The following is a 55,868-nucleotide window of genomic DNA, read 5'->3' on the forward strand; positions in this document are numbered from 1 at the left end:
GCTGGTGGTGGCGGAGCTGGTGGCCGCGACCTCGGGCCTCGGCTACCGCATCGTGGTGGCGCAGCGGTTTTTCCAGACCAACACCATCTTCGGCTACATCCTGCTGCTCGGCCTGCTCGGCCTCGTCACCGACCAGCTCATGAAGGCGGCCGCCACCCACCTCTTCCGCTACACCACGAGGGGACGATGACCGCGCCCGCGCCCGCCATTTCCGACAACGCCCCGAAGCTGGAGATCCGCCATCTCAACAAGAGCTTCGGGACCGGCGCGCAGCAGAAGGAGATCCTGCGCGACATCAATCTCGACCTCGCCACCAACGAGTTCGTGTCGCTGGTGGGCACCTCGGGCTGCGGCAAGAGCACCCTGCTCTCCATCGTCGCCGGGCTGGAGACCTTCGACGACCCCACCGCCGGCGCGGGGGACTATTCGCCCGTGCGCATCGACGGCGCGCCGGTGTTCGAGGCCGGGCTCGACCGGGGCGTGGTGTTCCAGTCCTATACGCTCCTTCCCTGGCTCACCGCCCGGCAGAACGTGGAGTTCGCGCTCCAGGCCGCCGGCATGGAAGCGGCCGAACGCCGCCGCGTGGCGCAGGAGCATATCGCCCTGGTGAAGCTGGAGCATTTCGCCGATGCCTATCCCAGCGAGCTGTCCGGCGGCATGAAGCAGCGCGTGGCCATCGCCCGCGCCCTGTCCTACCGGCCGAAGATGCTGCTCATGGACGAGCCCTTCGGCGCCCTCGACGCCCTTACCCGCCAGCAGATGCAGGCGCTGCTGATCGAGGTGTGGGAGCAGCACAAACTGACCGTGCTGTTCGTGACCCATGACGTGGAGGAGGCGGTCTACCTTTCCGATCGCATCGTGGTGATGGGCATCGGCCCCGGCCGCGTGCGCGAGACCTTCCATGTGGGCCTGCCGCGCCCGCGCACGCCGGACATCGTGGAGAGCGAGGACTTCATCGCCCTCCAGCACAAGGTGCTCAAAGCCATCCGCGAGGCGGCCCAGCGCCTGCCGTCCTGAGCGGGTGCCGCGTTCGGCCCGCGCAGCCCCTGAACGACCCGCCGGCGCCTTGGGCGCCGGCCTTTTTTTTACGCCGACAGAACAGGCATGAAAAAGGGCGGGACCGGATCGTGCCGGCCCCGCCCGTGATCTCGCGGCCGGCGCTCAGCCGCCGAGATAGGCCGCGCGCACATGGGGATCGTCGATCAGCCGCGCCCCCTCCCCCGCCTTCACGATGCGTCCGGCCTCCAGCAGATAGGCGTAGTCACACAGCTCCAGCGCCGCGAAGGCATTCTGCTCCACCAGCAGCACGGTGGTGCCGGCATCGCGGATGGAACTGATGATGGTGAACATCTGCTCCACGATGTTGGGCGCAAGGCCGAGCGAGGGCTCGTCGAACAGGACGAGGCGCGGGCGCGACATGAGCGCCCGGCCGATGGCCAGCATCTGCTGTTCGCCGCCGGAGAGGGTGCCGGCCATCTGGTGGCGGCGCTCGGCGAGGCGCGGGAAGGTGTCGTAGATGCGCGCATAGTCCTCCCGCAGGCTGGCGTCGCTGGCGCGCAGATAGGCGCCCATGGCGAGGTTGTCGGCGACGCTCATGTGCGGGAACACCCGCCGGCCCTCCGGGCAGTGGGCGACGCCGAGGCGCAGCATCTTCTGCGGGCCGGCGTGGGTCACGTCCTCCCCGTCGAGGCGGATCGCGCCCGAGCGCACCGGCACGAGGCCGGAAATGGCGCGCAGGGTCGTGGACTTGCCGGCGCCGTTGGCGCCCACCAGCGCCACCAGCTGGCCGCGCTCCACCGTGAGCGAGATGCCACGCAGGGCCGTCACCGGGCCATAGCCACAGGTCAGGTCGCAAATCTCAAGCATGGGCCACCTCCTTGGGCTCCAACCGGGCCGCGCTCTTGCCGAGATAGGCCTCGATGACGGCCGGGTCGGCGCGGATCTCCGCCGGCGCGCCTTCCGCGATCAGCCGCCCGTAGCTGAGGCAGACGATGCGGTCGGAGACCTCCATCACCATGGGCATGTCGTGCTCCACCAGCAGCAGGGTGACGCCCGAGGCCCGCACCTTGCGCACCAGGCGCACGAACGCCTGGGTCTCCGAGGCGTTCATGCCCGACACCGGTTCATCCAGCAGCAGCATGCGCGGCGCGGTGGCGAGCGCCAGGGCGAAGCCAACGAGGCGCTGCTCGCCATAGGACAGGGCGCCCGCCATTTCCCCGGCGCGATGGGACAGGCCCACCAGATCGATGATCTCCTCCGCCCGTGCCCGCGCCGCCCGCTCGGCCGCGCGGGCGGCGGGCGTGGGCCAGACGCCATCCAGGAGGCCCCGGCCGCCGTGGCGGCTGAGGCCGATCATCACATTGTCCGTCACCGTGTCGTCCGCGAACACGCTGGTGCGCTGGAAGGTGCGGGCGAGGCCCAGGCGGGTGATCTCGTTGGGCCGGGTCTGGGCGAGGTCGCGGCCGGCGAACACCACCCGGCCCTGGGTCGGCTTCAGGAAGCCGGTCATGATGTTGAAGGCCGTGGTCTTGCCGGCGCCGTTGGGGCCGATGAGACTGACGATCTCGCCCTCCCGCACGTCGAAATGCAGATCGGCGATGGCCGTGAGCCCGCCGAAGCGCATGCCCACATGCTCGATGCTGAGGATGACGTCGCCGCGCGCGCTCATGGCTGGGCTCCCGCTTCAGCCGGCTTTGCCGGCGCCGCCGCGGCGCGCCCGCGCCGCCGGGTCAGGGCCTCGAGGGCCGGGACGATGCCCTTCGGCATCACGAACAGGATGGCGATGAGCACGCCGCCATAGACCATCCACTGGGCTTCCGGCGCCATCACCGGGCGCAGCGCCACCGGCAGCAGGCCGAACAGGAGGCCGCCCACCAGCGGCCCCGCCAGCGTGCCCTTGCCGCCCGCCACCACCATGATGACCATGGTGACGGTGTAGGAGAACAGGAACACGTCCGGGTCGATGATGCGGATATAGTGGGCATAGAGGCTGCCCGCCGCGCCCGCCATGGCCGCCGAGACGGTGGCGGCGATGGTGAGGGTGCGGGTGGCGTTGATGCCCAGCGACTGCGCCAGGGACTCGTTCTCCTTCAACCCCCGCATGGCCCGCCCGAAGCGCGAGGCCACCAGCCGGGCGACGACGACATAGCTCACCGCCGCCACCGCCAGCACCAGATAATAATTCTGCATTTTCGTGCGCAGGACGGTGTCGCCGAGCCCCGGCAGCGGCAGCGCCATGTTCGGGATGGAGGTCAGCGCCAGCGGGCCCTGGGTGAGCTCCACCCAGTTCAGCGCCACCAGCCGCACCACCTCGGCGAACGAGATGGTGACGATGACGAAATAGGCCCCGCGCACGCGGAACGACAGGCGGCCGATGAGAAAGCCAGCGAGCCCGGTGACGGCGATGGCGAGCACGAAGCCCAGCAGCGGCGCGCCGCCCTCATGGGTCACGCGCAGGCCGAACGGCAGGCCGACGTCGAACCCCAGGGCGGTGAGCGCGCTGACATAGGCGCCGATGCCGAAGAAGGCGACGTGGCCGAGGCTCAATTGCCCGGTGAAGCCCAGCAGCAGGTTGAGGCTCATGGCGCAGATGGTGAAGATGCCGGTGATGATGAGGGCATTCACCAGGTAGGGGTCCTTCAGCACCAGCGGCAGCGCCGCCAGGACCACGAGCAGGGTGGGGGCGAGGAGGCGCGTCATCCGATCCGCTCCGCGCGGGCAAACAGGCCGGTGGGCTTCACCAGCAGCACCGCGATGATGATGAGAAAGCCCATGGCGTCGCGATAGCCAGAGGAGATGTAGCCGGCGCCGATCTCCTCGGCGAACGCCAGGATGAAGCCGCCGATGGTGGCGCCGGGAATGGAGCCGAGTCCGCCCAGGATGACGATGGCGAACGCCTTCACCGCCGCCAGGTCGCCCATCTGCGGAAACACCACGTAGACCGGGCCCAGCAGCGCCCCGGCGGCGGCAGCCAGGGCCGAGCCGATGGCAAAGGTGGCGGTGTAGATGAGCGAGACGTTGACGCCCATCAGCGCCGCCGTGTCGTGGTCCTGGAAGGTGGCGCGCATGGCCCGCCCCAGCCGTGTGCCATTGATGGTGAAGGCGGTGAGCCCGATCAGCGCCAGCGCCGCCCCGAGCACGAACAGGCGGGCATAGGACACGGACACCGGCCCGATCGCCAGCGGCTCGGCGGGAAACGGCGTCGGCACCGACTTGGCGACGCCGCCGAAGATCCACAGCGTGCCCGACTGCAGGATGATGCCGGCGCCGATCATCACCAGCATGGTGGTGTCGATGTCGGTGCGGCGCAGCGGCCGCAGCAGGACGAACTCGATGAGCGCGCCGAGCAGCAGGCCCGCCAGCAGCGCCACCGGCAGCGCCACGAAGAAATTGAGCCCCAGCGCCACCGCTGCCAGGTACATGGCATAGGCGCCGAAGGTATAGATGGCCCCGTGGGTGAAATTCACCACGTTCATGATGCCGAAGATCAAGGTGAGGCCGATGCCGAGGAGCGCATAGGTGCCACCCAGCACCGATGCATTGACGAGGTGTTGCAGAAGCTGGTCCATCCGGCCTGTCCGTGCTGCGTTCGGGGCGGGCGGCGGCAGCGCCGCCGCCGGCGAGGGCGGGTATCCCGCGAGCGGGAAAGATGAGGAGGAGGCGAGACGCCGGTCAGGGCAGAGACCGTCCCGCCCCCTCCCCCGCCCCCCTCCCCGCGCGGGGGAGAGGGGGCGTCCGGATCAGAGCTTGACGGGGGCGATCTTGCCGTCGGTGATCTGGATCAGGTAGACCTCGGGCTTGCTCTGCCCGCTTTCCTTGCCCTCAGGCCCGGCCTTCTGGAACTTGATGGGACCGTTGAGGCCGCTCAACTCCACCCTCCAGAAGCCCTTCTGGATGGAGGCCGGGTCGGTGCCGCCGCCGGCCTGGATGGCGGCGGCGATGGTGCGGATGCCGTCATAGCCGCGGAAGCTCTCGGTGGTGCCGGCGAAGTCGTATCCGCGCTTCTTCCACTCGCCGATGAAGTATTCGGCCGCCTGCGGGTTGGGGCTCTTCTCCGGCCACCAGGGTGCGAAGGTGACGAGGTGCAGGGTGCCGCCCGCCGCCGCGCCGGCCTGGGCCACGATCTGGTCAGGGTTCTGCGACCCGCCGGTGGTGATGACGCGCTTTTTCAGGCCCAGCGCCGCCATCTGCTTGAACAGCAAGGTGAGCTGGTCCACCGCGGCGGTGACCATGATGGTGTCGGCGTCGGAGGCCTTCAGCTTGGCGAGCTGGGCGCTCATGTCCTGGGAGGAGGCATCCATGGTCTCCACCAGGCCCACCTCGACCCCCTTGGACTTGAGCATCTTGGAGAAGTCGGCGGCGGCGCCCCGGCCCCAGTCGTTGTTGATGACCAGGAAGTCCACCTTCTTCACGCCGAGCTTGCCGGCGATCGGCCCGAACGCCTCCGCCTCCACCGCCGAGGGCGGCGAGATGCGGAAGACATAGGGGTTGCCGGAGGTGGTGATCTTACCGGACGAGGAGGTTTCCACCAGCATCGGCACGGAATATTCCTCCAGCTTCGGCATGGTGGCGAGCGTCAGGCTGGAGCCCCAGGCGCCCATCATCACCGGCACCTTGTCGGAGGTGATGAGCTTTTCCGCCACGGCGGCGGCCTCGGTGGGGTTGCTCTTGTTGTCCTCGACGACGAGCTCGATCTTCTTGCCCAGCACGCCGCCCTTGGCGTTGATCTCGTCGGCGGCGATCCTGGCGCCGTTGGTCACATAGGTGCCGGAGGCGGCGAAGGCGCCGGTGAGCGGCTGGTTGACGCCGATCTTGATGGTGTCGTCGGCGGCGAAGGCGGCGGAGCCCATCAGGGTGAAAGCCAGGGCCGCAAGCGTGGTCCTACGGGTCATCGACATGGGAAAACTCCAGTTTCTCGGGGCAATCGGGGCTGTGGTTGAAGCGATGGACGGGGCCGGCGCCCTCAGCCGCCCAGCAGCGCCTTGAGGCGCCGGGCCAGCAGGGCGAAGAGCAGGCGCAGCGGGTTGAGGCCGGGCGCGGCGGCAGGCGCCGGCGCGCCGCCGAGCCGGGCCTCGAGAGTTGCGGCGAAGTCCGCCATGAGCCGGCCCGCCACCTCGCGCACCAGGCCGGGGCGGCCGAACTGGGCGAGCGGCCCCTTCAGCGTATAGCCCACGCTCAGTTCCACCCGCGCCGTGCCGGGGGCCGCGCCCGGCGCCACGCGATAGCGGATCTCGCCCTGGGTGGAGGAGCGCCCATCGGCGCCGGCGCCGAGGATGACGCCGCTCAGGGTGGCATCGTCGCGGGTGACGCGGGCGGTGCCGCGGAACGTGGTGCCGATGGGGCCGAGCTGCACTTTCATCCCGCCCTCCACATGCTCGGGGTCCGGCATCGCCTCCACCACCGCGCCGGGCAGGCACTGCGCCACGGCGCGGATATCGGCGAAGAAGGCGAACACCCGGTCCGGCGGGAAGCCCACCTCGAAACCTTGGGCGAAGCTGTGGGCGGGCGTGAAATCGGCCGCGACCGGCCGCGCGGGGGCCGGCGCCGGAGTAGGGGCCGCAGGCGGCGCCGGGATGGCGTCCGGCGCCCCGCCCGTGGTTGGCGCGGCCCCGCCAGCGGCCCGCGCACCCACCGGGCCCAGCGGACGCGGCGCCGCGCCGGCGACGATGCCGCGGGCCCGCCGCTCGGCGATGACCGATGCCACCGCCTTCACGATGCCCGCATAGCCGGTGCAGCGGCACAGGTTGCCGGCAAGGCCCAGGCGGATGCGCCCCTCGTCCGGCTCCGGCAGGCGCAGCACCAGGTCGCGCGCCGACACCAGCATGCCGGGGGTGCAGAAGCCGCATTGCAAAGCGTGCTCGCGGTTGAAGGCGGCGCGCAGTTCCGCCGCCACCGCGTCGTCGTCCAGTCCCTCGATGGTGGTCACCTGCGACCCGGCGCAGGCGGCGGCGAAGGCGAGGCAGGCGCGGGCCGGCTCGCCGTCCACCAGGACAGTGCAGGCGCCGCATACGCCGTGCTCGCAGCCGATGTGGGTGCCCGTGGCATGGAGGCTGTCGCGCACGAAATCAGCGAGGTTGGTGCGCGGCTCCACCTCGGCCGCCACCGGACGGCCATTCAGGGTGAGGGCGACGGTCTGGGTTGCGCCGGAAACGCGGATGGGGGCGTTCATGCGGCGCTCCTGGTGTCGGGGGTGAAGAGGTCCGCCGCCTGCCGCGCCGCGCGGCGCAGCACCTCGACGTGCACATGGCGGTCGACGGCATCCGCGACACCGGCCTTGGCAAGGACGGCATCGGCGGCCGGGGCATCGAAGCGCGCGGCGAGATCGGCACCGATGGCTCCGCCGAACAGGCCGCGCGCATCCGCAATCACCAGCGGCGGGGCGTCGATGGCGCCCATCAGCGCGCGAGCGGTTCCGGCGGCCGGATCGACCAGAACGGCGGCCACCGCATGGGCGAACTCGCCCACCTTGCGACAGTGCTTCACGTAGCCGAAGCGCGCGCCCGCCGGCACCCTGGGCACCCGCACCGCCACCAGCAGTTCGCCGGCGCCGAGCGCAGTCGATAGCGCGCCGACGAGGAAATCCCCCAGCGCCAGCCAGCGCCGGCCGGCCGGCCCCGCGATCTCCACCTGCGCGCCCAGGACCGAGAGGGCGTTCACCCAGTCGGCCGCCGGATCGGCATGGGAAAGGCTGCCGCCCATGGTGCCGCGATTGCGTACCGCCCGATAGGCGATGCCCGAGGCCACGCGGCGCAGGACATGCGCGCCGACGTCCGGCACGCGGCCATCCTCCACGTCAGCATGGGTGACAAGGGCGCCGTAGACGACCGCGCCCGCCTCCTCCCGCGCGCTCTTCAGCTCGGCGATGCCGGAGATGTCCACCACCAGCGACGGGGTGGCGAGGCGCAGGTTCAGCATGGGGCCGAGGGACTGGCCGCCGGCCATCACCTTGGCGCCGTCGCCGCCCGCGGCGAGCAGGGCGAGCGCGGCCTCGATCTCGCGCGGGCGGGCGATCTGGAACGGGGTGGGCTTCATGCGGCGCTCCTGTTGGCGGCGGCGCGGGCGGCCAGCACCTTCTCCACGATGCGCCGGGGGGTGACGGGCGCCTGCAGCATCTCCACCCCCAGCGGGCGCAGCGCGTCGTTGACCGCATTGGCGATGGCGGCGGGGGGGGCAATGGCGCCCCCCTCGCCGATGCCCTTCACCCCGAAGCGGGTGTAGGGCGAGGGGGTCTCCATGTGGCCGATGAAGGGCGTGGGCACTTCCGGCGCGCCGGGCAGCAGGTAGTCCGCCAGCGTCGAAGCCAAAGGCTGGCCGGAGGTGTCGAACCGCATCTCCTCATAAAGCGCGGTGCCGATGCCCTGGGCGAGGCCGCCGTAGATCTGGCCGTCCACCACCATGGGGTTCACCAGCACGCCACCGTCTTCGACGATGACGTAGTCGAGGATTTCCACCGCGCCGATCTCGGGGTCCACCGCCAGCACCACCGCATGGGCGGCGTAGCTGAAGGTGCCGCTGTCGCGCAGCGGCTTGTAGCCGGCGGTCACCTCCAGGCCGCCGCCGTCCACATCGGCGGGCAGGTCCTGGGGCCGGCGATACCAGGTGTGGGCAATGGCGTTCACGCCCACGTCGCCGTTCGGCCCGATGACGCGGCCGGCCTCGAAGCGCACGTCCGCGAGGTCCGCCTGCAGCATGTGGGCGCCGATGCGGCGGATGCGCTCGGACAGCGCGGTGCAGGCGGTGGCCACCGCCCCGCCCGCCATCACCATCACCCGCGAGCCCCAGCTTCCGGTGGAATAGGGGGTCATGGCGGTGTCGCCGTAGAACACGCGGGTGCGGGCGATGGGGATGCCGAGGATTTCATGGGCCACCTGGGCCAGCGTCGTTTCCAGGCTCTGGCCGTGGGAGTGCACGCCCACCCGCAGCTCCAGCCCGCCGTCGGGGGTGAGGCGCGCGCCCGCCTGCTCGTGGCCGGGCACCATGGGAATGCCCCAGCCCGAATAGACCGAGGTGCCGTGCGCCCCCTGCTCGCAATAGATGGAAAGGCCGAGGCCGATGCGCCGGCCATCCGCCTCGCCCTGGCGTTGCCGGGCGCGCACCTTGGCGGGATCGATGGCCTTCAGCGCGCGGGTGAGGGCTTCCGGATAATCGCCGCTGTCGAAGTGCTTCTTCGTGATGTTGTCGAAGGGCATCTGCTCCGGGCGCACGAGGTTCCTGAAGCGCACCTCTTCCGGCGGCAGGCCCAGCTCGGCGGCCAGGGCATCGAGCGCCACTTCCAGCGCGAAGCACACACCGGTGCGCGCCACCCCGCGATAGGGCAGGATCGGGCATTTGTTGGTGGCGACCGACCAGGTGCGGCAGCGATAGGCGGGAAAGTCGTAGGGCCCCGGCAGGATGGAGGCCACCTGCGCGGCTTCGAGACACGCGGAGAAGGGATAGGCTGAATAGGCGCCGCTATCGACAGTGGCTTCGCAATCGATGCCGCGCAGGGTGCCGTCGCGCTCGGCATAGAGGGTGATCTCGTAATGGTGCTCGCGGCAATTGGCGTTGGCGGTGAGGTGCTCGCGCCGGTCCTCCAGCCAGCGCACCGGCGTGCCGAGCCGGCGCGCCAGCCAGCCCAGGCAGACATCCTCCGCCAGCAGGATCGCCTTGTAGCCGAAGCCGCCGCCCACATCCGGGGAGATGATGCGGACCTGCCCCTCCTCCAGCCCCAGGCATTCGGACAGGCCGGAGCGGACGATGTGCGGCATCTGACTCGCGGTGTAGACGACCAGCTGGTCCATGCGGTGGTCGAGATGCACCACCGTGCCGCGCCCCTCGATGGGCGCCATGCACTGGCGGGCGGTGGAGATGGTGCGCGAAACCTTCACCGGGGCGTCGAAGGCGGCCTCGATGTTCACGTTCACCAGGCTTTCGAGGAAGACGTTGTCGCCCCAGTGCTCGTGCACCAGCGCCGCGCCGGGCTGCTTTGCCGCCAGCATGTCGTGGAGGGCGGGCAGTTCCTCCAACTCCAGCTCCACCCGGGCCGCCATGTCCTCGGCCTCGGCACGGGTGGGGGCGAGGCACATGGCGATGAGCTCGCCCACCTGCCGCACCTTGCCGGTGGCGAGCACCGGCTGCTCCGACACCTTGAAGCCCGGCAGGCCCGAGACGGCGCGGATGGGCTTCACCCCGTCGAGATCGGCAGCGGTGAAGACGCGGCCCTTCAGGTCGTCCGGCACGTGGATGGCGCGGATGCGGGCATGGGCCAGGGGGCTGCGGACGAAGGCGACATCCTGCATCCCCGGCAGGCGGATGTCGGCGATGAACTGGCCGCGCCCGCGCATCAGCCGGTCGTCTTCCTTGCGCGGCAGGCGCGCGCCGACGCCCTCGCCCGGCTGGGTCACGTCGTCGATCATCGCAATACTCCGCTGACGAGATCGAGGGCGGCGCGCGCCAGCCGGCCGGCCGGATCGCGCAGCGCGTCGAGGATCGAGAAATGGTTGGCGCCGGCGATGGGCCGCAGCGAGACCGGAACCCCGGCGGCGACACGGCGCGCGGCCAGCGCCTCTGAATCGTGCACGAGGGCGGGAACCTCCCCCGTGCCGTAGGCGATGACGAGCGGCTTGCCCGACGACGGCAGGCGCAGCGGCGAGAACCGCTCGATCTCGTCGTCGGACAGGTCCAGCGCCGCGTTCAGGAAGGTGTCGCGCAGCGGCGCCAGCTCGTACACGCCGGAGATGGCGAGACCCGCCGCCACCGCCGGATGATCGAGATGCATGAGCGCCAGTTGCGCCCCGGCGGACCAGCCGGAGAGCACGAGGGGGCCGCCCGCGCCCAGCCCCCGACCGCCGTGCGCCAGGAGATCGAGCGCGCCGCCGATCTCGGCCACGATGTCGGCGAGCCGGGCCTCGGGCGCCAGCGAATAGCCCGGCAGCGCCACCGACCAGCCATGCGCCGCGAGCCCCGCGGCATAATGCGCGAACACCTCGCGCGAATTGCGCTGCCAGTAGCCGCCGTGGATGAACACCAGGGTGGGCGCGCCCGCCGCGCCGGGAAACAGGTCCAGCTTCTGCCGCGCGCCGGCGCCATAGGGAATGTCGAGCCGCGCGGGGTGCGCGGCGCGATAGGCGGCGGCGGCCGCGTCGCGCGCGGCCACCCAGGCCGCGCTGTCGGCCACGGCGGCGTTGTTGTTGTAGGCGGCGTCCCGCTCGGCCTGGGACAGGGTGTCCCAGGCCTCCTGCGGCGCCTTGGCGCGGGCGGGCGCGCTCACGCCGCCACCGCTTCCGGCAGGATGGGCGCGTCGGCGTCGAAGCGCACGCCGGCGCGCAGGCAGAAGGCCGGCGTCAGCAGGCGGTCGGTGACCACCTTGGTGTCCTCGTTGTCGCGCAGCAGGAAGCGGCCGCGATTGTCATCGAGCACGGAGATGTCGGCGATGCGCCCCACCTCCAGCGCGCCGAGGCTGTCGGACATGCCGACCATGCGCGCGGGATTGGCGGTGACCATGGGCACCACCTGCTCCAGCGGAAGGCCCAGCGCCATCAGCGAGCTCATGGCCTGGGTGAGGCTGAAGCGCGCCTGGCCCCGGAACGGATGGTTCTCGTCGTCCGGGTGCTCGGCCGGGGTCCCGGCGGGGGCGGGCACATGGGTGTTGTAGCCGTGCATGTCGGCGCCCAGGGTGTGCGGCACCACGCCGGCGGCGATGGCCTTGGCGGCGATGCGGTAGGAGAAGTGGCTGCCGTGGCCGACATCGATCTTCAGGCCCCGGTCGAGGGCGGCCTTGATGACGTCGTGCACCTTGCCGTCGCGGTTCACGAAGCCGCCGGGATTGCGCGTGAACGGGTGGGCGAGGATGTCGCCCTCCTTCAGCAGCGGGATGACGCGGTCGAGAATGGTGTCGGCATCCTCGCCATTGGTGCCGCTCTCGGGCAGGCCCCACAGGGCGCCGAAATGCACATAGAGCGGAATCTCGGCGCGCCGCGCGATCTCGGCCGCCATCACCATCACGGTGATGCCCCAGCGGGCGAAGCCGCCGATCTCCGCATGGCCCTTGATGCCGCGCACCAGGTCGCGGTTGGCGACCGCCGCGCGCACGGTGGCGTCCACGTCCACGCAGTCGGGGCTGTAGAGGTTGGGGTAGTAATGGCCCTCCAGGCCGCCCACCAGATAGGCGGACAGGAAGGAGAGCACCCGCGTCTTCTTGGGCTCCACCATGAATTTGCGGAAGCCCGGCAGGGTCATGCAGGAGGCGCCGCCCTGGTCCACCACCGTGGTGACGGCGGACTGCACGCCCACCATGTCCGGATCGAGCCCGAACCGGCCGCTCACATACTGGTAGCAGTGGCCGTGGGTGTCGATCATGCCCGGCAGCACCAGCTTGCCCGAGACATCCACCACGGTGGCGGCGCTCGCCGGAAGGATGGTTTCCGCGATGGCGGCGATGCGCCCGTCGCGCACCGCCACGTCGAACACGCCGTCGCGCCCGGACGCCGGGCAGATCACGCGCCCGCCCTTCAGAACCGTGTCGTAACCCACTGCCTCACCCATCAATGTCTCCGTCCGGAAGCGCGGTCGCCGACCGCATAATGCGAAGCATACTTCGTAATCAGTCTTGCATGGGCCGTGCCAGAATTGATCTGGATCAAGCCCTTATCCGGCGACCGCCGAAGCTGGAGCGCGCCCCCGCCGGCGTCCTCTGATGGATAAATATCCTCTTAATATCAATGGATTGCGATCTAGAGTCCGACCTTGGGAGCCCCGCTCGCGCCGGCGCGGCCCGCTGCCGCTCCCGACTGCAATGCCTTGGTGGCAAAGGAAACTTTCACCCGGTCCAGGATCACGGCGCCGGCCTGCGGGCGGCACGCTGTTCCGCCCCGCGCGCACGCGCGCCGCCGTTCGGCAGCGCCCCCGTTGGCGCGCGGGCATGCCAGCACCTTGGATTTGATCTCATTTTATGCAGTATGCTGCGCATAAAGGCAGCATCCGGTGGCGCGGGCATCCCGGCACCGGGCCCGCCCGCCTTCGAGAACCGCGCCCGCATCGAAGACGGCACGTCATGCCATTGGCTCCGGTCTTCGACCGGTGCCAGGTGGGTCCGCTCAAGCGCCGCGCGGGCAACGAGAGGATCGGGGCACGCGGCGGCGCCCCTCAGCCGGGCGGCGACCGCCGCGCCCGAACAGCCGCGCCCGAACAGCCGCGCCCGCTTGGCGGCGATGTCACCGCAGGTGCAGGCGCAGCCAGCGCCACATCACCCGTGCCCGCGCCCTCAGTTCCGGCAGCCGGAGCCAGATCGAGAGCTTCTCGCGCACCGCGGCCGACAGCCGGATCACCCAGGCCGCCGCCGGAAGCGTCATCAACTGCGGCCGGCCGGCGGTGTAGACGCGCTCGATCAGCACGAAGCTCACCAGATAGGCCAGCAGCAGCACCAGGCTGCCCATCTTCACATGGCCGTCGGCGATGCGCAGCAGGGCCACGAACTTCACCGGCTCCACCACCGCATAGGGCACGCCGATGAGCGCCAGGATGGCCAGCGGCGGCAGGCTCGCCACCCAGCGCTCGAACCTCTGCACCAGGGCCAGCGCCGCGATCCAGCGTTGCAGCGGCGTGTAGAGCGGGCGCACCAGTTCGTCGACGATGATGAGGATCGCCAGCACCACGCGGAACACCGCCCGCAGCGCCGTCACCAGGGGATTACGCCGCTTGGCGCGCGGCGCGGACGGTCGTTCCGGCATCTCGGCGGAGGGGGCAGGCGGCGCAGCGGGCATCAGCGGGCATCCGGCTTGGTCGGCGAGGGCTGAAGCGGCCATGCCGGCCGCCGAGGCGGGAGAGGAACGGGCGGCACCCTCATGGCCCCGTCAGCACCGCCGGCGCCTCGCGCGAGGTCATGGCGCCGAGCACGAAGGCAAGGTTGGCGGCGGCCACCAGCGAGGCGGCATGGGCGTCGGCCTGCGCCTGCCGCGCAGTCAGCAGGCCGCTGTCGGCGGCGGTGGCGACGGTGATGGTGCCGACCCCGCTGCGATAGGCCTCAAGCGCGGCATCATAGGTGACGGCCGCGGCCTCAGCCAGCGCGCTCGCCGCGCGGTGGGAGGCCAGCGCCGAGCGCAGGGTGTGCGCGCTCACCACGATCTCCCGCGCCGCCTCGTCTTTGGTCTTCTGGAAGGTCGCCTCGGTGGCGGCGGCCAGCGATTGCACCGTCTTCAGCTGCGCCGCGCGCAGGCCGCCGTCATAGATCGGCATGGTGGCACCCAGCATCACCCCGGAGGCGGAGGATTGCTGGCCGATGGTGGGCAGGCCGGTGGCGCTGAGGCTGGTGGTGCCGGTGGCCGCCACCGCGCCCAGGAACACCTTGGGCATGAAGCCGGCTTCGGCCGCCGTAATGCCGGACTGCGTGGCCTTCATGGCCGAGAAGGCCGCCAGCACGTCCGGCCGCTGCGCCAGGGCAGCGGTGATCATCTTCTCGGTCGGCGCGCCGACGCTCTCCGGCAGGCGGCGGCCGCTCGCCACCTTCACCTTCAGCTCGGTCACGGGAGACACGCCCATGGCGGCAAGCAGGGCCTGATAGGTGTCGCGCTCGGCGCCCTGCGCCTGCACCAGGCCAAACCGCGCCTGAGCCACCTGCTGGCGCGCCTGCGCCACCTCCACCGTGGTGCCGAGGCCCCGGCCCATGCGCTCCTGGGCGGCATCCTCGATCCTGCGGCTGTTGGCGAGGTTCTGCTCGGCCAGCGCCACCCGGCTGCGCGCGGCCCCGTGCACGAAATAGGTGCGGGTGACGTCGAAGATGATCTTCTGGTGGGCGCCGTTGAACAGAACGTTGGCGGCTGTGGCATTGTGGCGGGCGGCATCCGCCAGGGCATTGCGCTGGCCGAAGTCGAACACCAGCCATTGCAGCGCGATCTGGGGCGAGATGCCATCGATGGAAGTGGTGGCCTGATTGACGCTGCCCACCGCCACTGGCAACGATGCCGCCACCTTCTGGTAGCCGCCGATGACGTTGGCCGAGATGTAGGGCAGGAAGGTGGCTTCCACCATGCCGGTGGCGAGCGCCGCCTGGCGCGCCTGCTGCCACGCCACCCGCGTCAGCGGATTGTGGCTCTGGGCGATGTCGATCAGCTCCGGCAGGCCGTACGCCTTGTCGCGGGAGAGGCCAGGCGTGGGCGCCAGCGCCGCGACCTCGGGGGCCGGCGGCACGCTGAAGTCGCGCACCGGCTCGGGGGCGGCTGGGATCCCTGACGCGGCGGCCTGCGACGCCTCCGCCCCGCGCGGCGCATCCTCCGGCCGGGGCTCGGATGCCGGCGTTGCAGCCGCCTCGGTCCGGGGGGTCCAGGGCTGGGACGGGTCCGCCGGCGCGGTGTCGAGGGCGCTCACGGCGCACCCCGCCAGCGCCAGGCCGGCCAGGGCGGCACAGGCCAGCGCGCCGGCCGCGCGCCGGGCTTCCACCCGGAATGCCTGCAGGCCGATCCATCCGATCGTGGCCCGGCTCCACCACCAGCGGCCGGGACTCGACCTGCGCCCGGGCTCCATCGGCTGCCGCTGCCATCGCGCCATGGCCATCACCCCGCCGCCAGCCGTTCGATGCGCCACAGGCGCGGAGCAAGGTTCCCGTCCCCCGGGCCCCCGCCCTCCCCTGTCTCGTCCGGGCCGGGGAAGAGCCGCCCCCCGGCGGGCGATGGAGCGATGCGCCTGGCCACCTCCGCGAGCCGGCGTGCCACGTCCGCCTCGGGCTCCGGCGCGAACAGCACCGCCGGCAGCAGCCCCCGGGTCTCCTCCACCAGCCCTTGCAGCCGGGCCAGCCCCGCCGGGGATGGGCGCTGCGAGGCCGGCTCGAACACCAGCAGCATCAGCTGCTCCCGCGCCGCCGCCAGCTCCGTTTCCACCTGTGCCGCCTCGGCGGTGGCGGCGCGCCGCGCCGCGGGGGGCAGCGCCGCCAGCCGCGACAGGCCCGCCAGCGCCCGCGACAGGCGCTCGCGCACCTCCACCGCCGCGCTTTTCGGCCAGATTCCGGTGAAGAACAGGTAGACCACCACGTTGCCGAGCAGGATGCCGACCACGCGGTCGCGGCCGGAATCCATGTCCAGGCTGGGCGAGAAGCCGTTGAGGGTGGTGAGCAGGAACGCCAGCCCCACCTGCACCCCCGCGTAGGAGATGCGCGCGCTGCCGGTGGACACCCATGCTGCCACCAGCAGCGCGCAGAACACCAGCGCCATCAGCCCGCCCACCGACGTCAGGGCGGGAATGACGAACAGAATGGCGGCGAACCCCATGGCTGCCCCCACGAGACAGCCGGAAATCCGCAGCACCAGCTTGCGCACCGTCTCCCCCGTGGTGCTCAGGGCCGCGACATAGCAAGTGATCATGGCGGTGTGGATGCCCTGCCAGTCGATCAGCGAGTAGATGATGTAGCAGGTGAGCGCAGCGCCGGTGGTCTTCAGCGCATAGCGCTGGTAATCGGGATTGGTGAAGGCATCGGCGGCGAGGAACGGGGGCTTGGCCGCCGCCGTGCCGGTGCCGCCATCGGCCTGCGACAGGCCCTCAAGGGCGGCCCACGCCGCGCCCTCGGCGGCGCCGGCGGCCGGCGGCATGTCGGCCGCGCCGGACGGACGCCGGCCCGCCGCCACCCCGGCGGCGGCGGCGCGGCACCGCGCGACGAGCGCCGCGCGCGTTTCGGCGGCAAGGTCGGCGGGCAACGCCGCCACCGCCAGCAGCAGGCGGTAGCTCGTGGTCGCCGCGCCCGACAGCCAGCGGACGGCGGGCGACGGGGCGGTATGGAACAGGCGGGCCAGCATCGCCTGCTGGTCGCCGTCGGCGAGGCCGCCACCCAGCTCCGCGTCCAGACGCTCCCGCCCGGCACCCTCCAGCGCCTCGGCGGCGCGCGTGAGGCGCCTGGCGACGCACGCCCGCAGCAGGCGATGGGGCGAGGCGCCGAGCACGAGGTTGAACACGATCATGGCCACCATCGGCATGACCGCCATCTGCCACGCATAAAGCAGGCCGCGGGTCGCCACCTCGCCCACCGGCAACTGATCCACCAGGGTCAGGATGAAACCGATGACCAAAGCGATAATGGAGCCGATCTCGCCGAGCTGCGAGGCCGAGCCCAGAAACACGAACGCGAACGAGGTGCCGGCGATGATGACGATGCGCAGCAGCGGAAAGGTGGCGGTCGCCTCGATCACCGGCGCCAGCGACAGCACCACCACGCTGGCGAGGATGATGAGGCCGATGGCCTGGCCCACGCACTCCGCCCCGCTGGGCCGGGCGAGGAAGATCACCAGATAGCAGCCGATGGCCGATTCCGGCACCTTGTAGACCATGGCGATGCCGGCCACGATGGCGCACAGCAGCGCCACCCGCCAGGTCTGGCCGAAGCGGCCGGGAAAGGGCTGGAGATCCTGCCAGACGCTGCGCAGGGTCTGGCGGGCCATGCCCCGCCACACGGCCTCAGCAGCGGGTGCCATGGTGCACGGTCGTGGTGGCGGAGGCGCCCACCCGCATCAGCGCGTCGGGCGGGTCCAGCAGGCGGATGCGGACCGGGAAGCGCTGCGCCACCCGCACCCAGTCGAGGGACTTGGGCACGATGGGCATGTTGCGCGGCAGCTTGATGAGCTCCTCGGAGGCGACACCCCAGCCGATGCCATCCACCCGCCCGCGCATGGGCATGGTGCGGTCGGCGAGCGCATAGACGGTGGCGCAATTGCCCACCTCGATGCCCGGCAGCTCGGTTTCCAGATAGGCGGCGGAGGCATACCACGCACCGGTATCGATGAGCGTGAACACCGATTGGCCGGGCAGCACGAACTCGCCAGCGGCGACGGCAAGGCCCACCACCTTGCCATCGAACGGGGCGCGGACCTGCGTCTGCTCCAGCGCCCGCTCGGCCAGCCCCAGGGCGGCGCGGCGCGCCTCCACCAGGGCGGTGGCGGCGGCCACGTCGCTCACCAGCACGTCGGCGGCGGCCTGCTGCTGCAGCGCCTGTTTCAGGCTGATCTCGGCGTCGCGGTGGGCGGTGGCGGCGTCGTCCACCTGCTGGGCGCTCACATAGCCCTTGGGCCGCAACGCCTCCAGCCGGGCCAGGGTCTGCGTGGCGAGTTCAAGGTTGGCCCGCGCCCGCGCCACCTGCTCGCGGGCGATGGCCGCGTTGGAGCGCTCGGCCGACACCGCCCGCTGGCGATCGGCCAGCGCCGCCTCGGCGATCCGAAGATCGGCGGCCGCCTGCTCCACCTGCAAGCGATAGGTGGCGGGATCGAGCGCCAGCAGCACATCGCCCTGGCGCGCCGATCCGTTCTCCCGGACACCGAAGCTGGCGATGCGGCCGGGCACTGCGACGGCGACGTTGACCGTGTCGGCGGTGAGAATCGCGTCCTGCGACAGCGGATTCAGCTCCGCCGCGCGAAAATAGCGCCAGCCAAAGGCGACCGCCACCGCCACCGCCACCACGGCGACGACCATCCCCACTCGGCCACGCGGCGCGGGCTTGTCCTCGCCCTCCATGGCCTAGCGCCCGAAGCTCAGAAGCGACACGAGGAAGCCGATGCCGGCCGCGATCGCCACATAGACCGGCAGGCGCGCCGGCAGGACATCGTCCACCCCGAGCCGCACGAACACCAGCCGCACCGCCACCGCGCCCAGGATGCCCACCAGGGCGCACGCCAGCCAGGACGGGAAATAGGCGCCGAAAAAGGCAATGGACGGCGCCCCCGCCGGCGCGCAACCGGCCAGCACGCCCGCCGGCGCCAGCACCGCAGGCCCCACCGCCGCCACGACCCGGCGCGCGGGACGCGCGCGCGCGTCATGCCCCCGGTTCCCGCCACTCAATCCGGAACGACGCAGCAAGGACCCCAACCTTCCCTCGCGGAGGAGACGGAACGACGACCCGGCCCCCGGCGCACGCGGCGAGCGACCGCGAACGGATGAAAATCGTTAACGGATTGGTAGCCGAAGGGGGCCGCGCGGACAAGCGGGCCCTGGCCCGTCCTCACCGTCCGCCGGGGACGCCCCCGGCGCCGGAGGCTTCACCAGCGCTCGCCGTCCGTGAGCCACAGCACGTGGCTGCTCCAGGGCGCGGGGGTGGCGAAGCGGGCATAAGCGCGCTGTGCCGCCTCCTGGTCCGGCGGCGCCAGCCAGCGCACGTGCACCCAGCCCCGCGCCCGGCCGCGTGCCGCGATGGCCTCGATCAACCCTTGCGCCAGCCGCCGGCCGCGCGCCTCGGGAGCGACGTAAAGATCGTCGATCTGGCCGGCGCGGCGGCCGGAAATGGCCTCCGGCAGGTCGAAGAACACCGCGAAGGCGACCAGCCGCCCGCCAAGGAACGCGCCCAGCACCTCGGCCATCGGATCTTCAAGCAGCCGCGACGCCGCTCCGGCCTCCACCGGAGCCCCCCCGGCCGGATCGGCGGCGGGGCGCGGCCGCGCCGGGTCAGGAAAGGAGCGCGACGGCCCCGCATGGCGCAAGGCCTCGCCATACGAGGCGAGGAGCACCGCCAGGGTGTCCGCGTCGCCAAGCTCCAATCCCCGGAAGGCGATCGCGAAGGGCTCCGGCTCGACGTCCACTGTCCATCCCATGCCAGCTTTCCCTTCGCGCCCCAGGTCCGGCCCGCCACGGCCCGACGGCGACCGCGGCCAGTCCATTCGAGCACATCGCGGGTCGGCTTGAAACCGGCGGGGTGCCCCGGGGGGATGGGCGAGGTGGCCGCAGCCCCCCGCACGGCACACCATCCGCCATCGGCCCGCGCGCGCGCCCGCAGGTTGCGTCCACCACGAGCCGGGCGTCCGGCGCGTGGCGATGTCAGGCCGGCTGCGCCATATTCGCAGGAATCGCCCCGCCGCCGCGACGAGAGGCCCCCAGATGACGCTTCCGCCCTCACCGCCCGGCGCTGCCGGCACCCCCTTCCGGATCCGCGCCGCCGACGGCGTGCCGCTGGGCGGCTTTCTGTGGCGCCAGGAGGGGGGCAGCCCGGCGGGGGCGGTGGTGGTGATCTCCGGCGCCACCTCGGTGCGCTGTCGCTACTATGAGCGGTTCGCCCGCTATCTGGCCGCGCACGGTTTCGGCGTCGTCACCTACGATTACCGTGGCATCGGCGAATCGCGTCCCCCGTCGCTGCGGGGCTTTTCCGCCGATTGGGCGGATTGGGGCGAGCACGACCTGGACGCGGTGCTGGGCCACGCCCGCGCCTGCTTTCCCGGCGAGGCGATCCACGTGGTGGGCCATTCCATCGGCGGATTCGCCATCGGCCTTGCCGCCTCGAACCGCGACATCTCCCGCATCCTCACCGTCGGCGCCCAGTTTGCCTATTGGCGGGACTACGCCGCCGCCGCCCGCCGGCGCATGGTGCTGAAATGGCATGTGGCGATGCCGCTGCTGTCGCGCGCCTTCGGCTACCTCCCGGCCAAGCGTCTCGGCTGGATGGAAGACACGCCCGCCGGCGTGGCGCGCGACTGGAGCCGCATGGGCCCGCGTTTCGAGGACACCCTGCGCCGGCCCGCCGCCCGCGCCGGCGCGCCGGTGGCGGAGCTGCTGCGGCACCGGTTCGCGGCTGTCACCGCGCCCATCCTGGCCATCGGCCTCGACGACGACCCCCACGGCACCGAGGCGGCGATCGACCGCCTGCTGGCGTATTTCACGGCCAGTTCGCGCATCCACTGGCGCATCGCCCCCGCCGACGCCGGCCACGCCGCCATCGGGCATTTCGCCTTCTTCCACGACCGCTTCAAGGACAGCCTGTGGCCGCTCGCCTTGGGCTACCTGCGCACGGGCGACGTTCCCTCGGATGCGCCGGGGCGCGCGGTGTCCCACGCCCCCCCTCGCGCCACCGGCGGCCCACCGGCCTTGGGGGTGGAATCCGGGGCGCCGCGCGATGGCGACCCATCCTCCGCCGGGTGACGTCTCCCTGGCGGTCGCGGCCGGGACGCCGCCCAAGCACCAGGAAGGGAAGACAAGATGAGCACTCAGATCGGTGATCCGACGAGCCCGGAGATCGAGCGGCGGGTCCAGGACAGCTTCGCCCGCCAGGGGCTGATGGCGCTTCTCGGCGCCCGCCTCACCGAGGTCCGGCACGGCCTCGTGACCATCCGCATGCCGTTCCGGCCCGAACTGTCGCAGCAGCACGGCTATTTCCATGCCGGCGGCACCGCCGCCATCGCCGATTCGGCCGGCGGCTACGCCGGCTTCACCCTATTCCCGAACGGAAGCTCGGTGCTCACGGTGGAGTTCAAGATCAATCTCATCAACCCCGCCGAGGGCGACGCGCTGGAGGCGATCGGCCGGGTGGCGAAGCGCGGGCGCACCCTGACCATCTGCCAGTTCGAGGTGTTCGCCCTGGCGAACGACCGGCGCACCCCGGTGGCCCTGGGCCAACAGACGCTGATGTGCATGACCGGACGGCCCGACGGCCCGACCGCCGGCTGAGCGCCCCGCGCCGCGCCCGCCCCCAACCGCTTCCAGATCCCGGCGGAGTCCTGAAGGGAAGCGCGCCCGCGGCCCTCCCGGTGGGTCCGTCCTCGACGCGCGTGCCCGGCGACCCGGCCGGGCGCCGCCGGAAACGAAGCCGACCGGCCCGCCGATGACGCTGGACGCACGGTCCCTTGGCCCCTTTCCGCCCCAGGCGCCCCCTCCCGGCGTCTGCCCTATCGCTGCATGCATGCGGCGCTCCGGCCGGCGCGCCGCTGCGCTACGCCAATGGTCCAACCGCACGCGACATGACCCATATGTTCGACATGCGGTGCCGGGAAAACGGCATCGAACACCGCCTGAGCAATGTGAAGCATCCCTGGATCAACGGCCAAGTCGAACGGATGAACCGCACCATCAAGGAAGCTACCGTCACGCGCTTCCACTACGATGACCACCGGAGTTTCAGACCGATCTCGACGACTTCATCACCGCATACAATTTTTGCACGCCGGCTGAAGACCCTCGGGGGCCTCACGCCTTACGAATTCATCTGTGAATGCAGGACAAACGAGCCTGAACGATTCAGCCTCAATCCACTCCATCAAATGCCGGGACGAAACACCTAGCCCCCTTGGCTGAACGCGACGTCCGCCCGCGCCCCCTGGCCGCACCGCCCAAGGTCGCGCGGCCAGGGGAGCCGGTCGCGTGCGGCCGAGCACCGGCCCCGGTCATCATCCCAAGGGCATTTGAGTTTGGGTCAGGGATCCTTGGGCCAGCCCGAGCGACGCCCAAATCCCATTCACATGGCCTCACACAGGCCGGGGCCGACTGCCCCGGCCTCGCGGCCGGCAGCCTTGCTCCGCGCCAAGACCTGCCGGGCGGTGATCGGGCCAAGCCCTTCGGGACCGGCCCGGGTCGGCACCCGCGACAGGGCATTGGGGACCAGGGGCGTCGGGCTCTCGGGCTCAGGAGCCCCCATGGGCCCTCGACCCGGCAGAACGTGGCGCATGCCGCCTGCGGCAACGCCCACACGCGCCCCGGCACCAGTCGCCGGGCCACGAAACCGGCCACGAAAAAGGCCGGTGGGACGATTCCCACCGGCCTTCGCGAGATGTCTTCGGGCCTTTGGCCAAACCTCCCGGAGGAGCGTCAGGCCTGGGGCTGGGGCTCGATGGAGCCGCCGGCGCCGCCGGGGCGCGGCCGGTTCTTCGGAGTCGGAATGGCCGAGCCGCGCGGATTTGCCGGCTCGATCACGCTCTCGCGGTTGGGCGTCTTGCCGTTGATGAGGTCGACGATCTCGTCGCCGGACAGGGTCTCATACTCCAGCAGGCCCCGGGCCAGGGTTTCCAGGTCCGCCGCCTTCTCGGTGAGAATGCGCCGGGCCTCGGCATAGCCCTCGTCCACCAGCCGCCGCACCTCACGGTCGATGGTCTGGGCGGTGGCTTCCGACACGTTCTGCTGGCGCGACACCGACATGCCCAGGAACACCTCGTCCTGGTTGTCGCCATAGGCCACCGTGCCGAGATCGGCGGAGAAGCCCCAGCGGGTCACCATCATGCGGGCAAGGCGGGTGGCCTGCTCGATGTCCGAGGCGGCGCCGGAGGTGACCTTGTCATGGCCGAAGATCAACTCTTCCGCCACGCGCCCGCCCATCATGATGGCGAGGCGCGAGGTCATCTGCTCGTAGCTCATGGAGAGCTTGTCGCGTTCGGGCAACTGCATCACCATGCCCAGCGCCCGGCCACGGGGAATGATGGTGGCCTTGTGCACGGGATCGGTGGCCGGCACGTTGAGGGCGACAATGGCGTGCCCCCCCTCGTGATAGGCCGTCAGCATCTTCTCTTCCTCGGTCATGACGAGCGAACGGCGTTCCGCGCCCATCATCACCTTGTCCTTGGCATCCTCGAACTCGGCCATGGTGACCATGCGCTTGTTGCGCCGGGCCGCCATCAGCGCCGCCTCGTTGCACAAATTGGCGAGGTCGGCGCCGGAAAAGCCGGGCGTGCCGCGGGCGATGGTCTTCAGGTTCACGTCGGGCGCGACCGGGATCTTGCGGGCATGCACCTTCAGGATCTGCTCGCGGCCCACCACGTCCGGGTTCGGCACGATCACCTGGCGGTCGAAACGACCGGGACGCAGCAGCGCGGGGTCGAGCACATCCGGACGGTTGGTGGCGGCGATGAGGATGATGCCCTCGTTCGCCTCGAAGCCGTCCATCTCCACCAGCAGCTGGTTCAGGGTCTGCTCGCGTTCGTCATTGCCACCGCCGAGGCCGGCGCCACGGTGGCGGCCCACCGCGTCGATCTCGTCGATGAAGATGATGCACGGGGCATTCTTCTTCGCCTGTTCGAACATGTCGCGCACGCGGCTGGCGCCCACGCCCACGAACATCTCCACGAAGTCCGAGCCGGAAATGGTGAAGAACGGCACATTGGCTTCGCCGGCGATGGCGCGGGCCAGCAGGGTCTTACCCGTGCCGGGCGGGCCCACCAGCAGCACGCCGCGCGGAATGCGGCCGCCGAGGCGCTGGAACTTCTGCGGGTCGCGCAGGAAGTCCACGATCTCGGTCAGGTCGCTCTTGGCCTCGTCGATGCCGGCCACGTCCTCGAAGGTCACGCGGCCGTGCGCCTCGGTCAGCAGCTTGGCGCGGCTCTTGCCAAAGCCCATCGCCTTGCCGCCGGCGCCCTGCATCTGGCGCGACAGGAAGATCCACACGCCGATCAGCGCCAGGAACGGCAGCCACGACACCAGCAGGCTCACGAACCACGGCACGTTGTCGGACAGCGGACGCGCGGTGATCTGCACGCCCTTGCCATAGAGGCGCTGCACCAGCGAAGGGTCGTTGGGCGCGTAGGTCTGGAACTGGCGACCGTCGGTGAAGGTGCCGGAAATGTTCGGGCCCTCGATCACCACGTCGCGCACGCGGCCCAGATCCACGTCGGAGAGCAGCTGCGAGAAGGAAATGTCGTTCGCGCTCGTGCGCTGGCCCGGGCTCTGGAACAGAGAGAACAAGGCGAGAAGCAGCAGAACGATGATCACCCAAAGGGCGAAATTTCGTAAGTTGGCGTTCATTGAACCCTCGTGGGGACAGCCGAAAGCACTGCTTCGCCCAAGCTGCCCTTACGGAATACAAATCCCGCAGGGCGCCCCTCGGCGGCGACACCTCCCGCACCGTCTGCGCCTTAATCTAGGTGCGCATCCTGGCGTTGCCAAGGCAAACGGGCGGCATGGGGCGTGAAATTGCCATCACGTCTCATGTGGCGCGCCGGGGCGGTGCCCGGGTAACCACGACTTGCCCCCCGCAAACCGCCACCAAAGCCCCCGCCAGGGTGCGGCGAAAAGCGCCGCGCGGCGCGGCGGCTTCCCCCAGATGGGCGCGGAGCGCGACGGTCAGGGCCTCCAGCTTGCCCAGTTCCACCGGCCCCTCACGTCCCAGGGCCGCCAGCGCCCGGCCGAGCAGGCGCAGGGCGATCTCCTCCGGCAGGGCGAGGAAGCCGGCGGCGTCGAAGCGCGTTTCCGCCTTATCCGGCGCCGCGCCCCGGGCCAGCCCCACCGTACGCGCGGCGGCGTCCACCGCCGCCTCCACCGCCGCGTCGAGCCGCGCCGCCCGCCGGGCGAACTGCGCCAGGCGGCGCGCGTCCAGCCCCTCCGCCGCCAGGTGCGGCGCCAGCTGGCGCAGGCGCGCCCGGGTGAAGCGCGGGTCCGCATTGGCCGGGTCCCGCGCGAACGGGACCCCGGCCGCCTCCAGTGTCGCCACCAGCCGCGCCTTCGGCACCCCGAGCAGCGGCCGCAGCAGGGCGACCCCGTCCCGCGCCGTCGCCGGGCGCATGGCCGCCAGCCCGCGCAGGCCCGAGCCCCGGGCCAGGCGGAACAGCACGGTCTCGGCCTGGTCGTCCTCGGTGTGGGCCAGCGCCACCGCCTGCGCGCCCGCCGCCCGCGCCTCGGCCAGCAGCAGGCCGAAGCGCGCGTCCCGCGCCGCCGCCTGGAGGCCGTGGCGCGGCTTGTCCCCCGTCCAGACCAGGGTGCGATGGGGAAGGCCGAGCCGCGCGCTCAGCCGCGCCACCGCCGCCGCCTCCGCCGCCGCCTCCGGCCGCAGGGCATGATCGACGGTGGCGACGAGAAGCTCCGGCCCGCCACCGCGCGTGGCGCGCCAATGGGCCGCCAGCCACAGCAGCGCCGTGGAATCGGGCCCGCCGGACACCGCGACCAGGATGCGGGAGAAGGCCAGGAAACCAGTGAGCAGGCGATCCCGCTCCCGGTCGTCGAGCGGACCGGCGGTGTCAGCAGCCGACACGCTTCTGCTCGCGCTCCACCGCCTGGCGGATGGCGGACGGCGCCCGGGGATACTTGCGGTCCACCTCCAGGAAGGTGGCGCAGGCGGTTTCCTTCTCGCCCAGCCCGGCCAGCGACTGGCCCAGCCGCAGCAGCGCTTCCGGCGCCCGGGTGGAGTTGGGATACTTGGTGGAGACCTCCAGGAAGGACGCCGCCGCGTCCCCGTAGTCCTGGCGCAGGAACAGGCTTTCCCCGAGCATGAAGGTGGCGTCGGGGATGATGCGATCACCGGCATTGGCCTGGATGATCTGGCGATAGGTCTGCTCCGCCCCGGCATAGTCCTGGCGCTGGAGCTGGCCCTGGCCCTGGTCGTAGAGCTCGCGCGGGGTGGCCCCGGCGGGCAGCGCCGCCACCTGCGCGCCCGCCGCCGCGCCGCCAGCCGGGCGGGCAGGCGCCACCGAGGCGCTGGCCGGCGAGCCCAGGGGCTGCGGTGCGCCGGGGGCGACCGGATCGGCGAGGGGATCGAAGGCGTCCGAGCGCTTGCCTGGCAAGGACGCCGGCGCGGCGGGGCGCACCGCCGCCGTGCCCACGTTCACCGGCGGCACCGCGGCGGCCGGAGCCACCCGGCCGCCGGCGCGGGCATCGGCCTCCTCCTGAAGGCGCTTCACCTGGGCCTCGAGCTGCTGGTTACGATACTGCAACTGCTCGATCTGCCCGGTGAGCGTGCGCAGCGCGCCTTCCATGCGATCGAGGCGCAACGCCGCCTCCGAGGCATCGGCGCCGTGGCCGGTGTCCTGCACCGGGGCCGGCGGCTTGAACAGGTTGCCAAAAATGTTGGTATCGGACTGCGCCGCGGCCGGGCCCGCGGCGGCGAGGCCGAGAGCCAGCGCCGGCAGCAGAATGCGGATCGTCCGGAAAGAAGGCTGAATCGAAGGCATGGGGCTCGCAAGGGCTTAAGGCACGCGCCGATCACATCCCGCTCCCGGACGCCGCCGCATCCCGCCGGCCGGGACGGACCCGGGCTTTCCCACCGGAAAACCCGCCAACAGCTTGGCCCGAAACACAAAGACGCGCTCCCGCGTGCCCTGCAGCATAAAGCGGCGATCGCGTCCAAAGTGTGGCCCCGCACCCCGCCCGGCGCGCAACTCCGGCGGCACCACCGGGCCGTTGAGTCCGCGCGCTGAAGGCGGGCCGCTCACGGCCGGGCGCCCAACGCCCGGGCTTGGCGCCGGGGCCACCGGCGCCAAGGGCAAGGCCGGCGCGCGGCGCCGGCTTCACGCCCTTTCGGGCGTCGCCCGCGGATCAGGAACCGCTGGCGTTCAGGACCGTGACCGCGCGGCGGTTCTGCGACCAGCACGAGATGTCGTTGCAGATCGCCACCGGGCGCTCCTTGCCATAGGAAATGGTGCGCATGCGGGCCGGGTCGACGCCCCGGGCGATCAGATAATCGCGCACCGACTGGGCGCGACGGGCGCCGAGGGCGATGTTGTATTCCCGGGTGCCGCGCTCGTCCGCGTGACCTTCGATGGTGAAGGTGTAGCGGTTCCACTGCTGCAGCCACTGGGCCTGGCGATCGAGGATGGAGCGGGCCTGGGGGGTCAGGTCGGTCTGGTCGCTCTCGAAGAACACGCGGTCACCCACGCCGACGACGAATTCCTGCGGCGAGCCCGGAGGGCCGCCATTGCCGCCCATGCCAGCATTCTGGTTCTGGGTGTTGGCGCACGCGGCCAGCGCCAGCGCGAAACCGAACAGGGCCGCGAACCGGAATCCGCGAACAACCTCAAGAAAACGCATTCCGGTGTCTCCTTATCTCAACGCAGACCGGACGCCCTGATCTAGCGGGCACTCGGTTAAGCGAATGTTCTGCCGCGCGCCACCGCGCATCTCTCGATCAAAACCGCATCGAAGACTTGACGCCATGGTTTCCAGACCATTGACAGCCGTGCCGCCGCGCACCCGACGCGGTTCCGCGCCCGGACACCAGCCGGTGGCAAGTTCTCATGCGGGAACAACTCTTTTCGCCACGTCGACGAACCGGCCGACGACTTTATCCCGCCAGCCTTGACCTTCCCCTTCAGTGATGCCGCGCCGTGGCGGGATCATGGCAAGGGTGTGCTGGGGAAAGGGCGCGACCGACACGCCGCGCCCCTGTTGCATGCCGGCCACACTCCGGCCCGCCGCAGGTCAGGAGCGCAGCGGCGACCAGGCCGGATCGGAGGCATAGCTGGGGGTGGGCACGCGTTGTTCGTTATAGCCGGAGACATCCACCGTATAGAGCGAGGGGCCGGAGGCGCCGCCCGGATCGCGAAAGAACATGATGACCCGGCCATTGGGCGCGAAGGTGGGGCCCTCGTTGTGATAGCCCTCGGTGAGCACGCGCTCGCCCGAGCCGTCGGTCTTCATCACGCCGATGGCGAAGCGGCCTTCCGCCTGCCGGGTGAAGGCGATCCAGTCGCCGCGCGGCGACCACACCGGGGTCGAATAGCGCGCATTGCCGAACGAAATGCGCCGCTGGCCGGAGCCGTCGGCATTCATGACATAGATCTGGGAGGAGCCGCCGCGGTCGCTCTCGAAGCAGATCTGCCGGCCGTCCGGCGAATAGCATGGGGCGGTGTCGATGGCCGGCGTGTCGGTGAGGCGGGTCGTCGCCTTGGACCGGAGGTCCATGACGAAGATGTTGGAATTGCCGCCCTGCTGGAGGCTGAGAATGACCCGCTGCCCGTCCGGGGCGAAGCGCGGGGCGAAGCTCATGCCCGGGAAGTTGCCCACCACCTCGCGCTGGCCGGTCTCGATGTTGAGCAGGTACACCCTCGGCTCGCCCTGGGCGTACGACATGTAGGTGATTTCCTGGCTGGTGGGCGAGAAGCGCGGCGTCAGCACCAGCGAGTCGCCGCGCGTGAGGTAGCTCACGTTGGCCCCGTCCTGGTCCATGATGGCGAGGCGCTTGACCCGGCGCTCCTTCGCCCCGCTCTCGTCCACGAACACGATGCGGGTGTCGAAATAGCCCTTCTCGCCGGTGAGCTTCTCGTAGATCACGTCGGCGATGATGTGGGCGATGCGGCGCCAGTTCTCCGGCTGGGCCACGAACTGCTGGCCGGCGATCTGCTGGCCCGCCAGCACGTCCCACAGGCGGAACATCACCTGGAAGCGCCCGTCCGACTGGCGGGTGACGCGGCCGGTGACCAGCGCCTGGGCATTGATGACCCGCCAATCCTGGAAGCGCGGCGTATCGGGATTGGTGATCTGCTCCACGAACGCCTTCGGATCGATGGGCGCGAACAGGCCGGAACGCTTCAGGTCGGCCGAGATCACCCCGGAAATCTGCCGCCCCATGTCGGTCTCCCCCAGGAGATCGGTGATGGCGATGGGGATCGGCTGCGGCGTGCCCGAAGTGATGTCCAGCTTCGTGGCGGCGGACGCGGGCAGGACCTGTGACACGGCGCCGGCGGCGAGAAGACCACCTGCGCCGGCGACGAAGCGGCGGCGGCTCAGCGCGGGTCCGAAGCGATCGAAGGGGGGCATCACGGTGTCGGGGCCTCTGGTGGGTTGGGCCGCTCCGCTGCGAGGAAAAGCCGCGCGACGGCCGTCATGGGGAAAGAGTGGTCGGAAACAGTTAAAGGCGCGCGCACGACCGCGCCATGACGCGGCGGAACACGCGCGCGGGACGCTGAACTAGCGCTCGAACTCCTGGGGCCGGAAAGTGAGATCCATGCTCTTCCATTGCGCATAGGTCTCCTTACGGAACATGGTGAAGGGCTGGCACCGCACCAGCGCGGCGACCGCGGTGCGCGCCACCGCCGGGCCATAGGTGGAGGCGCTGCCGCCGATCACCGACGGCTCGACACGAAGCGTGCCGTCCGGATTGAAATCCACGCGAATCTCCACGAACACCCGCTCCGCCGGCGGAATGCCGGTGGTGTTCCAGCACTGGCGCATGCGAGCGCGGAAGGCGTCGATCTCGCTCATGGAGAGGGTCGCGGCCTGGCCGCTCGGCGCGCCGAGGGAGGTGGTGGTGGAGGTCTGGCTGGCGCTCGCCACCTGGCGGGTGGGGGTGCGCTTGTCGATGAGATCCTTGATCTGATCGGTGTTGAACTCGCGCGGCGGCGTCTGCTGCGCCTCCACCGGACGCGGCGGCGGCGGCGCCGGCTTCTTCGGCGGCAGCGGCACCGGGTTGACCTTGGCCTCTTCCTTGGGCTGGTCTTCCTTGGGCTTGTCGTCTTTCTTGGGCTCGCTCTTCAGCGCCTCGTCCACCTTGGGCTCCACCTTGGGGGGAGCCTCCTGCGCCTTCTGCGGCGCCGGCGGCTTGGGCGGCGCCTCCACCGGCTTGGGCGGGGCCGGCGGCTCCTCCACCATCTTGGGTGCGGGCGCGGGGGCGGGCGGCGGCGGCGTGGTGGCCTCCACCGGCGCGTCCTTGGAAACCTTCAGCCTGGGGTCCTCGACCGGGGTGGGCTCGGCCACCTTCTCCGCCACCTGCTGGGGCTTCTCCAGCTTGGGCGCGGTCTTGGCGCCCTTGGTGAGCTTGGTGAAGTCGGTGGCGGAAATGACATCCACCGGCATGGATTCCGGCATGGGCTCGAACGGCTTCGCCCCGGTGAACGACACCAGGGTGAGAACGAGAATGCCCGCGTGGGCGATCGTCGATGCCGCGAGGCCCGGTTGCATGGCCTTAACCTCAGCCTCCCTGATCCACTTCGGTGACCAGCGCCACCTTCTTGAAGCCGGCGCCGGACAGGCGACCCATCACCCGCATCACCGTGCCGTAGTCCACCTTCTTGTCGCCGCGCACGAAGATGCGCTCCTCCATGCCGCCGCGCGCCTGGGTCACGGCTTGCAATTTTGCGACCAGATCGTCGTACTTGATCTCGCTGTCGCCGAGGAAGATCTGCCCCTTGTCATTCACCGACAGGGTGATCGGCTCCTTGTTGTCCTGGTTCACCGCGCTCGCCTGCGTCTGCGGCAGGTCGATGGGAACGCCCACCGTGAGCATCGGCGCCGCCACCATGAAGATGATGAGCAGCACCAGCATGACGTCCACCATGGGCGTCACGTTGATCTCGGCCATCACCGGGGCGGTGCGCCGCCGCGAGCGCCGGCTCTGCCATCCCGATGCGCCACCGCCTCCCATGCCCATGGCGTCAGCCCCGCTCGTCGATCTGCCGCGACAGGATGGCGGAGAACTCGTCCGCGAAGCCCTCGAGGCGCTGGGCCTGCCGGCCCGCCTGGGAAATGAACTTGTTGTAGAAAATGGTCGCGGGAATGGCCGCGATGAGGCCCATCGCGGTCGCGAACAAGGCCTCCGCGATGCCCGGCGCCACCACCGCCAGCGAGGTGTTCTTGGAGGCGGCGATGGACTGGAACGAGGTCATGATGCCCCAGACCGTGCCGAACAGGCCGATGAACGGGCCCGCCGAACCCACCGTGGCCAGCACCAGCAGGCGCGATTCCAGCCGCTCCACCTCGCGGGCGATGGTCACGTTCATCACCTTGTCGAGGCGCTGGTTGAGGCCGGTGAGCGAACGCGCGCCGCCCTCATAGGTGCGCTTCCACTCGCGCATGGCGGCCACGAAGATGGCGCCCATGCCGTGGTTGGTGCGCCCGCCGGACAGGGAGCGGTAAAGCTCCTCCAGGCTCTGGCCGGACCAGAACACCTGCTCGAAATGGTCCATCTCGCGCTTGTTGCGGCCGAACAGCACGGTCTTGTCGATGATGATGGCCCACACCCAGATGGAGGCGACGATCAGGCCGATCATCACCAGCTTCACCACGAAATGGGCTTGCAGGAACAGGCCGAGGAAGGAGATGTCGGCGGCCGGCGCGGCTACCGCGGCCGCCCCGATGCCCCCGGGGTCCTGCGCGGCGCCGGGCACGACGCTCGCCAGCAGCAGGCCGGCCGCCAGCAAAGCCAAGGCCGGCGCGCGCGCGAAGCGGCACGCCGGAGCAGCCGAAGCCGGAGCAAGGGCAGGAAGAGGCGACGCAATCGCAGGCACTCCACCGCGCCTGCTCATCTGATCGTTCATTCTCGGCTCCGCTGCGCGCGGCAAGGCACCGCGCGGGACATCTCCGCCCGTCTGTCCACAGTATCCCGGTGTTTGACCGGGGGACTTCGTCCAAACTTTGACGGGAACGCTCTTTCGTGCTGCGACGCGAAGAAATCGCCGCAGGGCTCACGCGAAACCTAGTCACGAACAGGCTTAAGGGCGCGTTAGCGGCGCCGCGTTCAGCCTGGGGCGGCGGTGGAATCGGCGGCGGGCGCGGCCTCGCCCGCACGGGCGTCGGCGAGGGTGGCCTGGCGCAGCGCATCGGGAATGCGCTTGGCGCGCCCCTGGGACACGAACGCCACCCGCACCATCGCCGACACCAGCAGCTCGCCGCCGCGCTTGACCTGCTGTGACAGGGTGATGGAGGCGCCCGCCACGTCCTTGGAAAGGGTTTCCACCTGCAGCACGTCGTCGATCTTGGCCGGCTTCAGGAAATCGATCTGCATGGCGCGCACGACGAAATGGAAGCCGGGCGCCTCCTGTGCCGCCTGGGCGAACAGCTCGCCCTGCACCACGCCGAGCAGGCGCATGTAGTCGGACCGGCCGCGCTCCATGAACTTCAGGTAATTGGCGTGGTAGACGATGCCGGAAAAATCGGTGTCCTCGTAATAGACACGCAAGGTCAGCACGTGGCCGCCCGGGATGAGCCGGCCCGCCAGATGGGGATGGGCCTCAAGCTCGCCCGGCGCCACCGCCCGTTCGCCCGAAAGATCGCTCTTCATGCCCTCGTCCCGAATTGCTGCGCGGCGGCACACCTAGCCTTCCTCGTCGAACAAAGGCAAGTTCGCCACCATGGCCGGATCGCGCCGGGGCTCGGGCAGGCCAAGATGGCGGAAGGCGATGGCGGTGAGGATGCGCCCGCGCGGGGTGCGCTGAATGAAGCCCTGCTGCACCAGATAGGGCTCCACGATCTCCTCGATGGCGTCGCGCGGCTCCGACAAGGCCGCCGCCAGCGTGTCCACCCCCACCGGGCCGCCGCCGTAGAATTCGGCGATCACCGTCAGGTAGCGCCGGTCCATGGCGTCGAGGCCGGCGCCGTCCACCTCCAGCGCCGACAGGGCGGTGTCGGCGATCTTGCGATTGATGGCCTTGGCCTGGGCCACCACCGCGAAGTCGCGCACCCGGCGCAGCAGCCGCCCGGCGATGCGCGGCGTGCCGCGGGCGCGGCGGGCGATCTCGGTGGCGCCATCGGGGGCGATGGCCACCCCCAGCACCTTGGCGCCGCGCACCACGATCTTCTCCAGCTCCTCGATGGTGTAGAACTGGAGCCGGATGGGAATGCCGAACCGGTCGCGCAGCGGCGTGGTCAGCAGCCCCGAGCGGGTGGTGGCGCCCACCAGGGTGAATTTCGGCAGCGAAATCTTGACCGAGCGCGCCGCCGGCCCCTCGCCGATGACCAGGTCCAGCTCGTAATCCTCCATGGCGGGATAGAGGATTTCCTCCACCGCCGGCGCCAGGCGGTGGATCTCGTCGATGAAGAGCACGTCGCGCTCTTCCAGGTTGGTGAGGATGGCCGCCAGGTCCCCCGCCTTGGCGATCACCGGGCCGGAGGTGGAGCGGAAGCCCACCCCCATTTCCCGCGACATGATCTGCGCCAGCGTGGTCTTGCCGAGGCCGGGCGGGCCCACGAACAGCACATGGTCCAGCGCCTCGCCGCGCGCCCGCGCCGCCTTGATGAAGATGTCGAGATTGGCGCGCGCCTGCGCCTGCCCCACGAACTCCCCCAGCATCTGGGGGCGCAGGTGGAGCTCGGTTTCGTCGTCACGCTTTTCGCCCGATACGAGGCGGCGGGTGTTCATATGGACTGCCTATGGCACGGGCACCCGTCGGGCCCCGTGAATCGCGCCGTGAGCGCCCAAACTAGCCCCGAACCGGAGTGATCGCCAAACCGGACCGGCCGGGCCCTACTTCGCCAGTTCCTTGAGCCCCAGGCGAATCAGCTTCTCCGTGGTCGCCGCCTCCCCGGCCTCGCGCAGGGCGGCGGCGATGGCCACATTGGCCTGGGGCGGGCCGTAGCCCAGGTTGACCAGGGCCGAGATGGCGTCGGCCACCGGGCCGCCCTCCCCGGCCACCGCCGCTTCGCCCAGCGCCGGCAGGCCGATGTCGGCGGCCAGCCCGCCCGGCACCTTGTCCTTCAGCTCGGTGACGATGCGCGTCGCCACCCGCGGCCCGACGCCGGGGGCGCGGGCGACGGTGGCCTTGTCGGCCAGGGTCACGGCCTGGGCCAGCTCCGAGGGGCGCAGGGTGGACAGCACCGCCAGGGCGATCTTGGTGCCGATGCCCTGCACCGTCAGCAGCAGGCGGAACCAGTCCCGCTCGCCCTCCGAACCGAAGCCGTACAGGCGGATCATGTCTTCCCGAACATGGGTTTCGATGACGAGGCTCACCGCCTCTCCCATGCGCGGCAGATCGCGCAGGGTGCGCGCCGAGCAGTGCACCAGATAGCCGACGCCATGCACGTCGAGGATGAGGTGGTCCTCCGCGACGGAGTCCACCACCCCCTTGAGCTTGCCGATCATATGGGTTCCTCAGGCCTGCAGCCGCGGGGCGCGGCCAGGGCGTCCCCGCCGGCCGGGACGGCGCGCCGCCGGCGCCCTCATGCAACCGCCGCCGACAGGAAAATGAAGCTGGACACCGCCCCGAAGCCGGTGCGCACCATGTGCAGCTGGCCCCAATTGGCGATCAGGCGGCGGGTCTCCTCCCCCGCCTCGTCCTCCCGGGTGTCCAGCAGGCGGCGATTGGTGGGCATGATGCCGATGAAGGTATAAGGCCAGTTGGCCAGCAGCAGCACCCCGCCGGCCAGCCACTGCCAGTTGCCGGTTTCCCAGAAGGCGGCCGCGCCAAGGCCGAAGCCCAGCAGCGCCAGGCTGGCCTGAAGCGCGAAGCCACGCTTGTAGGCGGGCTTCCATTCGCCGAGGGCAGCCGCCGCCGCCAGCCGCAGCCGCGCCGGCTGCTCCACCACGTTGATATAGAGCGCGGCGCCCGTGAACAGGGCCGCCACCAGCAGCGCCAGATGCCCCAGGATCATCCGCCGGCTCCCCCGCCCCTTCTCGCAACCGCCAAATGGCACAGCCAAGCCGCCGCACGCTCAATAAGCCACGCGCCCGAAAAACCACGCGCCCGGCAGGCCGCACGCCCACGGCACCCGGCATCCACCCGATGGCCCCCCGGCCGCACATCCGCCGCGACAGCCCGGCCACGCGGCATCCCCGCTCTGCGTACCGACTGACCACGCCCCACACGCCTCACAGCGCTTCGCACATCTCACAACGCTTCGCGGACCTGCGCCACCGCGCCGCGATGATGGGCGTGGGTGACGGCGACCGCAAGCGCGTCGGCGGCATCCTCGCTCTTCGGCGCGGCCTGCGGCAACAGAATTCCGATCATCATGCGAATCTGCGCCTTCTCGGCGCGGCCGCCACCCACAACGCTCTTCTTCACCAGGGTGGGCGCATATTCGGCCACGCTCAGCCCCTTGAGGGCCGGCGCCAGCAGCACCACGCCGCGCGCCTGCCCCAGCTTCAGGGTGGAGGACGGGTTCATGTTCACGAACGTCTCCTCCACCGCCGCCTCGTCGGGCGCATAGCGGTCGAGCACGTCCATCAGGCCATGGTGCAGCTCGGCGAGGCGCGCGCCCATGGGCGCCTCCTCCGGCGGCAGGATGGCGCCGCACGCCACATAGCGCAGGCGCGTCCCCTCCGCCTCGATCACCCCCCAGCCGGTCCGGCGCAGGCCGGGATCCAGGCCGAGGATGCGCACGGCGCAGCGGGGTCGAATCGGTGTCACGGTCATGGGGGTCAAGGTGCGCCGCCTGACGTCGGGAGGAAAGCCCCCCGGGACTGGGTGGGGACGGAAGCCGCCGGCTCGCGGCCGGATCAGCGCTTGCTGGCCAGCAGGTTGCCGGAAAAGAGCATGGTGTTGGCCGCCATGCGCTCGCCGGCCTCGCTGGCATTCCATTCGGGCAGGGCCGCGACCACATTCGCGGCCTCGTTGATGGGCTTGGGCACGAAGGCGTCGGCCGCCTTGCGCGCCTTCGCCAGCACCGTCTCGTCCGCCTCCTTGGCCAGCGCGTCGCGCTTGTCGGCACTGTCCTGGTCGCCCTGGCGGGCGGCGATGTTGAACCAGGTCAACGCCTCCGTGAGGTCGCTGGTGCCGGAGAAGCCGCGGGCGAAAATGATGCCCAGGTTGTGCTGGCTATCCTTCAGGCCGAGGTTGGCGGCCTTGCGGAACCAGCTGACGGCCTCGCCCCAATCGGGGCTGCCGGCGCCGCCCTGGGTGTAGAGCACCGCCAGATTGTGCATGGCGCGCACATTGCCTTGCTCCGCCGCCCATTTGTAGAAGCGGAAGGCCTCGTCCACGTTGCGCAGGGTGTTTTCATAGAGGCTGCCCAGACGGTAGGCCGCCGGCGCATAGCCGCGCGACACCGCATAGCCCAGCCACTTGATGCCGGCGTCGAGGTTTTCCGGAATGCCGACGCCGTCGGCAAACCGCACGCCCACCTCATAGGCGGCGGCCAGATTGCCCTCCAGCGCCGCCGTGCGCAGGGATTGGGGACCTGTGGGGGTCGGCAGGTCGGAGGTGGACTTCGGCGCGGCCGGTGTCGCCGCCGCGATCTTGATCTGGGTGATCGACTGGCTGGCGCGGGCAGAAATGGCGTCGCGATGGGTCCAGGCCGCTCCGGCGGAGACGGCGGCCAGCACCGCCAGCCCGGTCACGGCGATCACCGCCGGCGACAGCCGCGCCCCGATCGGGCGCCGGCGATCCGCAAGCGGGCCCTCGACCCGGGAGCGGCGCTCCTGCGCCTGGTTCTGGGCCTCGGCCATGGAGCGCCGGCCCCGGCGCACCTTCGGCGTGCGCGGCGTCACCGCCGGGTCGGCGCGAAAGGCCGTGACGTCCGGGGTTGGCACGGCGGCGTGCTGCTCGGGCTCGATCCGCGGCTCGGCATAGGTTTCGGAATAGGTCTCAGGATAGGGGGCCCGGTCGGGCTCCGGCTCACGCTCCCTCCGCGGATCGCGCTCCATGACCGGCTCGAACGCCATCGCCGGCTCCGGCTCGGCCGGATACCGCTCGGCGGCGCCCCCCGCATCCATCGACGCCGCGTCCGCAGCTTCCTGCCCGGCCGGGAACGGACCATCCCACGCCGGGTCATAGCCGGCAAACTCGCCCTCGGCCCGCGGGTCCGGCGCGGCATGGGGCGCCCACACGTCCTCTTCCACCCGGCCGAGCTCGACCGTGCGGTCCTCAAGCCCGCGCGCGAGGGCCTCCCCCAGCAGCTCGCTGGCGCGGCGCTCCACTTCGTCCTGGCGGGCCTCCAGGGCGGCCAGGCCGCGCTTCAGCCCCACCACCGCCGGCCCTCCGGCATCGGCGGACACCTTGCGGCTCACCGCCTCCACCGCCACCTCGACGGCCGCATCCACGGCCACGTCCACGGCTTCCCGGGTCACCGCGCTGGAGGCCTCGCGGGCCCGGCGCATCTCGTCGATCACGTCGCACAGCACCGCCTCGATGCCGTCGAGGCGCTCCAGGCGGGCATGGGCATCCTGAAACCGCTCGGTCAGCTCGATCAAGTGGTATTCCACGACCTCGGCCAGCGGTGCCGCAGCGGGCACGTCGGCCGGCCGGGCCACGTCCAGGCGGTCGATCAATTGCGCCAGCCGCTCCGCCAGCTCGGCCCCAGCCGCCGGGGACAGGGACGCGAGGTAATCCGTGACCTGGTCCAGGCGGTCATGGATGCTGTGCATGCCCGCTTCCACGTCCCGCCGCAGCTCGTGGGCGGTCGCGGTCTGCTCCTCCCGCGCGCTCGCCTCATAGGCGCTGACGCGGGTGATGAGCGCCTCGGCGTTGCGCTCGAAGGCCGAGGTGACCTCGGCCACCCGCTGCGCGGTTTCGCTGCTGGTGTGGGCGACCTGCTCGGCGCAGGCCGCCAGCCGCTCCGCCAGGGACTGGAGCCCGGAGCCGGACACCGCCCGCGTCACCAGCGACTTCAGTTCCTCCGACTGCGCCTGCAGGCGCGCCATCTCCACCGGGTCGACCGCGCGGGCGTTCAGGATGTCGAGCTTGCGCGACAGCATCTCCACCCCGGCCGACAGGGCCTGGAACCGCTCCGGCGCCTGCATGGCGTCCAGGGAGGTGCGCAGGGCCAGGAGCTCCTCGGCCAGATAGGCCATGTCCTCCGGGTTCCCGTCCAGGCCGGCGCCGGCCCCGGCGCCCCGCATGTCCTCCACCCTGTGATGCAGGAGAGTGATCGCGCGGTCCATCTCCACCACCGCGCGCCGGGGCGCCGCCTGGGCGAGACGGGACTTCAGCTCGTTCATCTCCGCCCGCAGGGCATCCACCGCCCCGCCACCGGACCCGGGCGCGCCCGGATGACGGTCAAGGTCGCTGTCAAAGCCGCGCTGAGGCGCAGCGGCAGCGCCGGCCCAGGCCGCGCGCTGAATACGCTCCCTTCGCTCCATGCCCGCCTCCCTGCGGCTGGAGGAGCGCCCCGATGGGGGCTTCTTTACCATGACCGCAATGCGTGATTCGCTCCATGCAGCATCCTGCGGCCTTGGTAAATGGCGGGTTAAGCGACGGATTCTTCGGCATTTTCAATGTCAGGTAACGGTTACTTTCCCCTACGGTAGCCCGTTGACTCTCCCCTCGCCCCGTTTCGCTGCGCTACAAAATTCAACGTGACCAAGCGGAAAGCGCCGGGCCGGCGCTCCACCCGGTCGCCAGGGGTGGGCATCCCGTTGGATGTCTCATCGTCATGGCGGCGCGCAGGGGGAGTTAAGCGGGCGGCAATTCCGGGGTGGCACGGCCGGTGGCGATGACAGGGCGGCGCCGTGTCGCCAACCGTCCTGGAATACCGCGGCGCGAGAAGGCCAGGGCGGTGTCCGCGCCCGCGCATGCCGGGCATCGAAACGCGGGATGGCCATCGGCCACCCGCTTGCGGTCAGCGGGGCCCGCTCCTTGGGCGGGTCGCGCCCGAGCGCCGCGACAGCAACCTCATCCGCGCCACCATGCGCACTGTGACACGGGAGTGACCCTTCATGGAAGTTACCACCTACGACCTCGGCCACTCCGCATCGGCGGTGGTCTCGGCCCTTTCGTCTTCCCCGGCGGAGGAGTCCTTCACCATCGGCGATCTCGCCCGCGAGTTCGGCACCACGCTGCGCGCTCTGCGCTTCTACGAGGACAAGGGCCTGCTGGCGCCGCGCCGCGATGGCATGACGCGGCTCTATTCGGCGGCCGATCGCGAGCGGCTGGCGGTGATCCTGAAAGGCAAGCAGCTCGGCTTTACCCTGGCCGAGATCCGCGCCCTGGTGACGGCCAAGACCGGCCCGATCCCCGGCGGCGACCATGACCTCCCCGCGGCCAGCGGCCTCGCCCTCACCCGCGATCGCTGCCTGAAGCAGCTCACCCAGCTCGAGCGCCAGCGCTCCGAGATCGACGCCGCGATCACCGAGTTGAAGACCATCGCCGACGGCCTCGCCGCCGCCTGATCCGAAGCCAAGCAACGCCCAACAGCCAAGCGACGCCCGGCGCCTGTCGCCGGGCCGCGCCTGAGGATCCGCCGCGGCTCAGCCCCGCCGGCCCCTCATGTCCCGCCCCCGCACGGGGACGGATGCGCCGGCCGGATGGCTGGATGTGCCACGACCGCAGCCCTACGCTCCCAACCAACGACCGGTGCCGGCTCGCCCCCGCGAGCCGGCCCGTCGCCCATCGGGGGCTGGCCTGCGCGATGTTCGTTGATCCGCAAGAACGTGGAATACGGGCCCTAAAGGGGCCCGATCCGGGCTCAGTCGGCGTTGAGCTTGGCGAGCAGCGCCTCGGACAGCTCGAAATTGGCCGTCACGGTCTGCACGTCGTCATTGTCTTCCAGGTTTTCCACCAGCCGCAGCAGCTTCTCGCCGGTCTCGTCGTCCACCGCCACGGTGTTCTGGGGCCGCCACACGAGCGCCGCCTTGCGCGGCTCGCCGAACTTGGCCTCCAGCGCCTTCTGCACTTCCGCCAGGCTGTCGGCCGCGCACACCACCTCATGGCCGTTGGCATCGGAGGAGACATCCTCGGCCCCGGCGTCGATGGCGGCTTCCATCATCGCGTCGGCATCGGCCTTGGCGGCATCGAACTCGATCACCCCGACCCGGTCGAACATGAAGGAGACGGCGCCGGTCTCGGCCAGGTTGCCGCCCGACTTGGTGAAGAAGGACCGCACTTCGGAAGCGGTGCGGTTGCGGTTGTCGGTAAGCGCCTCCACGATCACGGCCACGCCGCCGGGGCCGTAGCCCTCGTAGCGGATCTCCTCGTAATTCTCGGTGTCGGCGCCGGCCGCCTTCTTGATGGCGCGCTCGATATTGTCCTTCGGCATGTTCTCGGCGCGGGCGGCCAGGATCGCGGCGCGCAGGCGCGCGTTCATGTTCGGGTCCGGCAGGCCCATCTTGGCCGAAACCGTGATTTCGCGCGCGAGCTTGGAGAACAGCTTGGAACGCACCGCGTCCTGGCGGCCCTTGCGGTGCATGATGTTCTTGAATTGCGAATGCCCGGCCATGGCCGTCACCATCCCTCGATAGACGATCCCGCGCGCCGCCGGTGGCGGCGCCGCTCGGATCGATTGCGTTGACTGGAGCCGGCCTTATAGGCGGGAGCCGGGGACCGGGGCAAGGTGGCGCCTGCGCGCGGCGCGCCCTGCCCCTACGGCTCCCAGAACACCGGCCGTGCCTCGCCGAGGCTGCCGCCCAGCCGCACCGGAGCGACCTTCAGCGCCAGGCCGGTGCGGTCGTCCGTCTCCACCGCCACGCCGCACAGGCTGGCCGGCCCCATGGCCGGCTCGAAGCGGGCGGACGCCAGCTTGCGGGTGAAGCGCCGCAGCGGCTCTTCCTTGTCCATGCCGATCACGCCGTCATAGCAGCCGCACATGCCGGCATCGGTGAGATAGGCGGTGCCGCCGGCCAGGATGCGATGGTCGGCGGTCGGTACATGGGTATGGGTTCCCACCACCAGCGAGGCCCGCCCGTCGCAATAATGGCCGATGGCCTGTTTCTCGCTGGAGGCCTCGGCGTGCACGTCGATCACCACCGCGTCGGCCACCTCGCCCAGCACCGCCCCTTCCAGCGCGCGGTCGACGCCCACGAAGGGGTCGTCCAGCGGGTCCATGAAAATGCGGCCCATGACATTGAGCACCAGCACCCGGGCGCCGTTCTTGGCCTCCACCAGGGCGGCGCCGCGGCCGGGGGTGCCGGCGGGATAGTTGAGCGGCCGCACCAGGGCCGGGGCGCGCTCGATGAACACCAGCGCCTCGCGCTGGTCGAAGGAATGGTTGCCCAGGGTCACCGCGTCAGCGCCGGCGGCGATCAGCTCATCATAGATGCTCTCGGTGATGCCGAAGCCGCCGGCGGCGTTCTCCGCATTCACCACCACCAGGTCCAGCCGCCAGGCGGAGACCAGGCCGGGCAGGCGCGACAGCACGATCTCCCGCCCGGGCCGCCCCATCACGTCGCCGAGAAACAGCATCCGCATTCATCAGATCCCCGTCATGCGCCGCAGCGAAACACGTCCGCCTCCGTTATCATCACGTCCACGGGTTCGTCATGAGGTTCGGCGGGCACATGCGCCACTTCCTGGCAGGCGAAGGCGAAGCCCGCCGCCGTCACCGGCCCGCTCCGCCGCAGCTCGGCCAGGGTGCGGTCGTAGAAGCCGCCGCCGTAGCCCACCCGCAGCCCGCGCCGGTCGAACGCCGCCAGCGGCACCAGCACCACGTCGGGCGTCACCTCCGGGCAGTCGGGCAAGGGCGTGGGAATGGCGAAGGCGCCGGCGGGCGGCAGCTCGGCTCCCGGAAGCCAGGCGCGGAACAGCAGCGGCCGGCCGCGCCCCACGATCACCGGCAGCGCCAGCGCCGCCCCGCGCGCCCACAGCGCCTCCGCCAGCGGCCGGGTGTCGATCTCGTCGCGAAAGGTGGCAAACAGGGCGATCCGGTGCCCGGCGGGTGCCGCCAGGGCCGGCAGCGCCGCCAGCGCCCGCGCGGCCGCGACGGTTCCGGCGCGGGCGCGGGCCGCGACACCCATCCGGGCCCGCCGCTCCAGAGCCGCGGCGCGCAGCCGCGCCTTCTCGACGCTCGGGTGTTCAGGAGATGTCGTCACGGGCGTGAAACAGAAAGGTGCATGCAACACAGCCTGCAGGGAACAGGACGCATGAAACGGAAGACGCATGAAACAGAAGGAGTGCGGAGCCGCAGAAGCCGTCGGAATTCGATCCCGGGTAACCTACAGCGTAGGTGGGCGCCATATGTCCATGCCCAGGGGCACGGTCAGGGACAGCTCCCTTAAGGATCGATAAGGCCCCGGGGATATGTCTCCTAACGCGCCCCGCAGCCCCGCCCTGCCAATGTAGGAAGCTTCGCCCCCGCGCGCCAGTACCCCGCGCGCGCAATCCGGTGGATGGATCAGCCCATCCCCACCGTGCCCTTGTCGCGCGGCACCAGCTGGGCCACCAGCCGCTCGATGCGCTCGGCCACTTCCTCGATGGTGCGGGCGACGTCGCTCTCGCTGGCCTCGATGCGCTGCAGCGCGGAGGCGCGGGCGTCGCGCTGGCCCTCGATGTCGCTCTCCAGGGCGCGGATGCGGTTGCGGGCCTCGGCCAGCTCGTCGGCGATGGTGATGGCGGCCATCACCACCAGACGCTGGTCGCCAATCTCACCGAAGGCCCCGCGCAATTGCGAAATCCGGCTGTCGATGTCGTGCGCGAGGCGCACCAGATGCTCTTCCTGCCCTTCGTCGCACGCCATCCGATACTGGCGGCCGGCGATGGTGACGGAAACATGGGGCATGGAGGGTCAGCCGCCGTGGGTCGCGAGCACGTCGCGGATGGTGGCCATGGCCACGTCCAGCCGGCGCATGACCTCCCGCGCCACCTCGCCCACCTCGCCCACCTCGGCCTGGGTGCGGTCGAGTTCGGCGGCGAGACGCGCCCGGTCGTTGCCGAGCGCGTGCAACTGGGCCTGCAGCGCCGCCTGATGCCGGTCCGCGTCGCGCCGGCGATCCAGCGCGTCGGTCAGCGAATCGAGGGCGGCATGGAGACGCCGGGTGGCGGCCGCGATGGGGGCGTCCTCGAGCGGGGGGCGTTGCTTCAGCGCGTACATGCGCGGAGTGTAGCTGAGTCGATAACGCGGGCGCCACCGCTCCGGAAGTTGTCAACCAGAATGGAGCGTTGAATTTTCCCCTCAGGCTTACCGATGTCTTCACACCGGCCCCGCCGTGAGGCATCGCTTCCCCCGCGTCGGGACCGGAGCCGGCAGGGGGCTTGTTTCTCAAAGCATTGCCTCTCCCGGCAGAGGACCTTGATACCACCCTGCCGAACTGGCATGCCGCCAGCGGCGACGGCGGAGCCCCGGCCCGGGCGCCGCCGCGACGATGCGGCACGGGCGGACGATCCCCCGCCCCGCTTGACGCGAGGGAGCATGTGCGTTTGACACCCCCGCGAGCGCTGTTATCAAGACAGCCGCCATGGCAGGCGCCGAACGAGCCGGATACCCATCCGCTCCCTGGACCGATCCCTGGACCGAGTGTGGCCCACCTGATGGGACCGGTCGCGCATGCCACAGAATTTGAGGGGCTCATGTCGAACCGCACCCGCCACGATCGTATGGCCAACGCCATCCGGTTCCTGTCCATCGACGCCGTGGAAGCCGCCAACAGCGGTCATCCGGGGCTGCCCATGGGCGCGGCGGACATCGCGACCGTGCTGTTCGGCCGGGTGCTGAAGTTCGATCCCAGCCAGCCGCGCTGGGCCGACCGCGACCGCTTCGTGCTGTCCGCCGGCCACGGCTCCATGCTGCTCTATTCCCTGCTGCACCTCACCGGCTACAGCCAGGTGACCATCGACGAGCTGAAGCGGTTCCGCCAGCTCGGCTCGCTGACCCCCGGCCACCCGGAAAACTTCGTCACCGAGGGCATCGAGACCACCACCGGCCCGCTCGGCCAGGGCATCGCCACCGCGGTCGGCATGGCCATCGCGGAGAAGGCGCTGGCGGCCCGCTTCGGATCGCAGATCGTCGATCACCGCACCTATGTGCTCGCCTCCGACGGCGACCTCATGGAAGGCATCAGCCAGGAAGCGGCCGACATCGCCGGCCACCTGAAGCTGTCGAAGCTGACGGTGCTGTGGGACGACAACCGCATCTCCATCGACGGCCCCACCTCCATCTCCACCTCCACCAACCAGCTGGCGCGCTTCGCCGCCTCCGGCTGGGCCACGGCCGAAGTGGACGGGCACGACCCGGAGGCCATCTTCGCCGCCATCGAGGCCGCCCGGGCGTCCGACCGGCCGACCCTCATCGCCTGCCGCACCACCATCGGCTTCGGCTCGCCCAAGAAGGCCGGCTCGGAGAAGGTGCACGGCGCGCCGCTCGGCAAGGACGAGGTGGCCGCCACCCGCGCCGCCCTGGGCTGGGAGGCCGCCCCGTTCGAGGTGCCCGCCGATGTCGCCGCCGACTGGCGCGCCGCCGGCGCCCGGGGCGCGGTGGACCGCGCCGCCTGGGCCGATCGCCTCGCCGCCGCCCCGGCGGAGCTGCGCGCGGAATTCGAGCGCCGCACCGCCGAGATCCTGCCCGAAGGCTTCATCGCCGCCGTGGTGGAGGCCAAGGCCAAGGCGATTGCCGCCGGCGGCGCCGTCGCCACCCGCAAGTCGTCGGAAGCCGTGCTCGATACCCTGGTGCCGGTGGTGCCGGAGCTGCTCGGCGGCTCGGCCGACCTCACCGGCTCCAACAACACCAAGGCCAAGTCGGCCCGGTCGATCACCCCCGACGACTTCTCCGGCGCGTTCCTGCACTGGGGCGTGCGCGAGCACGGCATGGCCGCCGCCATGAACGGCATCGCCCTGCACAAGGGGCTGATCCCGTTCTCCGGCGGCTTCATGGTGTTCTCGGACTATTGCCGCCCCTCGATCCGTCTCGCCGCCCTCATGGGCACGCGGGTGATCCATGTCCTGACCCACGATTCCATCGGCCTCGGGGAGGATGGGCCCACCCACCAGCCGGTCGAGCACCTGGCGGCGCTGCGCGCCATTCCCAACCTCACGGTGCTGCGTCCGGCCGACACGGTGGAGACGGCGGAAGCCTGGCAGATCGCCATTGAGAACCGGGACGGCCCGTCCGCCCTGATCCTGTCGCGCCAGAACCTGCCGCTGCTGCGCGCCGACGCCACCGCCGAGAACAAGAGCGCCGGCGGCGCCTATGAGCTGGTCGCCGCCAGCGGCCCGGCCCGGGTGTCGCTGTTCGCCACCGGCTCGGAGGTCTCCATCGCCGTGGAGGCCCGCACGCTTCTGGAGGCCCAGGGTGTTGCCACCCGCGTGGTCTCCGTCCCCTCGTTCGAACTGTTCCTCGCAAGGCCCGCCGAAGAGCGGGCAAAGGTGATCGGGGACGCTCCGGCGAAAGTGGCGGTGGAAGCCGCCATCCGCATGGGGTGGGACGAAATCGTCGGTTCGGATGCCGCCTTCGTGGGAATGACCTCATTCGGCGCCAGCGCGCCAGCAAAGGATCTCTACGCCCATTTCGGAATCACCGCGGAGAAGGTGGCCGAGGCTGCCCTCGGCACGCTCCAGCGGGTTTGAGTTCCGCGCGCGGCGGGCGCGACAATCGCAGCGGCGCGGAGTTCCGCGGCCGCGCCCACAATATCGAAGCCGTGCTCAAAGCCGGCTAAGGAGGATGGAAAATGAGCGTCAAGGTGGCCATCAACGGTTTTGGTCGCATCGGCCGTAACGTGCTGCGCGCCATCATCGAGTCGGGCCGCACCGATATCGAGGTGGTGGCGATCAACGACCTCGGCCCGGTGGAGACCAACGCGCACCTGCTGCGCTTCGACAGCGTGCACGGTCGCTTCCCCGCCACGGTGACAGTTGCCGGCGACACCATCGACGTGGGTCGCGGCCCCATCAAGGTCACCGCCGTGCGCAACCCGGCGGAGCTGCCCCACACCGCGCTCGGGGTCGACATCGCCCTGGAATGCACCGGCATCTTCACCTCGAAGGAGAAGGCCTCGGCGCATCTGGTGGCCGGCGCCAAGCGGGTGCTCGTCTCCGCCCCCGCCGATGGCGCCGACCTGACGGTCGTCTACGGCGTGAACCACGACAAGCTCACCGATGCGCACAAGGTGGTGTCCAACGCCTCCTGCACCACCAACTGCCTCGCCCCGGTGGCCAAGGTCCTCAACGATGCGGTCGGCATCGAGAAGGGCTTCATGACCACCATCCACTCCTATACCGGCGACCAGCCCACGCTGGACACCATGCACAAGGACCTGTACCGCGCCCGCGCTGCGGCCATGGCGATGATCCCGACCTCCACCGGCGCCGCCAAGGCGGTGGGCCTGGTGCTGCCCGAGCTGAACGGCAAGCTCGACGGCACCTCCATCCGCGTGCCCACCCCCAATGTCTCGGTGATCGACCTGAAGTTCATCGCCAAGCGGGCGACCACCAAGGACGAGATCAACGCCGCCATCCTCGCCGCCGCCCAGGGCGAGCTGAAGGGCATCCTCAACGTCACCGACCAGCCCAACGTCTCCATCGACTTCAACCACGACCCCCACTCCTCCACCTTCCACCTGGACCAGACCAAGGTGATGGATGGCACGCTGGTGCGGGTGCTCTCCTGGTACGACAACGAGTGGGGCTTCTCGAACCGCATGAGCGACACCGCCGTCGCCATGGGCAAGCTCGGCTGACCCGGTGAAGGAGGCGCAGACATGATCGCCTACCGCACCCTCGACGACGCGGACCTCGCCCACAAGCGGGTCCTCGTGCGGGTCGACCTCAACGTTCCCATGGATTGCGGCCGCGTCACCGACGACACCCGCATCAAGGCCATCCTGCCGACCATCCGCGCCATCACGCAGAAGGGCGGCAAGGCGGTGCTCCTGGCCCATTTCGGCCGGCCCAAGGGCCGCGACGAGAGCCAGTCGCTCGCCCCCGTGGCCAAGGCCCTGGAAGCCCAGCTCGGCCACGCCGTGGCATTCGCCTCCGACTGCGTCGGCGACGAGGCCGCGAACGCGGTCGCCCGCCTCGCCTCCGGCGACGTGATCGTGCTGGAGAACACCCGCTTCCACGCCGGCGAGGAGAAGAACGCGCCCGAGTTCATCCAGGCGCTCGCCAGCCTCGGCGACGTCTATGTGAACGACGCGTTCTCCACGGCCCACCGCGCCCACGCCTCCACCGAGGGCCTCGCCCGCATCCTGCCGGCCTACGCCGGCCGGTCCATGCAGGGCGAGCTGGTGGCGCTGAGCAAGGCGCTGGAAGCCCCCGAGCGCCCGGTGCTGGCGGTGGTCGGCGGCGCCAAGGTGTCCACCAAGCTCGAATTGCTCGGCAACCTCGTGCACAAGGTGGACGTGCTGGTGATCGCCGGCGGCATGGCCAACACCTTCCTCGCCGCCATGGGCCACACGGTGGGCAAGTCGCTGTGCGAGCACGACCTGGGCGACACCGCCCGGGCCATTCTCAAGGAGGCCGAGACGGCCAACTGCGAGATCGTGCTGCCGGTGGACGCCGTGGTGACCCGCGAGTTCAAGGCCAACGCCCCCCATCGCGTGGTGGACGTGGACCATGTGGCCGAGGACGAGATGATCCTCGACGCCGGACCGGCCACGGTGGCGCGGGTCGCGGAGAAGCTGAAGGACGTCAAGACCGTGGTCTGGAACGGCCCGTTCGGCGCCTTCGAGCTCCAGCCCTTCGACGCCGCCACCGTGGCGGTGGCGCGCGAGGTCGCGGGCCGCACCAAGGCCGGGCTGCTGCTCTCGGTGGCCGGTGGCGGCGATACCGTGGCGGCGCTGAACCACGCCAAGGCGGCGGACGACTTCTCCTATGTCTCCACCGCCGGCGGCGCCTTCCTCGAATGGCTGGAGGGCAAGGCCCTTCCCGGCGTCGAGGCGCTGCGCCCGGCCGCGACCACCGCGCGCTGAAGCGATCCCAGGGGGCGGCCCCGCGGCCGCCCCCTGCCCCACGCGGTTTCCTTCACCGGGTTCTCGGACCGGTGCCGCCCTTGCGCCCCGGCGTCAGGTGTGGAAACTCACCCAAGGTCCGACGACACGTTCCCCCACAGACGGCCAACGCAGGACGGAGAATCATGACGGCTGAGCTCGACGCGAACGCTCAGAAGATGGTGGCCAACGGCAAGGGCATTCTCGCGGCAGACGAGAGCACCGGCACCATCAAGAAGCGTTTCGACGCCATCGGCGTGGAGTCCACGGAGGCCAACCGCCGCGATTACCGCGAGCTTCTGTTCCGCTCCACCGAGGCGATGCAGAACTATATCTCCGGCGTGATCCTCTATGACGAGACCATCCGTCAGAAGGCCGCCGACGGCACGCCGCTGGTGGCCCTCATCGAGCAGGCCGGCGGCCTGCCGGGCATCAAGGTGGACGCCGGCGCCAAGCCGCTCCCCTACGCCCCGGGCGAGACCATCACCGAGGGCCTCGACGGCCTCGCAGGCCGCCTGAAGGAGTATCGCGACCTTGGCGCCCGCTTCGCCAAGTGGCGCGCGGTGATCGACATCGGCGCCGGCATTCCCTCGCGCGGGGCGGTGGAAGCCAACGCCCAGGCCCTGGCCCGCTATGCGGCCCTGTGCCAGGAGGCCGGCATCGTCCCGATCGTCGAGCCCGAAGTGCTCATGGACGGCGACCACTCCATCGACCGCTGCTACGCGGTGACGGAGTTCGTGCTGAAGGAGACCTTCCACCAGCTCTACCATCAGCGTGTCCGCCTGGAAGGCATGGTGCTGAAACCCAACATGGTGGTTCCCGGCAAGAAGGCCGCCAAGCCGGCCTCCGTGGCGGAAGTCGCCGAGAAGACCGTGCGCCTGCTCAAGAACTGCGTGCCGGGCGCGGTCCCGGGCATCGCCTTCCTGTCGGGCGGCCAGGCCGACGAGGAGGCCACCGCCCACCTCGACGCCATGGTGAAGCTGGGCGGTCTGCCCTGGAAGCTCACCTATTCCTACGGCCGCGCCCTCCAGGCCGCGCCGCAGAAGACCTGGGCCGGCAAGACCGAGAACGTCGCCGCCGCCCAGGCCGCCTTCACCCACCGCGCGCGCATGAACTCGCTCGCGGCACAGGGCCTGTGGTCGCCGGAGCTGGAAGCCAAGAAGGCGGCCTGAGCCCGGGCAAGACGTCGCACCCCAGACGAAGGGCCGGCCACCGCCGGCCCTTTTTCGTGGCCGGCCGCGCGCTCGCGCGCGGCCGGCGCCGCCAATTCGCCCCTTTCTTGGCCGACCGATCCTGTCATGTCTCAATCCGCCGCACCCCTCCGCGCCCGCCTCATGCTGATTCTCTCCCCGGCCCTTGCGCCGCAGGACGCCGTCGCGCGCGTCGCCGCCGGTGACGTGGCCGCCGTCATCCTGCGGCCCGGCGCGACGTCGCCGGACGTCGCGCGGCTGCGGGCGCTGGCGCAGCCGCTGCAGAAGCGCGACTGCGCGGTGCTGGTGGAGGCGCACGTCGAGGCGGTGGAGCCAGCCCGCCTCGACGGCGCCCACATGGGCGATACCGTGCACGATCCGGCCCCCCTCGCCGCCGCGCTCGGACGGCTGAAGCCGGACAACATCGTCGGCGCCGGCGGCTTTTCCTCCCGCCACGACGCCATGGAGGCCGGCGAGAGCGGTGCCGATTACATCCTGTTCGGCCCCTTGTCGGGCAGCGGCGCCGAGTTCGCGCGCACCTGCGCGCTGGTGGACTGGTGGACCGAGCTGTTCGAGGTCCCCGCCGCCGCCGTCGCCGGCTCCCCCGCGGAAGTGGCCGCCCTGGCCCAGGCCGGCGCCGACTTCATCGCCCTTGCCCAGGACTGGATCGAGGGCGCCGACGGCGTCTCCGCCGTCGGCGCCGCCCAGGCAGAGATCGACGCCCATTGCGCCCATCTCGGCCACGGCGCCACCGATGCGGACCCCACCCCGTGACGCCGCCCCCGCTGCCCGTCAGCCCCCCCGCCACGGCGCATCCGCCGCGCCGCTGGAGCATGACGCCTGCCGGCGCGGCGCTGGTGGCGCTGGGTCTCGTCCTGGTCGCCGTCATCCCGGCGCGGGCGCAGCCGCCGGTCCACGTGGCCGAGACCAACGCCAAGCCCAGGAACGGCAAGGCCGACACCGGCAAGGCCGGCGCCGCCAAGCCGGCAGCCCCCAAGCCGGAGCCGCAGCCGGCCGCGAGCAATGGCGGGCTCGGCCCGGTGCCGGGCGCCCTGCTGCCCTTCCCCCAGCTCGACACCGTCGGCGGCAGCGGCGACCTCGCCTATGGCGCCTACCAGCGGGGCTACTATCTCACCGCGTTCCATGACGCCGAGGCCCGGGCCAAGGCCCAGAACGACCCGGTGGCCATGACCTTGCTGGCGGAGCTCTACGCCCGGGGCTTCGGGGTGCGCTACGACCCGAAGAAGGCCATCGAGTGGTACCAAAAAGCCGCCGCGGCCGGTTCCGCCGATGCCGAGTTCGCCCTCGGCCTGATGGCCCTGACCGGCCAGGGCATGACCGCCAGCGAGGAGGAGGCGGCCAGGCGGTTCCGCGTGGCGGCGGAGAAGGGCAATCCGGCCGCCGCCTACAACCTGGGCCTGCTCTACATGCAGGGCCGCAAGGTGCGGCAGGACATGTCCGCCGCCGCCCGCTGGTTCGAGAAGGCGGCCGAGAAGGACCAGGAGGACGCCCAATATGCCCTCGCCGTCCTGCTGAAGGAGGGCAACGGCGTGGACCGCGACGTGCCCGGGGCGGCGCAGCTCATGGGGCGCGCCGCCAAGCTCGGCCACACCACCGCCCAGGTGGAATTCGCCATCATGCAGTTCAATGGCGTCGGCGTGCCGAAGGATGAGGCGGCAGCCGCCGCCTTGTTCCGCCGCGCCGCGCTGGGCGGCAATATCATCGCCCAGAACCGCTATGCCCGTCTGCTCGCGGCGGGACGCGGCACGGCGGCGGATCCGGTGGCGGCCGTCACCTGGCACCTGATGGCCAAGGGCCGGGGGCTCGGCGATCCCATGCTGGACAAGGTGGCCGACCAGCTCAGCCCCGCCGACCGCGAGAAGGCCCAGGCCCAGGCCCGCCGCTGGAGCGGCGAGCCGCCGGCGTCCCCCGCCGCCGCGCCGGCGAAGCCGCCGGCGGCCCCGGCGGGCAAGCCGGCACCCGCCGCCAAGACCCCCTGACGACGGCGGGGCGCGGGGTAGCCCTGCCTTGACGGCGCCCCACAAGGCGGGCACACGTCGGCCCCATCGTCCGGCTGCTTCGGCCCGGCTCGCCCGCGCCGCTTCGCCGGCCTCCCCTCAGCCAGGGTTCCCGCATGATCCGCTCGCCGCTCATCACCGTCATGGTCCAGGCCGTCCGCAAGGCGGGCCGCGCCCTCATCCGCGATTTCGGCGAGGTGGAGCAGCTCCAGGTCTCCAGCAAGGGCCCGGCCGACTTCGTCTCCGCCGCCGACCGCAAGTCGGAGGAGGTGCTGTTCGCGGAATTGTCCAAGGCGCGCCCCGGCTATGGCTTCCTGATGGAGGAGCGCGGCCGCGTCGAGGGCACCGACCCGGCCAATGAATGGGTGGTGGACCCGCTGGACGGCACCACCAACTTCCTGCACGGCATCCCCGTCTTCGCCATTTCGGTGGCGCTGGTGCGCAACGGCGTGCCCATGGCCGGCGTCATCTTCAATCCGGCCAATGACGAATTGTACGTGGCCGAGGTGGGCCAGGGCGCCTATTTCAACGACCGGCGCCTGCGGGTCGCCGGCCGGCGCCGGCTGGCGGAATGCGTGGTGTGCTGCGGCCTGCCGCATATGGGCCGGGGCGACCACGACCAGTTCAACCGCGAGCTCGGCGTGGTCCAGAAGCAGGTGGCGGGCCTGCGCCGCACCGGTTCGGCGGCGCTCGACCTGGCCTGGGTGGCCTCCGGCCGCTTCGACGCCTTCTGGGAGCGCAATCTTGCGCCCTGGGACATGGCGGCGGGCATGGTGCTGGTGCGCGAGGCCGGCGGCTTCGTCTCCGACATGGACGGCACCGACAAGGTGCTGGAGCGGGGCAGCGTGCTGGCCGGCAACGAATTGATCCATCGCGACCTGCAGCGCCTGCTCAAGAGCGCCTGAGCGACGGCCTGCGTCGGCTCCTCCACGATCATCGCCCCGCCGCGCCAGCACGAGGCAAGGGCGCGGCTTCCGGCGATTGAGCCGGGAGCGGATGTACGGACGGCGGGGAACGACATGACACTGAGCACAGGCGTGCGCCGGCTATTCACTGCATCGGCCTTTCTCCTGAGCGTTCTTGTCGCTGCCAATTGGACCAAGCTTTTCGAGCGGCTCGGCTTGGATACCGTCGTGGCGGATCTTCTCATGCCCGCCACGGGCCGGAGCCCCCTGCTTCAATTCCTCACCGCGCAGGCAGGTCTCATCACCACCGCCGGAGTTCTTGGGGTCGCTGTCGGCATGTGGCTGGCGGAGGGCGTCCGCGCCCTTGATCAGGCGCGGGAGCGGAAGGAATGGTGGAAAGACAAAAATGGCCTCTCCATCGTCAACGCCGCCTGCGCCCTCAAGGGTAAGCGTCCATCGCGCGCGCCGACAGATCAAGACACGTTGGCCATAGTCGACGACATCCGCGCTCGTGTCGATGCCGGCATCTATCCGACCTTTGGAGAGGAGCCCGACCCCGCTCGCATTGCATCAGGCAAGACCCTCTACAGCCCCAAGACTGCAACGGACACCACTGTCATAAGCAAAAAATACGTAGAAAAATATGCAAAAGAGAAAAATATTCAGACCCCATGGACGGTCCACGACAAAAATGACACGAAATTAATTAAAAATATAAAATATTAAGACTTATCGCCATGACACACCCATCACCGACGCGCGAACAACTTCTCCACATCCTTGAGGGAGAGGGTCACGAAGGTGGGACGACCGTGGTTGCACTCCCCTGAATTGGGGGTGGCCTCCATCTCGCGCAGCAGCGCGTTCATCTCCTCCACCCTGAGCCTCCGGCCGGCGCGCACCGAGCCGTGGCACGCCAGGGTCGCCGCCACGTGCAGCAGCCGTCGTTCCAGGGGCAGCGCATCGTCCCACTCGGCGGCGTGCTCGGCCAGGTCGCGGACCAGCTGCGTCACGTCCGCATCCTTCAGCAGCGCCGGCACCTCGCGCACCAGCACCGCGCCGGGCCCGAAGCTCTCCACCGCGAGGCCCAGGGCAGCAAGGTCCTCGGCCTTCTCGCTGAGCCGCCCGGCCTCGGCCGGATCGAGATCCACCACCACCGGGATGAGCAGCCCCTGGCGGGCGATGCCGTCCCGCCCGAGCCCCGCCTTCAGCTTCTCATAGACCAGCCGCTCATGGGCGGCGTGCTGGTCCACCAGCACCAGCCCGTCGCGGGTCTGGGCAACGATATAGGTCTCGTGCAATTGCGCCCGCGCCGCCCCCAGCGGGCGGTCGAGGTCCGCCGCCTGGGCCGGCGCCGCGTCGGCGCGCGCGTCGGCCGAGGGTGGCGCGATGTCGAACGCCCGCTGCGCCGGTCGCGACGCATCGGCCGGCGGCGCATAGTCCGCGTCCTCGGGCTCGGCGACACCCGGCGGGGGAGCGCAGAACGCGGAAGATGCCGCCGCGGGGCGCGCCGGAGAGGCGCGCCAGTCGTAGTCGCCGCGCGGCGCATAGGGCACGGCGCGGCCCCAGCCGCCCGCTGCGCCACCGGCGGGCGGCGGCTCCAGCTCGGGCGCGCGGGCCAGCGCCACCAGCCGGTCGGCGATGGTGGCGGCGGTGCGCGGCAGCCGCTCCGCCAGGGCGTCGGACAAGGTCCGCACGATCAGGGCGCGGACATTGCCGCCATCACGGAAGCGCACCTCGGTCTTGGCCGGGTGCACGTTCACGTCCACCTCGCGCGGATCGAGGGAGAAGAACAGCGCCAGCACCGGATAGCGGTCGGAGGGCATGAGGTCGGCATAGGCGCCGCGGATCGCGCCCATCAGCAGCTTGTCCCGCACCGGGCGGCCGTTCACGAACAGGAACTGGCTCAGCGAATTGGCCTTGGAATAGCTCGGCAGGCCGGCCAACCCCTCCAGCGTCACGCCGCCGCGCTCGCCGGCGACGGGGATGACATTGCGCCCGGTCTCGGCGCCCAGCACCTCGGCGAGGCGGGCGGACCGGCCGGCCGCGTCCGGCGCGCGGGCGGGCCAGGTGAGGGGCGCCTTGTCCTCGGTCACCAGGGTAATGCCCACGTCGGGCCGCGCCAGCGCCAGGCGGCGCACCACATCCACCGCCGCCGAGGTCTCGGCCCGGTCGGACTTCAGGAACTTGAGCCGCGCCGGGGTGGCGAAGAACAGGTCGCGCACCTCCACCCGCGTGCCCGCGCCCAGGGCCGCCGGGCGCGGCGGGGTCACCACCCCGCCCTCCACCCGCACCTCGAAGGCATGAGGCGCTCCCTTCGGCCGACTGGCGATGGACAGGCGCGCCACCGCGCCGATGGACGGCAGCGCCTCGCCCCGGAAGCCCAGGGTGGAGATGGCGAGCAGGTCCTCGCCGGCCAGCTTGGAAGTGGCGTGTCGCTCCACGCACAAAGCGAGGTCGTCCGGCCCCATACCGCCGCCGTCGTCGGTGATCCGCACCAGGTCGCGGCCGCCGCCGTGGATGACCACTTCCACCGAGCGGGCGCCGGCATCCATCGCATTTTCCATGAGCTCCTTCACCACCGCGGCCGGCCGCTCCACCACCTCGCCGGCGGCGATGCGGTCGATGAGCACGGGCGGCAGGCGGCGGATGGTCATGGGCACCTTGAACGACTCAGCGGATTGGAACGGTGATCTTAGCGCGGATGCAGGCGGCCGGCGGGCGGCTTTACACGACCGCCGGCCGCACCCATCATCGGCCGGGCAAGCAGGGCGGCGCACGGACCATGGCAACGCCGGACAGCGGGGACGAGCCATTCCCCACCCGATTTTTCGCCCAGGCGCTGGGCCTGCGCCTGCGGCGCGTGGCGCGGGCGGCCGGCCGCGCCGGCCAGGGGCTGCTGGGCCTCGCCCTGCCGCCCACCTGCATCGCCTGCGGCCGCATCACCGGCGATGCCGGTGGCCTGTGCGGCACCTGCTGGGGCGCCCTCGCCTTCATCACCCCGCCGTGCTGCGAGCGCACCGGCGTGCCCTTTCCCCACGCGCTGGCCACCGCCGGCGCGCCGGCCGTGCCCCGCTACAGCGCCGAGGCCATCGACAGCCCGCCCGCCTTCGACCGGGCCCGCGCGGTGGCGCTGTTCACCGATGTGGCCCGCGACCTCGTCCACAATCTGAAATACGCCGACCGGCTGGATGTGGCGGCCCCCATGGCGCGGATGATGGCGCTGGCCGGGCGCGAGCTGATCGCCGACGCCGACCTGATCGTGCCGGTACCGCTCCACGCGGTGCGGCTGTGGCGGCGGCGCTTCAACCAGGCGGCGCTGCTGGCGCGGCACCTCGCCCCGACCGACGGGCCGCCGGTGCGCGCCGACCTGCTGCGCCGGCGGCGGGCCACCTCGTCCCAGACCCGCCTCGGCCGCCAGGCCCGGCGCGCCAACGTGGCCGACGCCTTCGCGCCATGCGGCGACGCAGCATCGGTCTTGCCGGGACAGCGGGTGCTGCTGGTGGACGATGTCTACACCACCGGCGCCACCCTGGACGCCTGCGCCCGCGTGCTGCGGCGCGCCGGCGCCGCCCATGTGGACGCGCTCACGTTCGCGCGTGTTGTCGACTTCCCCTGAAGCCTTATGATACGTCACTTTCGTGACGGCGCCCCGCCGTTTCACAGGCCCCGATTGTGACGACCCATGAAGCCAATTGAGATCTATACGAAGAGCTGGTGCCCCTATTGCCATTCGGCCAAGGAATTGCTGCGCCGCAAGGGCTGGACCTTCACCGAGATCGACGTGACCACCGATTCCGAGGGCCAGCAGGAGATGACCCGCCGTGCGGGCGGACGCACCTCGGTGCCCCAGATCTTCATCGGCGACACCCATGTGGGTGGCTGCGACGACCTCTACGCCCTCGACCGCGCCGGCGAGCTCGACGCACTGGCGGCGTGAGCGGACCGGCGCGGCAGTGAGCCCCCGGCTCCCCACCGGCGGGGGTGAGGCCGCCGCGCATCCGGCCGTGCAAAAGGGGGCGGCGCTCTCTATCTTCAAGGGGAAGATGGCATCGCCCGAACCATCGGCGGACCAGGTGCCTGCCCGCCGGAGACTGAGAGCCCGCTGAATGACCTCCATCGACACAGCCCAAACCCTGCGCGT

General features: G+C 70.9%; 52 protein-coding genes, 1 other RNA gene and 1 pseudogene (2 of these 54 only partly in view). 17 read left to right on the top strand and 37 right to left on the bottom strand.

Annotated elements, in window-relative coordinates; translation table 11 throughout:
• On the top strand, positions 1–190 hold the 3' portion of the coding sequence (locus V5F53_RS13285) for an ABC transporter permease (protein ID WP_393995375.1). Its footprint begins 659 nt before the window's first position; the window shows 190 of its 849 coding nt (coding positions 660–849); the start codon falls outside the window, past its left edge; its stop codon occupies positions 188–190.
• Positions 187–1,017: an ABC transporter ATP-binding protein gene (locus tag V5F53_RS13290; RefSeq protein ID WP_393995374.1), complete on the top strand. Its 831-nt coding sequence runs from the start codon at positions 187–189 to the stop codon at positions 1,015–1,017. The genes V5F53_RS13285 and V5F53_RS13290 overlap by 4 nt, the downstream gene beginning before the upstream one ends.
• A 144-nt stretch (positions 1,018–1,161) precedes the next feature.
• Here V5F53_RS13290 and V5F53_RS13295 read toward each other — a convergent pair whose 3' ends face one another.
• From V5F53_RS13295 to V5F53_RS13370, 16 genes are all read right to left on the bottom strand, one after another.
• Positions 1,162–1,866, bottom strand: coding sequence for an ABC transporter ATP-binding protein (locus tag V5F53_RS13295; protein WP_393995373.1), 705 nt, complete (start codon positions 1,864–1,866; stop codon positions 1,162–1,164).
• Entirely contained in the window at positions 1,859–2,668 is an 810-nt protein-coding gene (locus V5F53_RS13300) for an ABC transporter ATP-binding protein (RefSeq protein WP_393995372.1), read from the bottom strand. The genes V5F53_RS13295 and V5F53_RS13300 overlap by 8 nt, the downstream gene beginning before the upstream one ends.
• Positions 2,665–3,699 carry a branched-chain amino acid ABC transporter permease gene (locus V5F53_RS13305; RefSeq protein ID WP_393995371.1) on the bottom strand — a complete coding sequence of 345 codons (1,035 nt, stop codon included), beginning with the start codon at positions 3,697–3,699 and terminating at the stop codon, positions 2,665–2,667. The genes V5F53_RS13300 and V5F53_RS13305 overlap by 4 nt, the downstream gene beginning before the upstream one ends.
• Positions 3,696–4,568, bottom strand: a complete 873-nt coding sequence (locus V5F53_RS13310) for a branched-chain amino acid ABC transporter permease (protein ID WP_393995370.1) — start codon at positions 4,566–4,568, stop codon at positions 3,696–3,698. The genes V5F53_RS13305 and V5F53_RS13310 overlap by 4 nt, the downstream gene beginning before the upstream one ends.
• Positions 4,569–4,739: 171 nt before the next feature.
• Complete coding sequence (locus V5F53_RS13315; protein WP_393995424.1) at positions 4,740–5,891, bottom strand: ABC transporter substrate-binding protein; 1,152 nt, start codon at positions 5,889–5,891, stop codon at positions 4,740–4,742.
• A 71-nt stretch (positions 5,892–5,962) separates the two neighbouring features.
• Complete coding sequence (locus tag V5F53_RS13320; protein ID WP_393995369.1) at positions 5,963–7,168, bottom strand: xanthine dehydrogenase family Fe-S subunit; 1,206 nt, start codon at positions 7,166–7,168, stop codon at positions 5,963–5,965.
• On the bottom strand, positions 7,165–8,031 hold the full coding sequence (locus tag V5F53_RS13325; protein WP_393995368.1) for an FAD binding domain-containing protein: 867 nt from the start codon (positions 8,029–8,031) through the stop codon (positions 7,165–7,167). Before V5F53_RS13325 ends, V5F53_RS13320 begins: the two co-directional genes overlap by 4 nt.
• Complete coding sequence (locus tag V5F53_RS13330) at positions 8,028–10,394, bottom strand: xanthine dehydrogenase family protein molybdopterin-binding subunit (protein ID WP_393995367.1); 2,367 nt, start codon at positions 10,392–10,394, stop codon at positions 8,028–8,030. The genes V5F53_RS13325 and V5F53_RS13330 overlap by 4 nt, the downstream gene beginning before the upstream one ends.
• Positions 10,391–11,248 carry an alpha/beta hydrolase gene (locus V5F53_RS13335; RefSeq protein ID WP_393995366.1) on the bottom strand — a complete coding sequence of 286 codons (858 nt, stop codon included), beginning with the start codon at positions 11,246–11,248 and terminating at the stop codon, positions 10,391–10,393. The genes V5F53_RS13330 and V5F53_RS13335 overlap by 4 nt, the downstream gene beginning before the upstream one ends.
• A complete protein-coding gene (locus V5F53_RS13340; protein WP_393995365.1) occupies positions 11,245–12,522 on the bottom strand; it encodes an amidohydrolase/deacetylase family metallohydrolase in 1,278 nt (425 codons plus the stop codon). The genes V5F53_RS13335 and V5F53_RS13340 overlap by 4 nt, the downstream gene beginning before the upstream one ends.
• Positions 12,523–13,190: 668 nt before the next feature.
• Positions 13,191–13,739: a hypothetical protein gene (locus tag V5F53_RS13345; protein ID WP_393995364.1), complete on the bottom strand. Its 549-nt coding sequence runs from the start codon at positions 13,737–13,739 to the stop codon at positions 13,191–13,193.
• A 79-nt stretch (positions 13,740–13,818) separates the two neighbouring features.
• Positions 13,819–15,519: a TolC family protein gene (locus V5F53_RS13350; protein ID WP_393995363.1), complete on the bottom strand. Its 1,701-nt coding sequence runs from the start codon at positions 15,517–15,519 to the stop codon at positions 13,819–13,821.
• Positions 15,520–15,524: 5 nt separating this feature from the next.
• The gene (locus V5F53_RS13355; RefSeq protein ID WP_393995362.1) at positions 15,525–17,429 is read right to left on the bottom strand and encodes an FUSC family protein; all 1,905 of its coding nucleotides are present in this window, start codon (positions 17,427–17,429) and stop codon (positions 15,525–15,527) included.
• Entirely contained in the window at positions 17,413–18,420 is a 1,008-nt protein-coding gene (gene mdtN / locus V5F53_RS13360) for a multidrug transporter subunit MdtN (RefSeq protein WP_393995361.1), read from the bottom strand. The genes V5F53_RS13355 and mdtN overlap by 17 nt, the downstream gene beginning before the upstream one ends.
• A gap of 45 nt (positions 18,421–18,465) precedes the next feature.
• Positions 18,466–18,804 carry a YtcA family lipoprotein gene (locus V5F53_RS13365; RefSeq protein ID WP_393995360.1) on the bottom strand — a complete coding sequence of 113 codons (339 nt, stop codon included), beginning with the start codon at positions 18,802–18,804 and terminating at the stop codon, positions 18,466–18,468.
• 179 nt (positions 18,805–18,983) lie between these two features.
• Complete coding sequence (locus V5F53_RS13370) at positions 18,984–19,532, bottom strand: GNAT family N-acetyltransferase (RefSeq protein WP_393995359.1); 549 nt, start codon at positions 19,530–19,532, stop codon at positions 18,984–18,986.
• A 283-nt stretch (positions 19,533–19,815) separates the two neighbouring features.
• On the opposite strand from V5F53_RS13370, the gene V5F53_RS13375 reads away from it, so the two are divergent.
• The 3 genes and pseudogenes from V5F53_RS13375 to V5F53_RS13385 form a co-directional block, all read left to right on the top strand.
• A complete protein-coding gene (locus tag V5F53_RS13375) occupies positions 19,816–20,850 on the top strand; it encodes an alpha/beta hydrolase family protein (RefSeq protein WP_393995358.1) in 1,035 nt (344 codons plus the stop codon).
• Between the two features lie 57 nt (positions 20,851–20,907).
• Positions 20,908–21,375 carry a PaaI family thioesterase gene (locus tag V5F53_RS13380; RefSeq protein ID WP_393995357.1) on the top strand — a complete coding sequence of 156 codons (468 nt, stop codon included), beginning with the start codon at positions 20,908–20,910 and terminating at the stop codon, positions 21,373–21,375.
• Positions 21,376–21,671: 296 nt separating this feature from the next.
• A pseudogene (locus V5F53_RS13385) lies at positions 21,672–21,986 on the top strand (integrase core domain-containing protein); the annotation flags it as partial.
• 523 nt (positions 21,987–22,509) lie between these two features.
• On the opposite strand, the gene ftsH reads toward V5F53_RS13385, so the two are convergent.
• From ftsH to V5F53_RS13455, 14 genes are all read right to left on the bottom strand, one after another.
• Positions 22,510–24,432 carry an ATP-dependent zinc metalloprotease FtsH gene (gene ftsH, locus V5F53_RS13390; protein ID WP_393995356.1) on the bottom strand — a complete coding sequence of 641 codons (1,923 nt, stop codon included), beginning with the start codon at positions 24,430–24,432 and terminating at the stop codon, positions 22,510–22,512.
• Positions 24,433–24,613: 181 nt separating this feature from the next.
• On the bottom strand, positions 24,614–25,654 hold the full coding sequence (gene tilS / locus V5F53_RS13395; RefSeq protein ID WP_393995355.1) for a tRNA lysidine(34) synthetase TilS: 1,041 nt from the start codon (positions 25,652–25,654) through the stop codon (positions 24,614–24,616).
• A complete protein-coding gene (gene ybgF / locus V5F53_RS13400) occupies positions 25,641–26,570 on the bottom strand; it encodes a tol-pal system protein YbgF (protein WP_393995354.1) in 930 nt (309 codons plus the stop codon). Before ybgF ends, tilS begins: the two co-directional genes overlap by 14 nt.
• 364 nt (positions 26,571–26,934) lie before the next feature.
• Entirely contained in the window at positions 26,935–27,426 is a 492-nt protein-coding gene (gene pal / locus V5F53_RS13405; protein ID WP_393995353.1) for a peptidoglycan-associated lipoprotein Pal, read from the bottom strand.
• Positions 27,427–27,816: 390 nt separating this feature from the next.
• A complete protein-coding gene (gene tolB, locus V5F53_RS13410; protein ID WP_393995352.1) occupies positions 27,817–29,154 on the bottom strand; it encodes a Tol-Pal system beta propeller repeat protein TolB in 1,338 nt (445 codons plus the stop codon).
• A gap of 150 nt (positions 29,155–29,304) precedes the next feature.
• Positions 29,305–30,294, bottom strand: a complete 990-nt coding sequence (tolA, locus tag V5F53_RS13415) for a cell envelope integrity protein TolA (RefSeq protein WP_393995351.1) — start codon at positions 30,292–30,294, stop codon at positions 29,305–29,307.
• 10 nt (positions 30,295–30,304) lie between these two features.
• On the bottom strand, positions 30,305–30,763 hold the full coding sequence (gene tolR, locus V5F53_RS13420; protein WP_393995350.1) for a protein TolR: 459 nt from the start codon (positions 30,761–30,763) through the stop codon (positions 30,305–30,307).
• Positions 30,764–30,767: 4 nt separating this feature from the next.
• The gene (gene tolQ, locus V5F53_RS13425; protein ID WP_393995349.1) at positions 30,768–31,538 is read right to left on the bottom strand and encodes a protein TolQ; all 771 of its coding nucleotides are present in this window, start codon (positions 31,536–31,538) and stop codon (positions 30,768–30,770) included.
• 311 nt (positions 31,539–31,849) lie between these two features.
• Positions 31,850–32,392 (bottom strand): tol-pal system-associated acyl-CoA thioesterase, encoded by a 543-nt coding sequence (gene ybgC / locus V5F53_RS13430; RefSeq protein WP_393995348.1) that lies wholly within the window; start codon positions 32,390–32,392, stop codon positions 31,850–31,852.
• A 33-nt stretch (positions 32,393–32,425) separates the two neighbouring features.
• Positions 32,426–33,469 (bottom strand): Holliday junction branch migration DNA helicase RuvB, encoded by a 1,044-nt coding sequence (gene ruvB / locus V5F53_RS13435; RefSeq protein WP_393995347.1) that lies wholly within the window; start codon positions 33,467–33,469, stop codon positions 32,426–32,428.
• Positions 33,470–33,574: 105 nt separating this feature from the next.
• A complete protein-coding gene (gene ruvA, locus V5F53_RS13440) occupies positions 33,575–34,189 on the bottom strand; it encodes a Holliday junction branch migration protein RuvA (protein ID WP_393995346.1) in 615 nt (204 codons plus the stop codon).
• A 77-nt stretch (positions 34,190–34,266) separates the two neighbouring features.
• Positions 34,267–34,698 (bottom strand): anthrone oxygenase family protein, encoded by a 432-nt coding sequence (locus V5F53_RS13445; protein WP_393995345.1) that lies wholly within the window; start codon positions 34,696–34,698, stop codon positions 34,267–34,269.
• Positions 34,699–34,934: 236 nt separating this feature from the next.
• Positions 34,935–35,462, bottom strand: a complete 528-nt coding sequence (gene ruvC, locus V5F53_RS13450) for a crossover junction endodeoxyribonuclease RuvC (protein ID WP_393995423.1) — start codon at positions 35,460–35,462, stop codon at positions 34,935–34,937.
• An 83-nt stretch (positions 35,463–35,545) separates the two neighbouring features.
• Positions 35,546–38,125 carry a hypothetical protein gene (locus tag V5F53_RS13455; protein WP_393995344.1) on the bottom strand — a complete coding sequence of 860 codons (2,580 nt, stop codon included), beginning with the start codon at positions 38,123–38,125 and terminating at the stop codon, positions 35,546–35,548.
• Positions 38,126–38,701: 576 nt separating this feature from the next.
• Here V5F53_RS13455 and V5F53_RS13460 point away from each other — a divergent pair.
• Positions 38,702–39,154: a MerR family transcriptional regulator gene (locus tag V5F53_RS13460; protein WP_393995343.1), complete on the top strand. Its 453-nt coding sequence runs from the start codon at positions 38,702–38,704 to the stop codon at positions 39,152–39,154.
• A 296-nt stretch (positions 39,155–39,450) separates the two neighbouring features.
• Here the strand turns inward: V5F53_RS13460 and V5F53_RS13465 are convergent, their stop codons facing one another.
• The 6 genes from V5F53_RS13465 to V5F53_RS13490 form a co-directional block, all read right to left on the bottom strand.
• Complete coding sequence (locus V5F53_RS13465; RefSeq protein ID WP_393995342.1) at positions 39,451–40,200, bottom strand: YebC/PmpR family DNA-binding transcriptional regulator; 750 nt, start codon at positions 40,198–40,200, stop codon at positions 39,451–39,453.
• Positions 40,201–40,343: 143 nt separating this feature from the next.
• Positions 40,344–41,168, bottom strand: coding sequence for a TIGR00282 family metallophosphoesterase (locus V5F53_RS13470; protein ID WP_393995341.1), 825 nt, complete (start codon positions 41,166–41,168; stop codon positions 40,344–40,346).
• 14 nt (positions 41,169–41,182) lie between these two features.
• On the bottom strand, positions 41,183–41,788 hold the full coding sequence (locus V5F53_RS13475) for a 5-formyltetrahydrofolate cyclo-ligase (protein ID WP_393995340.1): 606 nt from the start codon (positions 41,786–41,788) through the stop codon (positions 41,183–41,185).
• Between the two features lie 82 nt (positions 41,789–41,870).
• Positions 41,871–42,025, bottom strand: a non-coding RNA gene (ssrS, locus tag V5F53_RS13480) — 6S RNA.
• A 65-nt stretch (positions 42,026–42,090) separates the two neighbouring features.
• Positions 42,091–42,474, bottom strand: a complete 384-nt coding sequence (locus tag V5F53_RS13485; protein WP_393995339.1) for a cell division protein ZapA — start codon at positions 42,472–42,474, stop codon at positions 42,091–42,093.
• Positions 42,475–42,480: 6 nt separating this feature from the next.
• Positions 42,481–42,786 (bottom strand): DUF4164 domain-containing protein, encoded by a 306-nt coding sequence (locus V5F53_RS13490; RefSeq protein WP_393995338.1) that lies wholly within the window; start codon positions 42,784–42,786, stop codon positions 42,481–42,483.
• Between the two features lie 476 nt (positions 42,787–43,262).
• Between V5F53_RS13490 and tkt the strand changes: the two genes are divergently transcribed.
• From tkt to V5F53_RS13530, 8 genes are all read left to right on the top strand, one after another.
• Complete coding sequence (gene tkt / locus V5F53_RS13495) at positions 43,263–45,254, top strand: transketolase (RefSeq protein WP_393995337.1); 1,992 nt, start codon at positions 43,263–43,265, stop codon at positions 45,252–45,254.
• Between the two features lie 101 nt (positions 45,255–45,355).
• Positions 45,356–46,363 carry a type I glyceraldehyde-3-phosphate dehydrogenase gene (gap, locus tag V5F53_RS13500; protein WP_393995336.1) on the top strand — a complete coding sequence of 336 codons (1,008 nt, stop codon included), beginning with the start codon at positions 45,356–45,358 and terminating at the stop codon, positions 46,361–46,363.
• Between the two features lie 21 nt (positions 46,364–46,384).
• The gene (locus V5F53_RS13505) at positions 46,385–47,593 is read left to right on the top strand and encodes a phosphoglycerate kinase (RefSeq protein WP_393995335.1); all 1,209 of its coding nucleotides are present in this window, start codon (positions 46,385–46,387) and stop codon (positions 47,591–47,593) included.
• A gap of 164 nt (positions 47,594–47,757) precedes the next feature.
• Entirely contained in the window at positions 47,758–48,783 is a 1,026-nt protein-coding gene (locus V5F53_RS13510; RefSeq protein WP_393995334.1) for a class I fructose-bisphosphate aldolase, read from the top strand.
• A 126-nt stretch (positions 48,784–48,909) separates the two neighbouring features.
• Positions 48,910–49,575 (top strand): thiamine phosphate synthase, encoded by a 666-nt coding sequence (locus V5F53_RS13515; protein WP_393995333.1) that lies wholly within the window; start codon positions 48,910–48,912, stop codon positions 49,573–49,575.
• On the top strand, positions 49,572–50,801 hold the full coding sequence (locus tag V5F53_RS13520; RefSeq protein ID WP_393995332.1) for a tetratricopeptide repeat protein: 1,230 nt from the start codon (positions 49,572–49,574) through the stop codon (positions 50,799–50,801). The genes V5F53_RS13515 and V5F53_RS13520 overlap by 4 nt, the downstream gene beginning before the upstream one ends.
• Positions 50,802–50,935: 134 nt before the next feature.
• Complete coding sequence (locus V5F53_RS13525; protein ID WP_393995331.1) at positions 50,936–51,724, top strand: inositol monophosphatase family protein; 789 nt, start codon at positions 50,936–50,938, stop codon at positions 51,722–51,724.
• A 114-nt stretch (positions 51,725–51,838) separates the two neighbouring features.
• Positions 51,839–52,450, top strand: coding sequence for a hypothetical protein (locus V5F53_RS13530; RefSeq protein ID WP_393995330.1), 612 nt, complete (start codon positions 51,839–51,841; stop codon positions 52,448–52,450).
• Positions 52,451–52,473: 23 nt separating this feature from the next.
• On the opposite strand, the gene mutL is transcribed toward V5F53_RS13530, so the two are convergent.
• Positions 52,474–54,381, bottom strand: coding sequence for a DNA mismatch repair endonuclease MutL (gene mutL, locus V5F53_RS13535; protein WP_393995329.1), 1,908 nt, complete (start codon positions 54,379–54,381; stop codon positions 52,474–52,476).
• Positions 54,382–54,509: 128 nt separating this feature from the next.
• On the opposite strand from mutL, the gene V5F53_RS13540 reads away from it, so the two are divergent.
• The 3 genes from V5F53_RS13540 to V5F53_RS13550 all read left to right on the top strand — a co-directional run.
• Complete coding sequence (locus V5F53_RS13540; RefSeq protein ID WP_393995328.1) at positions 54,510–55,343, top strand: ComF family protein; 834 nt, start codon at positions 54,510–54,512, stop codon at positions 55,341–55,343.
• A gap of 66 nt (positions 55,344–55,409) precedes the next feature.
• Positions 55,410–55,664 (top strand): glutaredoxin 3, encoded by a 255-nt coding sequence (gene grxC / locus V5F53_RS13545; RefSeq protein WP_393995327.1) that lies wholly within the window; start codon positions 55,410–55,412, stop codon positions 55,662–55,664.
• Between the two features lie 169 nt (positions 55,665–55,833).
• Positions 55,834–55,868, top strand: partial view of a carbon-nitrogen hydrolase family protein gene (locus V5F53_RS13550; protein WP_393995326.1) — the beginning only. The gene runs 850 nt beyond the window's last position; 35 of the gene's 885 nt are visible here — the first part of the coding sequence; the start codon lies at positions 55,834–55,836; its stop codon lies off the right edge, out of view.

The organism is Xanthobacter cornucopiae (assembly GCF_043195065.2).
In the GTDB taxonomy this organism is placed as follows: domain Bacteria; phylum Pseudomonadota; class Alphaproteobacteria; order Rhizobiales; family Xanthobacteraceae; genus Xanthobacter.

What these genes read in the sequence shown, in the direction of transcription:
- V5F53_RS13290 (WP_393995374.1), top strand. Translation starts at nt 187, where the DNA reads ATGACCGCGCCCGCGCCCGCCATTTCCGACAACGCCCCGAAGCTGGAG.
- V5F53_RS13295 (WP_393995373.1), bottom strand. Translation starts at nt 1,866, where the DNA reads ATGCTTGAGATTTGCGACCTGACCTGTGGCTATGGCCCGGTGACGGCC.
- V5F53_RS13300 (WP_393995372.1), bottom strand. Translation starts at nt 2,668, where the DNA reads ATGAGCGCGCGCGGCGACGTCATCCTCAGCATCGAGCATGTGGGCATG.
- V5F53_RS13305 (WP_393995371.1), bottom strand. Translation starts at nt 3,699, where the DNA reads ATGACGCGCCTCCTCGCCCCCACCCTGCTCGTGGTCCTGGCGGCGCTG.
- V5F53_RS13310 (WP_393995370.1), bottom strand. Translation starts at nt 4,568, where the DNA reads ATGGACCAGCTTCTGCAACACCTCGTCAATGCATCGGTGCTGGGTGGC.
- V5F53_RS13315 (WP_393995424.1), bottom strand. Translation starts at nt 5,891, where the DNA reads ATGACCCGTAGGACCACGCTTGCGGCCCTGGCTTTCACCCTGATGGGC.
- V5F53_RS13320 (WP_393995369.1), bottom strand. Translation starts at nt 7,168, where the DNA reads ATGAACGCCCCCATCCGCGTTTCCGGCGCAACCCAGACCGTCGCCCTC.
- V5F53_RS13325 (WP_393995368.1), bottom strand. Translation starts at nt 8,031, where the DNA reads ATGAAGCCCACCCCGTTCCAGATCGCCCGCCCGCGCGAGATCGAGGCC.
- V5F53_RS13330 (WP_393995367.1), bottom strand. Translation starts at nt 10,394, where the DNA reads ATGATCGACGACGTGACCCAGCCGGGCGAGGGCGTCGGCGCGCGCCTG.
- V5F53_RS13340 (WP_393995365.1), bottom strand. Translation starts at nt 12,522, where the DNA reads ATGGGTGAGGCAGTGGGTTACGACACGGTTCTGAAGGGCGGGCGCGTG.
- V5F53_RS13345 (WP_393995364.1), bottom strand. Translation starts at nt 13,739, where the DNA reads ATGCCCGCTGCGCCGCCTGCCCCCTCCGCCGAGATGCCGGAACGACCG.
- V5F53_RS13350 (WP_393995363.1), bottom strand. Translation starts at nt 15,519, where the DNA reads ATGGCGCGATGGCAGCGGCAGCCGATGGAGCCCGGGCGCAGGTCGAGT.
- V5F53_RS13355 (WP_393995362.1), bottom strand. Translation starts at nt 17,429, where the DNA reads ATGGCACCCGCTGCTGAGGCCGTGTGGCGGGGCATGGCCCGCCAGACC.
- mdtN (WP_393995361.1), bottom strand. Translation starts at nt 18,420, where the DNA reads ATGGTCGTCGCCGTGGTGGCGGTGGCGGTGGCGGTCGCCTTTGGCTGG.
- V5F53_RS13370 (WP_393995359.1), bottom strand. Translation starts at nt 19,532, where the DNA reads ATGGGATGGACAGTGGACGTCGAGCCGGAGCCCTTCGCGATCGCCTTC.
- V5F53_RS13375 (WP_393995358.1), top strand. Translation starts at nt 19,816, where the DNA reads ATGACGCTTCCGCCCTCACCGCCCGGCGCTGCCGGCACCCCCTTCCGG.
- V5F53_RS13380 (WP_393995357.1), top strand. Translation starts at nt 20,908, where the DNA reads ATGAGCACTCAGATCGGTGATCCGACGAGCCCGGAGATCGAGCGGCGG.
- ftsH (WP_393995356.1), bottom strand. Translation starts at nt 24,432, where the DNA reads ATGAACGCCAACTTACGAAATTTCGCCCTTTGGGTGATCATCGTTCTG.
- ybgF (WP_393995354.1), bottom strand. Translation starts at nt 26,570, where the DNA reads ATGCCTTCGATTCAGCCTTCTTTCCGGACGATCCGCATTCTGCTGCCG.
- pal (WP_393995353.1), bottom strand. Translation starts at nt 27,426, where the DNA reads ATGCGTTTTCTTGAGGTTGTTCGCGGATTCCGGTTCGCGGCCCTGTTC.
- tolB (WP_393995352.1), bottom strand. Translation starts at nt 29,154, where the DNA reads ATGCCCCCCTTCGATCGCTTCGGACCCGCGCTGAGCCGCCGCCGCTTC.
- tolA (WP_393995351.1), bottom strand. Translation starts at nt 30,294, where the DNA reads ATGCAACCGGGCCTCGCGGCATCGACGATCGCCCACGCGGGCATTCTC.
- tolR (WP_393995350.1), bottom strand. Translation starts at nt 30,763, where the DNA reads ATGGGCATGGGAGGCGGTGGCGCATCGGGATGGCAGAGCCGGCGCTCG.
- ybgC (WP_393995348.1), bottom strand. Translation starts at nt 32,392, where the DNA reads ATGAAGAGCGATCTTTCGGGCGAACGGGCGGTGGCGCCGGGCGAGCTT.
- ruvB (WP_393995347.1), bottom strand. Translation starts at nt 33,469, where the DNA reads ATGAACACCCGCCGCCTCGTATCGGGCGAAAAGCGTGACGACGAAACC.
- ruvA (WP_393995346.1), bottom strand. Translation starts at nt 34,189, where the DNA reads ATGATCGGCAAGCTCAAGGGGGTGGTGGACTCCGTCGCGGAGGACCAC.
- V5F53_RS13445 (WP_393995345.1), bottom strand. Translation starts at nt 34,698, where the DNA reads ATGATCCTGGGGCATCTGGCGCTGCTGGTGGCGGCCCTGTTCACGGGC.
- ruvC (WP_393995423.1), bottom strand. Translation starts at nt 35,462, where the DNA reads ATGACCGTGACACCGATTCGACCCCGCTGCGCCGTGCGCATCCTCGGC.
- V5F53_RS13455 (WP_393995344.1), bottom strand. Translation starts at nt 38,125, where the DNA reads ATGGAGCGAAGGGAGCGTATTCAGCGCGCGGCCTGGGCCGGCGCTGCC.
- V5F53_RS13460 (WP_393995343.1), top strand. Translation starts at nt 38,702, where the DNA reads ATGGAAGTTACCACCTACGACCTCGGCCACTCCGCATCGGCGGTGGTC.
- V5F53_RS13465 (WP_393995342.1), bottom strand. Translation starts at nt 40,200, where the DNA reads ATGGCCGGGCATTCGCAATTCAAGAACATCATGCACCGCAAGGGCCGC.
- V5F53_RS13470 (WP_393995341.1), bottom strand. Translation starts at nt 41,168, where the DNA reads ATGCGGATGCTGTTTCTCGGCGACGTGATGGGGCGGCCCGGGCGGGAG.
- V5F53_RS13485 (WP_393995339.1), bottom strand. Translation starts at nt 42,474, where the DNA reads ATGCCCCATGTTTCCGTCACCATCGCCGGCCGCCAGTATCGGATGGCG.
- V5F53_RS13490 (WP_393995338.1), bottom strand. Translation starts at nt 42,786, where the DNA reads ATGTACGCGCTGAAGCAACGCCCCCCGCTCGAGGACGCCCCCATCGCG.
- tkt (WP_393995337.1), top strand. Translation starts at nt 43,263, where the DNA reads ATGTCGAACCGCACCCGCCACGATCGTATGGCCAACGCCATCCGGTTC.
- gap (WP_393995336.1), top strand. Translation starts at nt 45,356, where the DNA reads ATGAGCGTCAAGGTGGCCATCAACGGTTTTGGTCGCATCGGCCGTAAC.
- V5F53_RS13505 (WP_393995335.1), top strand. Translation starts at nt 46,385, where the DNA reads ATGATCGCCTACCGCACCCTCGACGACGCGGACCTCGCCCACAAGCGG.
- V5F53_RS13510 (WP_393995334.1), top strand. Translation starts at nt 47,758, where the DNA reads ATGACGGCTGAGCTCGACGCGAACGCTCAGAAGATGGTGGCCAACGGC.
- V5F53_RS13515 (WP_393995333.1), top strand. Translation starts at nt 48,910, where the DNA reads ATGTCTCAATCCGCCGCACCCCTCCGCGCCCGCCTCATGCTGATTCTC.
- V5F53_RS13525 (WP_393995331.1), top strand. Translation starts at nt 50,936, where the DNA reads ATGATCCGCTCGCCGCTCATCACCGTCATGGTCCAGGCCGTCCGCAAG.
- V5F53_RS13530 (WP_393995330.1), top strand. Translation starts at nt 51,839, where the DNA reads ATGACACTGAGCACAGGCGTGCGCCGGCTATTCACTGCATCGGCCTTT.
- mutL (WP_393995329.1), bottom strand. Translation starts at nt 54,381, where the DNA reads ATGACCATCCGCCGCCTGCCGCCCGTGCTCATCGACCGCATCGCCGCC.
- V5F53_RS13540 (WP_393995328.1), top strand. Translation starts at nt 54,510, where the DNA reads ATGGCAACGCCGGACAGCGGGGACGAGCCATTCCCCACCCGATTTTTC.
- grxC (WP_393995327.1), top strand. Translation starts at nt 55,410, where the DNA reads ATGAAGCCAATTGAGATCTATACGAAGAGCTGGTGCCCCTATTGCCAT.